The following is a 56563-nucleotide window of genomic DNA, read 5'->3' on the forward strand; positions in this document are numbered from 1 at the left end:
CTGGCAAGGCTGGGACGGAAGTCACTGTCGTTCTCAAAATCGGTGGAGCTGCATGACAAGGTCATCGGGCATTATCTGAACATAAAACACTATCAGTAAGTTGGAGTCATTACCCAGCAGACGGAATATTTTGTTATTCGCCGTCTCCGGGTGGAAGCTAATAATATCGGCCCCTGCATCAATGCACATCGGAATAATATCTTCCGGGTGGTTCACCATCAGGTGCACATCGATTGGCACATCGGTGATTTTCTTCAGGTTTTCGATAAAGAACGGTGACAGCGTAATATTTTTCACATAGCTACCGTCCATAATATCAACGTGATAAAAATCAGCGCGTCCGTTCATTGCCGTAATTTGTTCTCTGAATTGCGTTAAATCCATACACATTAACGAGGGCGAAAATTTAGCCGCCATACTTACCTCCAAAAGAATCAATTAGTTAAACAGTGATACGACATGCCCAAGAATGATGCCAACTACCCCGAAGTCCGCATCGCCAAAGGTGGTGGATGCAAAGCCAAGGTCGCCCATCAGAGGCAGTAAAATTGCCGGCAAAAATGAAATCAGCAGACCGTGAGCAAATGCACCCACCACCGCGCCGCGACGACCACCGCAGATATTGCCGTAAACGCCCGCCGTCGCCCCGCAGAAGAAGTGCGGCACCAGGCCTGGAACGATGACGCTTAAACCAAAGAGCGGGCACAGGAACATACTCACCAGACCGGCGGCAAAGCTTGACAGGAATCCGACGATCACCGCGTTTGGAGCGAATGGAAAGACGGTAGGGCAGTCGAGAGCCGGTTTGGCGTCTTTCACCAGTTTGTCGGCGATGCCTTTAAAGGCCGGAACAATTTCGGCAATAATCATGCGCACGCCCGCCAGGATGATCCACACGCCTGCCGCAAAGGTCAGCGACTGGATAATGGCGAAGATGATAAAGTTCTGACCGCCGCTGATACTGGTTTCGACAAACTCTTTGCCTGCTACAAGCACCAGAATCACGAACAGAATCATCATCGTCAGCGAGATGGCGACCGAGGAGTCACGCAGGAAGTTCAATGACTTCGGTACCTTCAGCTCTTCAATCGACGGGCTGCCTTTACCGATCGCTTTTCCCACCAGTGCCGACAGCAGATAGCCGGTTGAACCAAAGTGGCCCAGTGCCAGGTCATCAGTACCTGTTATTTTGCGTGTGAACGGCTGCAGAATGGCCGGAGAGACCACCATCATGATGCCGAGGATCATCGCTCCCACCAGCACCACCCACAAGGGTGACAGACCGCCGACTGAGAGGATAACGGCCAGCATCGCCGACATATAGAGCGTGTGGTGCCCCGTCAGGAAGATGTACTTCAGCGGCGTAATACGGGCCAGGACAATGTTAAACAACATCCCCAGGACCATGATCATTGCCGTCGCGGTACCGTAGTTTTTCTGCGCCAGCGCCGCCATAGCATCCGTATTAGGCACTACCCCCTGAATATGGAATGAGTGCTCAAACAGCTGGCTAAAGGTCGTTAATGTCGTGGCGATAATCGCCGCCCCGGATGTTAATATCACAAAACCCATAATGGTTTTGAGGGTTCCGGAAATAACATCGGAAAACGCTTTTTTCTGCAATAATAAGCCGATCAGGGAAAACAGACCGACCAGTATTGCTGGTGTGCCCAACACATCATGAATAATAAACTGCAGCATAGAATAACTCCGTAAGGCCGCAAATAATTAATCAGAGATTTTCGGAAAGAATTTCTTTGATTTTATTGTTATCCAGCAGGTTAGATAAGCCAAAGACCTGGGCAGAATGGCTGGAGAGATGTTCGGCAATATCCCTGGCGCTAAGAATAATATCGGCAGTTTCACTTTTTGCCGAAGTCAGATCGGTATGAGAAACCTCTGCTTCTTTATTCAGCTCTTTAATTATTTTTTTTACGTTCATTTCGACGATAAAACTGCTGCCTAAACCGTTACCGCAAACAATCAGAACCTTTTTCATCTTCACCTCTTTATCCGTTGATAACAGTTTGAATTGTTTCCATTGTTGATGCTTTCAGCAGTGCTGAGAGTCGTTCATCATCGCTAAAAATCTCCGCCAGGGCGGTAATCATATTGATGTGCTCGTCTCCTGAAAGCGCGCACAACATAATCACAACATAAATAGGGTCATTCTCTTCGGCGTTAAAAGAAACCCCTTGTTTAATATGTAAAAGCGACAGCCCGTTTTTAATTGCCCCTTGCTCCGGGCGAGCATGTGGCATCGCCAGGCCGGGAGCTAATACATAATAAGGACCCAGCTCCTGATGGCTGTTAAAAATGGCTTCAATATACTCTTCAGTAATCGTCTCTTTCGCTAATAAGGGCTGAGCCGATAACCTAATGGCCTGTTTCCAGTCGCTGACTGAATCCACAATCTGGATATTTTCTGCAGGTAGCCAGGTCTTAATCATAAATACCCCGATAGCGATGAAAGTGAACTTACTATAGTGGAATGACTTCGCGGCTTACCGTGATCTGTATCGCAAAGTTAGCGCTAACACGGCAATAATGTTAAAATCCTTGTTACCGCTAACTTTATTATCGATACTTGTAATTACTTTGCAGTTGGGCAATGCGAAAAACGCTAAACATCATTTACAATGGTTGCCCAGTCAGGCGAAAGGAGGAGATCAGTGCAGACGTTAGAAGCGGACGATAGCGCGAGAGAAAAACGCAGGAAAAACACCGGTAAAATTACGCTCGCTGAAGTTGCAAAACTGGTCGGCGTTAGCACGATGACCGTGTCGCGCGCGTTACGTATGCCTGAAAAAGTGAATCCTGAACTACGTAACCGCATCGAAGCGGCAGTGAGTGAGCTGGGCTATGTACCCAATCTCCAGGCCCGTAGCCTCGCCTCTGCTGACTCCAGCCTGGTGATGGGCGTGGTGTCCTCATTTTCTTCTCCGGGCTTTCTTGCCGTCTCCGAAACCCTGCAGACCGTGCTCGCGACTCAGGGCTATAGCATGATGTTTATTGAGTCCAGTCAGGGTGGACAGAGCGAAGAGCGCGCTTTTGCGCAAATGCTCGCCTATAACCCGGCGGCGATTGTCCAGTTCAACATTGATAACATCAGCAGCTGTTCGCAAATGATCAGTAACACCGGGGTGCCGGTGGTTGAGATTGGCGCTATCAATCGCGATGCAGGCTGGGTCAGTATTGGCGTTGACTACGCTGCCGCCATCAAAAAGTTGGTCACATCGCTTGTACAGGCCGGATATAAAAATATCGGCCTGCTTTGCACGGCGTCCAATAACATTATGTTTCGCCAGGTACTGAGCGGCTGGAACAGCGCCATGCTCTCCGTAAACCACTCTCCCCATCGCGTGGTGACCTCTCACTTGCCCGCAGGTATTACGACCGGTTTAAACCTGCTGGGCGATATTCGTATCACCTGGCCAGAGCTGGATGCGCTGATTTGCACTTCTGATGAAATTGCCTGCGGCTGCATTATGGCCTGCAACGGTGCGGGGCAAAAAGTGCCTGACGCACTGGCACTGGCAAGTTTGAGTGGAGGAACCCTTGCAGCAGTTTGCTCCCCGGCGCTGACTGCGGTCGAATTCCCCTGGAGTGAAACGGGAACGGTGGCAGGAAAAACGCTGCTTGATCTGCTGGCGGATAAATCGACAGATAAAGTTATTGAATTACCCTCAACGTTACAAGTTCGCGCCAGCACCAGAAGGCATTAGGGTCGGCACAAAATTGATTATGCCGCCGCATACGGCAGGGTCACTGACATTCCCGCCATGCTTACTCGCCACTCACGAACATTGCCAGGCGTACAAGCCAGCAGCATCTGACGCCAGATGCCCGCAGAGGATCAACCTGCGTGGGCCCTTACCGCCGCTACTTCCGCTACCACCGACAGTGCCAGCGTGTTGGCATCCCGCGCCTTGGGGAAGATCCCAATAGGGGCCTTAATCCGCGCGATATCTGCATCTTTCCAGCCCAGCTCATGCAGATTGTCCACCCGCCGCTGGTGGGTGCGCTGGCTGCCGAGGGCACCGATATAAAACGGCGCCGCTTCCAGCGCAGCCTGTAACACCGGCAGCTCCTTGTGCTGATCGTGCCAGAGCAAAATCACCGCCGTGTCCGCATCCATCAGCTCAACCGTGGGGGGATTGCAATACACCTCGTATCCCGCCGCCTGCGCCACATTGGCTGTTGCCTGCGCCTCCACCGACCCGCCGTAGATCAGTAGCCGCGGGCAGGGACGATAGCCCTGCTCGAAGCGATCGTTCTTCCAGCCTGTCCTGGGTGTCCAGGGCGCCGACTGCAAGGATTGGGAAGAGGAGTGGTAACGCAGTCCCACCGGTTTGCGCTGGGCGAGGCTGTTCAGCACCGCCAGCAGCGGCTGTACCGTGCGCACTTTATGGATGTTCAGCGTAATCCCGCCGCCGCAGGGCAGTACGATGTCGAACCACGGCGATCCCTCGCCATACTTCACCTGACGGTCTGTGCCGCAGGCGAGGGTCTCCAGCGCCTCGTACGCGGCAGCGGCCTCCACGCAGCCCCCGGAGACATAGCCGCAATAGAGGCCGTCCTCGCGAACGGCCATCTGCGCCCCCAGCGGCCTGGCGGCCCCGCCGCGGATATTCACCAGGGTCACCAGCGCTACCGCCATGCCTGCCGTAAACGCCTCTGCCGCGAAGCGCAGCACCGCCACGCTGTCGTCGGTAGCAAAAGCCTGCTCGGGGATTATCTGTTCACTTAGCGCAGCGCCTTGCAGCATGCTCTCTCCTTACACCACATCGGGTAGCGCATCGATCAGCTTATCCAGGGTGATGGGATACTCCCGCACCCGCACCCCCGTGGCGTTATAGATCGCATTGGCGATGGCCGCCCCGACGCCGCACAGCCCCAGTTCACCCACCCCTTTGGCCTTCATCGGCGAGGAGATGGGGTCGGTATCGTCGAGGAAAATCACCTTCTGTTCCGGGATATCGGCATGAACCGGCACTTCATACGCCGCCATATCATGATTGACGAAGTAGCCAAGACGGGTATCCACCGCCAGCTCTTCCATCAGCGCCGCGCCGAGTCCCATGGTCATCGCGCCGATTACCTGGCTGCGGGCGGTTTTTGGGTTCAGGATCCGGCCTGCGGCATAGACCGCCAGCATGCGGCGGACCCGGACTTCACCTGTCGCCATATCTACCGCCACTTCGATAAAGTGACCGGCAAAGGTCGACTGCTGATACTGCTTATCCAGATCGCCAAACTCGATACTGTCTTCGGCGGTCAGCGTGCCGTTGGCTGCGGCCTCACGAATGTCCGCGCTGCGGGTATCAAGGGTGATCTTCCCGTCGCTAAACTGCGCCTGGTTCGGATCAAAACCGAGGTTCGTGGCAATGGTCTGGCGTAACTTCACGCAGGCGGCGTAAACCCCCGAAGTGGAGGTGTTCGCCCCCCACTGGCCGCCTGAACCGGCCGATACCGGGAAGTTCGAATCACCGAGATGCACCGTCACCTTGTCCAACGGCACGCCCAGCATCTCCGCCGCCGTCTGGGCAATGATGGTATAGCTCCCGGTGCCGATGTCCGTCATGTCGGTTTCTACCGTCACGTTTCCGTCCGCGTCCAGATGCACCCGGGCGCCAGATTTTTCTAACAGGTTATTACGAAAACCGGCCGCCATGCCGTAGCCCACCAGCCAGCGTCCGTCGCGAACCTGGCCGGGTGTTGCGTTGCGCTGCTTCCAGCCGAACTCTTCGGCGCCGGTACGCAGGCACTCGATAAGCTGACGGCGGGAGAAAGGGCGGTTGGGATCGGCCGGATCGACCTGAGTATCATTGAGAATGCGAAATTCGACAGGATCGATGCCCGCTTTCTCCGCCATCTCATCAATGGCGATCTCAAGCGCCATCATGCCCGGCGCTTCGCCGGGGGCGCGCATGGCGTTGCCCTCGGGCAGATCCAGTTTTGCCAGCCGCAGGCCGGTATGACGATTGGCGCCCGCATAAAGCAGTTCGGTCTGCTGCACCGCCGTCTCCGGCGTACCGCCGGGCAGATTGCCGGACCAGCTGTCATGGGCGATGGCGGTAATTTTGCCCGCCTTGTCGGTCCCGATGCGAATATGCTGAATGGTAGCCGGGCGGTGGGTGGTGTTGTTGGGGATGGTCGGGCGCGATAGCATGACCTTTACAGGGCGCTTCAGGGTACGGGCCGCCAGCGCGGCCAGCAGCGCATCGCTCCTAAGGAACAGCTTGCCGCCAAAGCCTCCGCCGATATAGGGGGAGATGATGCGCACGTTCTCCTCGGGGATCTTCAGCGTCGCCGCCAGATCGGTACGGCACCAGGCGACCATCTGATTGGAGGTCCAGACGGTCACCTTGTCGCCGTCCCAGACCGCCATAGAGGCATGCGGCTCCATCGCCATATGGCTCTGATCGGGGGTGGTATAGGTTACATCTATCTTCACCTCGGCGGCGGCAAAGGCCGTGTCAAAATCGCCGACGTTTTTGTCAGGGGACTTCTCCGGGGGCTGGTTGACGGCAGGTTTTTCCTCCGCCAGCGACCAGGCACCCTTTTCACGCCGGTACTGGACCTGCACCAGCGACGCCGCGGCCCGGGCCTGCTCGAACGTCTCTGCCACCACCAGCGCAACGGCCTGATGGTAGTGCTCTATTTTCGGGCCGCCCAGCAGAGTGGCCGCGTTTCGCTCGCCTTTGCCGAGTTCGCCGGCACTGCTGGCCGTCACGACCGTTAGCACACCCGGCGCGTTTTTCGCGGCCTGGGTGTCGATGGCGGCAATCTCGCCTTTGGCAATCGCCGAACCGACCACATAGCCATAGGCCGCATTCGGTGCGGTGTCGTGCCATTCGTAGGCATAGTGCGCCTTGCCGGTGGTTTTTAGCGGGCCGTCGATACGGTCATGGGGCTGTCCAACCACCTGTAACCGATCGATTGGGTTTTCCCCTGCCGGTTTCTCAAATTTCATACCTGAGCCCTCGCTTCTGTCAGCACGGAGGCAAGCGTTCGCTTCGCCAGGGTAAGTTTGAACCTGTTTTCAGCCGTCGGGTGAGCGTCGGCAAACAACGCGTCATACACCGCCTGTGCCCCCTGGGGAAGTTGCGCATCGGCCTGCGCCATCCGCCAGGGTTTATGGGCGACGCCGCCCAGCGCGACGCGGCCGATGCCATCTGGCTGGACAATCGCAGCCACCGAGACCAGCGCAAAGGCGTAGGAGGCGCGATCGCGAACCTTACGGTAGATGTGTTGCCCACCCACCGGCGGCGGCAGGGTGACGGCGGTAATCAACTCGCCGGGCGTCAGGACGGTCTCGATATGGGGCGTCTTCCCCGGGGCACGATAGAAATCGGCGAGGGGGATGTTGCGCGTCTTTCCGTCCGCGGCGATGGTTTCTACCACCGCGTCCAGCAGCTGCATCGCGACGGGCATGTCGCCCGGGTGGGTGGCAATACAGGCTTCGCTCCCCCCGACGACCGCATGCTGACGACTAAAACCTTCCAGCGCCGCGCAACCGCTGCCGGGCAGACGCTTATTGCAGGGCTGGTTCGTATCGTAAAAATAGGGGCATCGTGTGCGCTGCAGAAGATTGCCCGCTGTGGTGGCCTGGTTGCGCAACTGACCAGACGCCCCGGCCAGCAGCGCTCTGGAGAGCACGGCATAATCACGGCGCACGCGCTCATCTGCGGCCAGATCGGTGTTACGCACCAGGGCGCCGATGCGCAGCCCGCCTTCGTCAGTGGCGTCAATCTTATCCAGCCCCAGGCCGTTCACGTCGATCAGATGCCCAGGGGTCTCGATTTCCAGCTTCATCAGATCCAGCAGATTGGTGCCGCCCGCGATAAATTTGGCGCCAGGTGTACGCTGGGCGCTGGCGGCGGCTTCAGCCGGGGTTTTTACCCGCTCATAGGTGAAGGCTTTCATGATTTTTGCCCTCCGGCTACATCCTCAATGGCAGCGAGAATATTGGCGTACGCGCCGCAGCGGCAGATATTGCCGCTCATGCGCTCGCGGATCTCCTGCGCACTCATTTCGGGAGGGGAGACCAGATCGAGGGTGACATGGCTGGGAATGCCCTCTTCAATCTCTTTCAGCACCGCCACCGAGGAGCAAATTTGCCCCGGCGTACAGTAGCCGCACTGATAGCTATCGTGTTTAACAAACGCGGCCTGCATGGGGTGCAGATTGTCAGGGGTGCCCAGCCCCTCAATGGTAGTGATATCGGCATTCTGGTGCATCACGGCCAGGGTGAGGCAGGAATTGATCCTGCGCCCGTCAACGATGACGGTGCAGGCGCCGCACTGGCCGTGGTCGCAGCCTTTTTTGGTGCCGGTCAGGTGCAGGTTCTCGCGCAGGGCATCCAGCAGGGTGGTGCGGGTATCCACCTCCAGCTGCTGCTCCTCGCCGTTGACGCGAAACGTTACCGGCATCTTCTCCGGTGCAGGGGTGACGGCGGGTTCGCCCTCTGCCAGGGCGGAACAGGGATAGACCGCCGCGGTCGCCGCTGCTGCGGCGCTGGCTTTTAAAAGGTCCCGTCGGGACAGGCTAAAATCGTGTTGTTCGTGCTTCCCGAACTCACCATCTTCGGGGTATTCGCCTTGGTTGCTCATGCCAGGCCTCCGGTATGCAAAGGGGGAAATAACGTTCAAAGAGGGCGCGACGTTGTCGTCTGTTTTTAAACGTTAAGCATAGACGGCGATGTCGGTGGGATTATTCTCAAAAGGTGAATGCAGTTATGAGGCGGTTTAATAAGTGATTTTGCGACCAGACGGATCGTCTTTGACCTGGCCGTATGCCCTTACAAACCGTAAAGCTACCTGGCCATCTTCAAAAATTTTTTTAACTTCAAAACTACTTTTTAATTTGATTTATGGAGCGTAATATCCATAACAATTAAGTTGATTAGGATGATTCTCAAGGATGAGCCGTTCAAATACACTCTTTATCGACGGTCATAAAGCCCGGGTGACCTACGATCCGGTGGTTGATATGTTCCGTGGCGTATTTCTGAATACCAAAAGTGAAGCCCGCTTTATGGCGAGCGATGTCAAAGAGCTGAAAGTTGCCGCCCGGGATGCGCTGGATAGCTATCTGAACGCCTGCTCCATCACTGGCGTTAAACCCTTCCAGCAGCGAACCCTGCGGCCTTTAATGGCGCTGCAACGGCTGAAAGCCATTCTGCATTGATTCTGCTTGCCTTCATGCCTGCCTGATGGTCCGTCAGGCAGGCAATACTGTTTTGTACTTCGTCGGCCCGCGCTATTTATCCTGCCGGTGATCGCTGATGGCCTGCGCCGCGCAGATCAGCGCCAGATGGCTTAACCCCTGGGGCATATTGCCGACCCATTCGCCGGTGCGGGTATCGAACATCTCATTGAAGGTTTCGACATTGCCGCGGTGGCACAGGGTGTTGAGAATTTCATCCATGTTCGCTTCCGCCTGCGCCGGTTCGCCCATGGAGGCCCAGGCCTCAGCCAGCCAGAAGGCGCAGGCGATAAAGGTGCTCTCCTCCTGTTCAACGCCGCTGTAGCGGTAGATCATTGCGCTGTTATGGCCCAGCTCGCGATAGATTGCCTGATAGGTGAGCTTCATGCGCTTCGGGTTGACCTTCACACCGTAGCGTGACACCAGGGTGAGCGAGGCATCCAGCAGCCCGCCATCGCCGCTGTAAAAGCAGTAAGCCTGATGGGTTTCAGACCAGCAGTGCTCTTCAATCCAGTCGCGGATCCTGTCCCGCTCCCGCGCCCAGCGAGCTTTCCATGTGGGTTCGATATGGCTGCCCTCCGCCAGTACCACGGCGCAGTCCAGCGCCAGCCAGCAGGACATTTTTGAGTGGGTATAGTGCCGCTCTTCCGGCAGCTCCCAGATGCCGGAATCCTTCATGCGCCAGCGGTCGGCGCACTGATTGGCAAGATGGCCTAAAAAGCGCGACGTGCCCGTATCCAGAATATGGCCCGCCTCGACGAACAGTTTTGCCACCCCCAGCATATCGCCATACATGCTCAGCTGACGCTGGGTGCGGGCATTATTACCCAGACGTACCGGCTGCGAATCCCGGTAGCCCTGGAGCTCCGCGTACTTCTCTTCCGGCACCAGCTCGCCGTCGAGGGTGTAGCAGGCCCGCATCTCCGGGCCGTGTTTGATGATGGTTTTCGACAGCCAGGAGAAGGCCGCCTTACACTCTTCAAGGGTGCCAAGATAGGTAAAGGCTTTGATGATCAGGCAGGCATCGCGCACCCAGGCAAATCGGTAATCATAGTTTTTGCTGCCACCCGGCCCCTCCGGCAGAGAGGTGGTGGCCGCCGCCGCCAGCGCGCCAGTAGGAGAGTACCAGAGGAACTTCAGCGCCAGCGCGGAGCGGATAACGTGATCTTTATACAGGCCATCATATTTCAGCCCCTTCACCCAGTCCTGCCACGCGGTGTGGCTGGTCTCAATGCGGTTATCAATCGCCTCGATATCGGGCACCGCCAGCGGCTCACTCTGCGTCACCAGCAGAGCAACCACCTCCCGGCTCCCTTTCTTCAGGACGATCTCCGCCTCGACCTCTTCATCATCGGCATGGGTAATGACCACGTTTTCGCTGGTGTGCAGCATCGCCATCAGATCGCCAATATGATAAACGCTGCCCTTGAAGGTATCTGAACGCCAGGGCGAGCGCGTTTCGATCATCGTTCCGAATCGCAGATGAAGCCTGAACGTCACGGTGCCGCGCAGGCCTTCCAGCCGGCGTGCCAGCTCACTCCAGGGCAGGCGGCCTGCCAGGGTACTGTTAATGGACTCGGTTAACAGAACTGTGCCAGCTTTTGTCTCATAGCGGGTTTCCAGAATGTTGCTGTCATCGCGATAGGCGCGCGAGACGGTGTATTCATCCGCAGGTGTCAGGCTGAAAAAACCGCCGATGTTGGGATCCAGTAGCCGATCGAAGAGGGGCGGGGAATCGAGATTGGGCGCGCCCCACCAGTCGATTGAGCCATCCGGGGCGATGAGCGCTACCGAGCGTCCTTCACCGATAGCAGCATAGTCCCCGAGGCCAACGAACCCGTTATCACGCATCGGCATATCGTATTTCGCATTTTTCAAATGAGCGATCCCTTTTCTTTGATGAACATAAAGCCTGGCATAATGCGATGAATATCGCGCTTTCACCGATGCTGTATGTCTCTCTTCGCGTACACCTCTTTTACAAAGGCACTCTGCCATGATTGATGGCCGCCAGGATCAGCACCACGAGGTTAAGGATCACGCTGACCATAAAATACGTTTTGAAAGGCTGTTTTTGGGTTTTATGGCGAAACAGTTGCTGGCCGAAGATGGCGCCCGGCCACCCACCGACTACCCCGCAGACCAGCAGGGTCGATTCCGGAACCCGGCGCCAGGCTTTGCGGGCCGCCATTTTGTCGGCGCCGTAGATCATAAACGTCAGCGCGCTGGCGAGCAGAAACCACATCGCAAAAGGGTGAGGGGACAAGGCGCTGCCCGCAGCGGCCAGGGCCAGAAGAGAGTAACAGATGAGCGTCAGGTTCATGGAAGCAGTATCAGTAATCAAACCGGACGAGGGATGATACGTGATTCTTCCAGCATCCCAAAGCTGACGATCCTTGAACGCCCCAGCTCTTTCGCCCGGTAGAGCGCCACGTCGGCGGCGCGCAGCAGGTTATCGCCCTGAGCATGCTGCGGATAGCTGGCAATGCCGATCGATACATCAACCGGGCCGATCTCCGAGAGCTCATAACGCAGCGTCAGGTTATGCACAGCGGTATGAATTTCACTGGCGCAGGTAAACGCCGTCTCTTCATCCGCGCCCGGCAGCAGGGCCAGAAACTCCTCGCCGCCATAGCGGAACGCCATGCCTTTGTCGCTTACTGCGCGCTGGACAATGGCCGCCACGCTTTTAATCACCTGGTCGCCCGCATCGTGACCCAGTCTGTCGTTGATGGCTTTAAAGTAATCGATATCGATCATCAGGCAGCTTAACGGCGTACCGCCGTGCATCGCCTGGTTCATCTGGGTGCGCAGAGCATCTTCCAGATGATGGCGGTTGCGCAGGCCAGTCAGCGGATCGAACAGCGCTTTTTCCAGCAGGGCATCGCGCAGCCGCTGGTTAGCCAGCGCCAGACCGAGCGCCTCGGCCATCAACTCCAGATAGGCGCGGGACGGCGCCATCTCCGGGGTCAGGTTCTGGAACGAGAGCAGACCGATGGCTTCACCCTGGGCAATCAATGGCACACAGAGCGCGTGAGGAGCGCTACTGTCCGGCAGATGGTAGCAGGCGATATCCGGCTCGCCGTTGACCGGCGGATGGCTCTGGCCGCGGCGCACCGCCCAGCACTGGTCCGGATGGAAGGGATCGGCGTCCCCCTGCGGATCGAGCCACTCGGCGACACAGCGCATCTGCCACGGATCGTGCTCAAGAAGCCAGATCCGCCCGGCGATACCCGGCGCAATGCTGGGGGCGAACAGCCGCGCCACGTTCAGCACATCCTCAATGGACTCGCACCCCTGCAGGCGCTGCGTCATTCGCGCCAGCAGCTCGCGGATCGCCCAGTCGGCATCACGCTCTTTTTCCAGCCGCTGCCGTGCCAGACCGTTCTCGCGGAAGATCCGAATCGCCTGGGCCATATCGCCAATCTCATCGATCTGCCGGTAATCCGGGGCTTCGACCCCATAATCCTGGGAGGCCAGCCGGTTGACCACATCGCTCAGGCGCACCACCGGGCGCAGCACCCGGCGTTTGAGGATAAAACCGAGCACAAATAAAAACATCAGCGCAGTCAGGCCGACCATCACCTCGGAGAGGGTACGCAGCCCGCGGGATTTTACCGTGGCATCGTCAATGGCCGCGTCGGTACGCCTGTCCAGCATCTGACGAAAATGGTCGAGCTGGTTCTGGACCTGCTCCAGCTCATTTTCATAACGCTCTCCATAAAGCAGCTCAATGGCCTGAGGCTGCTGCCCGCGCCCGACGCTGGCGATGGCGCTCTGTTGCTCATCCTGCAGCGCATCGGCCACCTGCAAACCTTCGTGCAGCAGCGCCAGCTCTTCCTCACTGGCACCCGCGTCTTTCAGCTTTTGCAGGCGATGCTCAATTCTGACCATCGTTTCCGCTTTCTGACGGTACTCGTCTGCCACCGCGGGATCCTGTTTAATAACGTACAACCGCGCCAGATCGGAGAGCGCCCAGGCGTCCACTTCCACCTCTTCGGTGAGCTGATCGAAGACGTAGCGCTGTTCAACGGCCTGCCGCTCAACGCTTTCGGCGCTGGAGGCCATCAACATAGCCACGCCGGAAGCGATAGTCAGACAAACCGTGGCACCGTATGCCCAGTTAGTAATAGTGGCGATGCGCACGGTTTATTCCTTCTTCATAGATCAGGCGAATTTTTCCCTTCCTCGATAATTGCATCATCAATCTCTTCGGCATTACCGGCATGATCGCGACCCGAAAGCAGATTCCAGCAGGCGATAAACAGGGCGGCGATCAACGGACCAATCACAAAGCCGTTGATACCGTAAATCTCCATCCCACCGAGAGTGGTGATGAGGATAAGATAATCGGGCATTTTGGTGTCTTTACCCACCAGCAGCGGACGCAGCAGGTTATCCACCAGCCCCACCACCAGCACAAAGAAGCCGACGATAAACAGCCCCTGCCACAGTTGATGGGTAGCGAAGAGGAAAATGGCCGCAGGTACCCAGACGATGGCCGAGCCGACCGCCGGGATCAGCGACAGGAACGCAATCAGCGCCCCCCACAAAATGCTGCCATTAATATCGACTACCCAGAAGGCGATACCGCCCAGCACACCCTGGACCAGGGCCACCACGGCCGTGCCTTTTACCGTTGCTCGGGCGACGCCAGCAAATTTGGCAAACAGATGCTGTTTGGCGAAATTCGACAGCGGCAGGCTGTCGAGGATCTGGCGCACCAGCCACGGGCCATCTTTCAACAGGAAAAAGAGCAGATAGACCATCACGCCAAAGCTGATGGCGAAGCCAAAGGTGCCTTTACCAATCAGGAAGGCGCTGCCGGCAAGGTACTGCCCGCCGCGTAACGCCGCTTCAGAGAGCTTTTGCTGGATCTGCGCGGCGGTATCCAGATCGTGTTCGATCATCGGCGCGCGCAGCCAGTCGGGCAGATGAGAGAAAAGACCAGCGAACACCCCGGAAAATTGGGTGTCGTTCTGCTGCAGGCGGGTATAAACAATATTGAGTTCAAAGGCTAACGAGGAAAAGATCACCATCAGCGGAATAAAGACGATAAGGCAAATAAGCAGCACGCTCAGCAGCGCCGCCAGCCCGTTGCGATCCCCCAGCTTGATACGCAGGGTGTTTTTGACCGGATAGAAAATCACCGCCAGGATAGCAGCCCACAGAATGGCCGAGAAGTAGGGCGACAGCACATCAAAAAACGCCCATGAAACCATCAGCAGTATCAGTATGAAGAAACCTTTGGTCAGTCCGTTAAATCGCATCAGCTCATCCTTTTTTAATGAAACACTACGACTATAGAGTGTTTTACGTAATTTAACATATTGCGATCTTCTGCCGGATGGCGGCTGCGCCTTACCCGGCCTACGTGGATAAGTAGGCCCGCGCAAGCGCAGCGCCGACGGGCAGCCGCACCACCCGTCAGTCCGTAGGCCCGCGCAAGCGTAGCGCCGCCGGGCAACAGGCCGCACCACCCGCCAGTTTAGCGGCTAATAAACAGATACCACTTTCGCCTGACCGACGCGGGGCCCGGCGCGGTACATGCTGTAAGTACCGGTTTGCAGGAGGTGTCCTATGGCATGGCGACCCTATCTCTATGTGATTTACACGGTGCGGCCCCGGCTGAGCGCCCGTCGCGCGCGTCTTCGTCTGGTGCATGGCTAGCAATTTGTTAACAATCGCGGTATAAACACACCTTCTTTTGGATGTTTAGATGTCCATACGTATAGAAGGTGATATGCAAACACAACAAAACGGGCAGCTTCAGCGCACCATGAAGACTCGCCATCTGATCATGCTGTCGCTTGGCGGCGTGATTGGCACAGGGCTCTTTTTTAATACGGGTTACATTATTTCCATCACCGGGGCGGCGGGCACGCTGCTGGCCTATCTGATTGGCGCGCTGGTGGTCTGGCTGGTGATGCAGTGCCTCGGCGAACTCTCCGTGGCGATGCCGGAGACCGGCGCCTTTCACGTCTATGCCGCGCGCTATCTCGGCCCGGCAACTGGCTACACCGTGGCGTGGCTCTACTGGCTCACCTGGACGGTAGCGCTGGGATCGAGCTTTACCGCCGCCGGATTCTGCATGCAGTACTGGTTCCCGCAGGTACCGGTCTGGGTGTGGTGCGTGGTCTTCTGCGCGGTCATTTTTGCCCTCAACGTCATCTCAACCCGCTTCTTTGCCGAAGGGGAGTTCTGGTTCTCGCTGGTGAAGGTCATCACCATCATCGCCTTTATTGTGCTGGGCGGCGCGGCCATCTTTGGCTTTATCCCGATGCAGGACGGTTCTCCCGCGCCGGGGCTGACGAATATCACCGCCGAAGGCTGGTTCCCGCATGGCGGACTGCCGATCCTGATGACCATGGTAGCGGTTAACTTCGCCTTCTCCGGCACCGAGCTGATCGGCATTGCGGCGGGTGAAACCGAAAATCCGCACAAGGTGATTCCTGTCGCCATTCGCACCACCATTGCGCGGCTGATCATCTTCTTTATCGGCACCGTTTTTGTGCTGGCGGCGCTGATCCCGATGCAGCAGGCAGGAGTAGAAAAAAGCCCGTTCGTGCTGGTGTTTGAGAAGGTGGGTATTCCGTATGCCGCGGATATCGTTAACTTTGTCATCCTGACGGCGATCCTCTCGGCGGCCAACTCCGGACTCTACGCTTCCGGACGGATGCTGTGGTCCCTGTCGAATGAAAATACCCTGCCGCGCTGCTTTGCCCGGGTGAACAAAAACGGTGTGCCGCTGACGGCGCTGTCGGTGTCGATGCTGGGCGGCGTGCTGGCGCTCTTCTCAAGCGTGGTGGCCCCGGATACGGTATTTGTCGCCCTGTCGGCGATTTCCGGTTTTGCGGTGGTGGCGGTGTGGATCAGCATCTGCGCCTCGCACTTCGTCTTCCGCCGTCGCCATCTGCAGGCGGGCAAATCCTTAAGCGAGCTCCAGTATTGCGCCCCGTGGTATCCGCTGGTGCCGGTTCTGGGCTTTATCCTCTGCCTGGTGGCCTGCGTCGGCCTGGCCTTTGACCCGAGCCAGCGCATTGCCCTTTACTGTGGTTTGCCGTTTGTGGCGCTCTGCTATGGCGCGTACTACCTTACTCAAAATCTGAAAACCCAGGAGCCAGAACATGTCGCAGAATAATCCGCTTACCGCCCTCCTTGAAACCCAGCCCTTTGTGGTGCTGGACGGGGCGATGGCAACGGAGCTGGAAGCGCGCGGCTGCAACCTGGCCGACAGCCTGTGGTCGGCGAAGGTATTAATGGAAAACCCGGAGCTGATCCGCGACGTACACCTCGACTACTTCCGCGCCGGGGCGCAGGTGGCGATTACCGCCAGCTATCAGGCCACGCCGGACGGGTTTGCCGCTCGCGGGCTGGATGAGACACAGTCCCGGGCGCTAATTAGCAAAAGCGTTGAGCTGGCGCGCAAGGCGCGGGAGGCGTATCTGGCGGAAAATCCGCAAGCCGGTACGCTGCTGGTGGCCGGTTCGGTGGGGCCCTATGGCGCGTATCTGGCGGACGGGTCGGAATACCGCGGCGACTATGTGCGCAGCGCAGAGGTCTTTACCGCCTTTAATCGTCCGCGGGTAGAGGCGTTGCTGGATGCCGGGGCGGATCTGCTGGCCTGCGAAACCCTGCCATCGTTTGCTGAAATTAAAGCCCTGGCGGATCTTCTGACAACATACCCGCGCGCCCGGGCGTGGTTCTCGTTTACGCTGCGCGACAGCGAGCACCTGAGCGACGGCACGCCGCTGCGCGAAGTGGTGTCGGTGCTGGCGACTTACCCGCAAATAATTGCGCTGGGGATTAACTGTATCGCGCTGGAGAAGACCACTCGCGCGCTGCAACATCTGCAAAGCCTGACGGCGCTGCCGCTGGTGGTCTATCCCAATTCAGGAGAGCATTACGATGCGGTGAGTAAGACCTGGCATCATCACGGGGAAGCGTGCGAGACGCTGGCGGGGTATTTGCCGCAGTGGTTAGCGGCAGGGGCGAAGCTGATTGGGGGATGTTGTCGCACCACGCCGAAAGACATTGCGGATTTGAACGCGCAGCGCTAAGTTTTTGCCGGGTGGCGGCTACGCCTTACCCGGCCTACGGTTCATGCGGTTTGTAGGCCCGGCAAGCGTAGCGCCGCCGGGCATCAATCAGGCCACCTCAGCCAGCACAAACATCCCGTACGGATGGATCTCCAGGAAATATTCTTCCCCCACGTCCGGCTGCAGCCGCGTGGCGTTCACCTGCAGTAAAATCTCCTGCCCGTGCCACTCCACAATCACCTCGTACTGCGGCCCCATATAGGCGACGTGGCGGATCACGCAGCGCTGACTCGTCTCGCCGTGCTGGCTCAGGGTGATCGCCTCCGGGCGTACCCCAACGGTGCCAGCCCCCTGGGCGGCAAAGTGGAGCGGGCGCGGCAGGCGATAGCCGTGGATCGCCACGTAATCCTGGGTGAAGGTAGCCGGGAACAGGTTGGCATCGCCCATAAAGCTCGCCATAAAGCGCGACGCGGGCTGGCGATAGAGGTCCTGCGGGGAGCCAATCTGCATGATGTTGCCCTTGTTCATCACCAGCACGGTGTCCGAGACCGCAAACGCCTCACTCTGGTCGTGGGTCACATACAGCGAGGTGATGTTGAACTGCTTTTGCAGCTCGCGGATCTTATCCCGCATGCTGCGACGCAGGTTGGCGTCGAGGTTACTTAAAGGCTCATCAAACAGCAGCACTTTCGGTTTGAGGATCAGGGCGCGGGCGAGCGCCACGCGCTGCTGCTGGCCGCCGGAGATCTGATCTACATAGCGGTCCTCGAAGCCCTCCAGATCCACCATCGCCAGCGCCTCTTTAACGCGGGATTTGATCTCCGCGCGCGACACGCCGAGCATCTTCAGGCCGTAGCCGACGTTCTCCCCCAGCGACATGTGCGGGAAGAGGGCGTAGGACTGGAATACCATGCAGATATCACGCTGCTGAATGGAGCGGTGGGTCACGTCTTCGCCGTCGATCAGGATCTGCCCATCGGTGGGCTTTTCCAGCCCGGCCACCAGACGCAGCACCGTGGTTTTGCCGCAGCCGGAGGGGCCGAGCAGGGTCACCATCTGCCCCTGGGGGATCGCCAGGTTGATGTTTTCAATCACCGTGTTGGCGCCAAAGCGCTTGGTCACGTTACGCAGTTCAACGAAATGTTTCTGAGTCATAGTGTTACGCCTGGTTTTTGGCTTTTGAACGGGAGATACGCGCCTCACCGATGAGCCAGTCAAAGAGGAAAATGATCGCCAGCATGACCACAATCAGGATCGAGCCGTAGGCAATCGCCACGCCGTATTCGCCGTCTTCCACGCGGTTCAGAATGTAGGCCGTTGCCACCCGGGTATCCGGCGTGACGAGGAACACAATGGCGCTGACGGTGGTAATGGCGCGCACAAAGCTGTAGATCAGCGCCGACAGAATGGCCGGGCGCAGCAGCGGCAGCAGAATGTGCGTAATGGTGCGCAGGCTCCCGGCGCGCAGGCTCAGCGAGGCTTCGTCCAGCGATTTGTCGATCTGGCCCAGCCCGGCGATCCCGGCGCGAATGCCCACCGGCACGTTACGCATCACCATGGAGATAATGACGATGGCGGCGGTGCCGGTGAGGTACACCGGGGCGCTGTTAAAGGCCAGGATGTACGACACGCCCGCCACGGTGCCCGGTACCGCAAAGCAGAGCATGGTGGTGAACTCGATGGTCTTTTTGCCCCTGAACTGCTGGCGCACCACCACCCAGGCGATCAGCAGCCCGAAGGCGGCGGTGATCGGCGCGGCGATCCCGGCGTAGAGCAGGGTATCGAGCAGCGAAGGCCATGCCCCGTCGCTCATCCCCTGGCCGAAGAGCTTGATAAAGTTATCCAGCGTCAGGGTGTAATCCACCCCCCAGTTGACGGTAAAGCTGCCGTAGAAAATGCTGCCGTAGAGCAGGGCGTTAAAGGCGATCCACACCGCCAGCAGGGCAACCACGCTCCACACCAGGGTGACCGGCAGGGGCTGGACGTCGCCGCGGTAGGATTTGCCGGAGACGGTGACGTAGGAGCGCTTGCCGATCCACATATACTGAATGCAGAACACCAGCAGGGAGAAGAGCAGCAGGAAGGCGCCGAGGGTGCTGGCGGCCTGGTAGTCGAGCTGAGAGCCGGTGATGTAGAAGTAGATCTGCGTCGCCAGCACGTCGAAGTTGCCCCCCAGCACCAGCGGGTTACTGAAGTCGGCCAGCGACTGGACGATGACGATCAGGAAGGCGTTAGCCAGCGCGGGCTTGAGCAGCGGGACAAAGACGCCGTTAAAGGTCTGCCAGCGGCTGGCGCGCAGGGTGTACGACGCCTCTTCCAGCGACGGATGAATGGTCTTGATCGCCCCGTCGAGGATCATAAAGGCCATCGGCGTAAAGGCCAGCACTTGCGCCAGCCAGATACCGGTGAAGCCGTACAGCCAGTTGGTATTAGTCAGCCCAAACCAGTCCACCATCAGCTCGGTGATGTAGCCGGAGCGGCCCATCATCAGCGTCACGCCGAGACCCACCACGAACGGTGGGGTGACGATGGGCAGGATGGAGAAGATACGGCCAATAATGGCGCTGCGTCTGGCGATGCGGGTGGTGTAGATCGCCAGCACCAGGCCGAAGAAGGTGCAGCCGATGCCGACGGCGATCGAGAGCAGGATCGAGTTAATGATCACCTGGATGATATGCGCCTGGGAGAGCACATTCATAAACGCCAGCGGCGCGAACTCCCCGGCGTCGTTGGTGAACATCGGAATAAAGATGGCGATGCTCGGCCAGACGATAAAGATGCCGATCAGGGCGACAATGGTAATCAGCGAGCCGATGACAAAGCGGTCGCCGCCCAGCCACTCGAGGCGGGTCAGGGCCAGGGTCATGATCGCCCCCAGCGCCACAAACAGCACAATGGTGGCGTAGCCTAAACCGCGCCCTTCAATCGTGGCGCTGATGACCACAAAGGCCATGCACAGCAGCGCCCAACCGGCGTCGAGGTAGTGGCGGCTACGCTGCTCGCGCTTCGCCTCGGTGAACGGGCGCACCAGCAGCAGGGTAGGGAGCAGATACCACAGCCAGCTAATGTTGAAGTGTGACCAACTGTAGGCGTCGAGGATCTCGTCGCCGGTGGACTCCAGCAGGCCGTAATCCAGGCTCCAGCTCGGCAGCAGGGCAAACGCCAGCCAGCTAACAAAAACCCAAAGGAAGACCGCATCCCGTTTTTTTACGGGATGGAGAGCGAGTGTCTGTGACATAGGTATTCCGGTGTTGTAGGCCGGGTAAGCGTAGCGCCACCCGGCAAAGGAGCAATAGCGGGCTTATTTACCCATCTTCACGTCGCTGACCCACTTGTTGATCAACGCCTTGCGCACATCCGTGGAGCCGTACTTATCCATGTCGTAGCTGATGAGCTTCAGGTCATCCAGCTTCAGCGAGTTCGGAGAGGTCTCTGCGGTGGTGTTGGTCAGGATCTGATAGGACTTGCCCTGCTTCCACGCCAGCTCCTGGGCCTCTTTCGACAGCACCCAGTCCACGAACAGCTTCGCGTTCTCTTCGTTGCGCGCGCCCTTCAGGATGCTGACGCCGCCGATTTCATACCCGGTGCCTTCGCACGGCGAGATCAGCTCCAGCGGCGCGCCTTGCTCTTTTTCCAGCGAGTAGTCGTGCAGGAAGCCGATGCCGATGGCCGTTTCACCGCGGGCGGCGTTACGCGCCGGGGCGATGCCCGATTTGGTGTACTGGGAGACGTTGCCGTTCAGCTGTTTGAGATAGTCGAAGGCCTGATCTTCTCCCCACAGCTGGACGAAGGTCGCCAGCGCGGTGTAGGCGGTGCCGGAGCTTTGCGGATCGGCAATCTGGATCTCGCCCTTGTACTCCGGTTTGGTCAGATCTTTCCAGCACTGCGGCACCGGCAGGTTCTTCTCTTTCAGGCGCTGGGTATTAACGCCAAAGCCCAGAATGCCCACATACACCGCAGAGGATAGGTTGCCTTTCACCTTGGCTGGATCGCGGAATTTCTCCATGATCTGCTCCAGATTTTTTGATTTATACGGCTGCAGCAGCCCCATTTCACCGGCCTGAGACTGCGGGTCCAGGGTGCCGCCGTACCAGACGTCGGCCTGCGGGTTTTTCTTCTCGGCATCCACCTTCGCCAGCGTACTGCCGGAGCCGTTGCGGATAAACGAGGTTTTGACGTCGTACTTGTCGCCAAACGCTTTGGTTTCGGCTTCGCACATTTCGTTGGTGGCGCTGCAGTAGACCACCAGGCGGCCTTTGGCCTGTGCGGCACCGGTTAAGGTTGCCAGCGCGATCCCGGAAGCAATGAGGGTAGAGAGAAGCGTTGTTTTCATTATTCAGCCCTTTTTATGACGTTATGTGACTGCGAGAAGCGGTGATGCCCGCCATCAGCAGCGGCATCAGGAGTAAACCCATCAGTACGGCAGCAATCGAGAGCAAACTGAACATTCCCGACCAGCCGTAGCGTTCGATAACCTGCGACAGCGGCCACCCGGCCAGCGCCGCCCCCAGATAGGCAAACACGCCAAGAAAACCGGTAATCGAGCCTGCTGCCTGCTTGTGTCCGCACTCTACGGCGGCAAGGCCGATGAGCATTTGCGGACCAAAGATAAAAAATCCCACCGTAAAAAAGCACATCGCCAGCAGGGCGTAGTGGTGAACCGGAGCCAGCCACAGGGCGGCGACCGACACCATCAGCCCCAGCGTGAACAGCAAAATCATCGGTGCCCGCTGGCCACTGAACAGCAGATCCGACCCCCATCCGGCGAACAGGGCGCCGAGCAGGCCGCCCACCTCGAACAACATCACCGTGGCGTTGGCGCTCAGCAGGTTTACCCCGTGGCTCTCCGCCAGCCAGATGTTGCCCCAGTCGTTCAGGGCGATGCGGATCAGATAGACCAGCACATAGGAGGCCCCGAGCAGCCAGATCATCGGGTTTTGCAGCATGGTGGTGCGTAACATCTGCCACAGCCCCATCGGCGGGCTCTGCTGCTCCTGGCGCAACTCCAGCGGATCGTTGCGCCACTCCCCGACCGACGGCAGACACTCTTCCTGCGGTGTGCCCCGCAGTTGTGTGGTCAGCCACAGGCCGAGCACGATACTGATGATCCCCGGTGTCAGCATCGCCGCCTGCGAGCCCCAGCGATGGGCGGCGAAGGCGCAGATCAGCGGAATAATCGCCCCGCCGATGTTGATGGAGGTATTCCAGCATCCCCACCAGAAGCCGCGCTCGTTGCGCGAATACCAGTGGGTGAGCAATCTGGCGCAGGGCGGCCATCCCCATCCCTGAAAGAAGCCGTTCAGCGTCCAGATAAACAGCAGCAGGGGCAGGGAGTCGCCGAAGGCGAACAGCACGTTCAGCACCCCGGTCGCCATCAGGCCGATGCCCATAAACGCCCGCTGGCCCTTGCTGTCGTGCCACAGTCCGGCGGCAAATTTCGACAGGCCGTAGCTGAGGTAGAACAGCGATCCGATCAGGCCGATATCGCTCTTGCTTAACCCCAGATCCAACTGCAATGCGGGCAGCACGTAGTTGAGGCTTTTACGCGTCAGGTAAAACGCGGCGTAGCCAGTGACCATGCAGAGCAGCAGTCGCGGGCGCAGCCGACGATAGCGTTGAGTAACCTGTTCAGCTGACAGTGCGGGCATGGCGTTCTCCATTTGCAATGACTGTATGAAAGCGCGAGGAAAAAGGGATGAGAGAAAGTCTGGCGTGACTAAGACTTTTTCCTGGTTAGCGGTGTGTTTGTTGCAAAACTGTGGGCAGGTTAACAATTACGCGCGTGCCGCCCTGGGACTCCAGGGTGAATTCGCCGCCCAGGGCATGCACCCGCTCGCGCATCCCCTGGATGCCGAAGCCGGGGATCTGCTGCATGCTGATACCGCTGCCGTTATCCCGAACCTCCAGGCGCAGCTGGTTATCCTGCTCACAGAGCAGGACGCTGACCTTGCTGGCGTTGGCATGTTTGCAGACGTTATTCAACAGCTCCTGGAGTAATCGATAAAGGGTGAAGACCAGGGTTTCACTCTGCGGCGGAGCGGTGAGCCGGTAGTCAAACCGACACTGAATGCCGCGCTCGGCAAAGGCGAACTCGTTCACCAGGTGGTGCAGGGCCTCGTTCAGGGAGAGCTCGTCCAGCACCGGGGGGCGAAGCTGGCGCAGCAGCTGGCGGGTGGAGTGGTGAATGCGGCGGGCCAGCTCGTTAATCTGCCCGGCGGCCTCTAACGCCTGCGGATTATCTCCCGCCCGTTTCACCAGCTGGGACTGGATCTGAATGGCGGTGATGTTCTGCCCAATCTCGTCGTGCAGCTCCCGGGCCAGGTGTTTGCGGGTATCTTCTTCGGTATGGATCAGCTTTTCGGTCAGCTCGCGTCGGGCCTGGAGCTCGGCCTCCAGCCGCCGCCGGTAGTGATCGAGGTTCATCGCCAGATGTTGCTGGCGGCTGATGGCGATCCCCAGCCCAATCCCCAGCAGCGACTGGGTGGCGAGAAAAATCTCCAGCTCCAGCAGATCGCTGAACCCTACGCCGACCTGACGGGCAATGGTGATCATCATGCTGTCCAGCAGCCCGGAGAGCACGCCCCCCTGCCAGCCGAACTTCCAGGCCATCACCACGTTGGGCAGAAACACCACAATCAGCAGCAGCCGCTCCAGGGACGGGGAGAGCACCATCTGGGTGCCGATGCCGATGATAAAAAACAGGCTGCACCAGATGATAAGCGAGGTGCGCAGCGGTGGGTTGCTGGTATCGAGCCCCAGCAGATGGTAGCGATGCTGCTGGCGCAAAAACTCAAACACAAGGTAGACGAACGGCGTCAGCAGCACTCCGCCGGTAAAGGAGGCCAGCACCAGCAGCGTGGCCGGGCTTTCAAGAAACGGCGCCAGGATCAGGGTCTGGAGCAGGGCATTGAGGGTCACTGCCGCGATCAGCAGCGACAGGCGCTGCCAGTAGAGGGGATAGCGGTGCCAGTAGTGCTGCGCCAGCCACGCACTGACGGTGCCCACCAGCGGCACCACCAGCATCAGGTGATGGGTCAGCAGCTGTTCCTCGTGCAGCCAGAACATCGCCGCCAGCGGAGGGAGGATCAGCGCTGGCCAGAAGCGGCGCGAGAGCACGATCAGCAGCGCCAGATAGACGCCCTGAGGCAAAAACAGCGCCGCCTGCTGCCCGTTGCGGGTGAGGTAAAAGCTCAGCGTCCACAGCATCAGCCAGCCGGTGCCCCAGGCCAGCATAATAAACAGCGAGAGGATGAGGTGCCGCAGGGAGCGCCGCATCAGTGGCCAGTCAGCAGTTGGTGATCGAGGGCAAAGTGCACCAGCTCGATGGTGCTGTTGCACTGCAGTTTGCCCAACACGTTGGCGCGATGGACATGGACGGTTTTGTGGCTGAGCTCAAGCTGGAAGGCAATCTCCTTCACGCTTTTGCCCTGGACCAGCAGCTCGAACACCTCTTTCTCGCGCGGGGTCAGCACCGCCAGCGCCTGTGATACCGGCTCGCCGCCACGCAGGGCTTTGACCGCATCGGCGCACAGATAGTGGCCGCCCATGCCCACGGAGCGTACCGCCTGGACCAGCTCTTCCGGGCCGCAGCGCTTGGTGAGATAGCCGCTGGCCCCGGCGTCCAGCGCGCTCTGCACAAAGGCGGGGGTGTCGTAGATGCTGAGGATAATGGCGCGAAAGCCCGGGCGCTGCTGGCGCAGGCGCTTGAGCAGGCTCAGGCCGTTCTCATCGGGCATGGCGACGTCGAGCACCGCCACGTCAATGGCCTCACGGCTGAGGGTGGGCCAGGCCTCTGCGGCGCTGCTGTACTGGCCTTCCACCACCAGATCGTCTTCCAGATTTAACAGCTGGGCGAACCCGGAACGTACCACCACGTGATCGTCCACCAGCACCACTTTGATCATCTCAGATACCTTTGCGAAGTTATCCGCCTATGATGCCTGTCAATGGTTGGCTGGCAATTGTGCGGCTGCGGTTATGTAACGGATGTAACAAAATTGCAATATTGCCGGGTAGCGTTGCCCCTTACCCGGCCTACAAAACCAACAGAAAACCGTCCCACTGCGCCGCCCGGCATAAACCGTGATTATTAATTTGGGCAAAGATTATTTTAAATATATATTAATATTCTCTTGTTTATTATTTGGGTGAATATTAAATTGCCTTTCAATCGTTAAATCCTATTCCAGTAATAGCATTCGCCAATAATCTATCTTGACTGCTGTCAACAAACCCGCTCGCCACCCTTTTATGATGATCCCGCTAAAAATATAAAACGAAGTCTTCTTATGGATGCTTTTTTCCCGAGGATGGAAAATGAAGAAATTAACCCGTATTGCCTCTCTATGCATTGCAGGCGCGGCGGCCTGTTATCTGGGGTTATCAGGCTACGTCTGGTATCACGATAAAGCCCGTATTCAGGAAAGCGATGTTCAGCTCTCTGCGATAAAAGAAAATAATCAGATTCTGAGTCTGTTCCGTGAGAAAGGATGTGATTATTGCCATACTCCCTCCGCAGCATTACCTTTTTACGCCTCATTTCCGGTAGCGAAACAGCTGATGGAATATGACACCCGCCTTGGTTATAACTCTTTTAATCTGGAAGCGGTGCGCAGCGCATTAATTAATGACCGTGCCGTGTCGCAAAGCGATCTGAATAAAATTGAATGGGTGATGCAGCATCAGACCATGCCGCCGACGCGCTATGTCGCGCTGCACTGGGCCGGACAAATGAATGACGATGAGCGCCTGCTGATCCTGGACTGGATTAAAAAGCAGCGTGAAAGCCATTATGCCCGCCTGGACGTGGCGGCTGCCCATCGTAATGAACCGGTGCAGCCGGTGCCGCGGGCGTTACCGGTTGACGCAGCCAAAGTCGCGCTCGGCTTCCGCCTGTATCACGACACCCGTCTCTCCGGGGACAGCACGCTCTCCTGTGCCAGTTGCCATTCCCTGAACGCGGGCGGTGTGGACGGGCGCCAGACCTCCATTGGCGTTAATGGCGCGGTGGGACCGATCAACGCGCCAACGGTCTTTAACGCCACCTTTAACGTAGAGCAGTTCTGGGATGGTCGCGCCGCCGATCTGCAAAAACAGGCCGGTGGTCCGCCGCTGAACCCCATTGAAATGGCCTCGAAATCCTGGGATGACATTATCGCCAAACTGGATGCCGATCTGGCGCTTAAAACAGCCTTTGAAGCGGTCTACCCGCAGGGCTTTAGCGGCGACACCATCACCGATGCCATCGCCGAATATGAAAAAACGCTCATCACCCCGGACGCGCCGTTTGATAAGTGGCTGCGCGGGGATGAAAACGCCCTGACGGCACAGCAAAAGCATGGCTACCAGCTTTTCAAGGAGAACAAATGCGCCACCTGCCACGGCGGGGTGATTCTTGGCGGACGCTCGTTTGAACCGCTGGGGCTGAAAAAAGAGTATGACTTTGGCGAGGTGACGGCAGCGGATATTGGACGCATGAACGTCACTAATGAGGTGCGTGACCGCCTGCGCCAGAAAGTGCCGGGTCTGCGCAACGTGGCCTTAACCGCGCCGTACTTCCACCGCGGGGATGTGCCCTCCCTCGACGAGGCGGTGAAGCTGATGCTGCGCCATCAGGTGGGCACCAGCCTGCCGCAAAACGAGGTGGATGATATTGTCGCCTTCCTCGACAGCCTGACCGGCGTTTATACCCCCTGGCAGCCTCAGGGCCATTAAAGGATGCCATATGCTTGAGGCCCGGAATCTCCGCTGTGAACGCAACGACAGAGCGCTATTTAGTGGCCTGTCGTTTGCCGTGCAACCCGGCGACCTGATGCAGGTGACGGGGGAAAACGGTGCGGGGAAAACCACGCTGCTGCGTCTGCTGGCCGGGCTCTCATCGCCGGACAGCGGCGAGGTGCGCTGGCAGGGGAAGCCGCTTGCCGCCGTGCGTGAAATCTTTCATTCACAGCTGCTGTGGCTGGGGCATCAGCCGGGGATAAAGGCCCGGCTGACGGCGCGGGAGAATTTACGCTTTTACCATCCGGCGTGCCCCGATGCGGCGCTGCGCCTGGTGGGGCTTAACGGCTATGAAGAGCGTCCCGTCGGCCAGCTCTCTGCCGGACAACAGCGGCGCGTGGCGCTGGCGCGTTTATGGCTAAGCCCCGCCCGGCTGTGGATCCTTGACGAGCCCTTTACGGCGATCGATGCCGCTGGCGTCGCGCTACTGACTCAGCGTCTGGAGCAGCATGCCCGGGCGGGCGGGGCGGCGATCTTTACCAGCCACCAGCCTCCTTGCGGGTTAACCCTGCCGCTGCGGCGGCTTTCGCTCAAGGATGACGCGCCATGTTCCTGAAAATCTGCCGGATGGAGCTGTGTGTGGCGTTCCGTCACCGAGGGGAGCTGCTCAACCCGCTGTGGTTTTTTCTGATCGTCATTACCCTGTTTCCGCTCGGGATGGGCCCGGAGCCGCAGATGCTGGCGCGCATCGCCCCCGGTGTAGTGTGGGTGGCGGCGCTGCTGGCCTCGTTGCTGGCCCTGGAGCGTCTGTTCCGGGATGACCTGCAGGATGGCAGTCTCGAACAGCTGATGCTGCTGCCGGTGGCGCTGCCCCTGGCGGTGCTGGCGAAAATCCTCGCCCACTGGCTGGTTGCCGGGCTTCCGCTGCTCCTGCTCTCGCCGCTGGCGGCGCTGCTGTTGGGCATTGATTACAGCGGCTGGCAGGTGATGGCCGCCACCCTGCTGCCCGGCACCCTGACGCTGAGTTTTATCGGTGCCCCCGCCGTGGCCCTCACGGTTGGGCTCCGGCGGGGCGGGGTGCTGCTGAGCCTGCTGATGCTGCCCCTGACCATTCCGCTGCTTATTTTTGCGACCGCGGCGATGGACGCCGCCGCGCTGCATCTGCCCGTTTCCGGCTATCTGGCCCTTCTCGGGGCGCTGCTGGCAGCCAGCGCCACCCTGAGCCCGTTTATCACCGCCGCTGCGCTGAGGATCAGCCTGCACTAATCCATTGAGGGATCGCACTATGTGGAAAATGTTTCATCAACTGGCCATGCCGCCCACGCTCTACCGGCTGTGCGGTTATGGTCTCCCCTGGCTTGCCGTCACCAGCGTTGTGGTGCTGGCGGCGGGTCTGAGCTGGGGACTGGCCTTTGCCCCGGCGGATTATCAGCAGGGCGACGGGTATCGCATTATTTATCTCCATGTTCCGTCGGCGATGGGGTCGATGGGGATCTATGCCGCAATGGCGGGAGCGGCCTTTATCGGTCTGGTCTGGCAGCTGAAAATGGCGAACCTGGCGGTGGCCGCCATGGCGCCGGTGGGCGCGGTATGTACCTTTATCGCGCTGGTGACCGGGGCCGCATGGGGAAAACCAATGTGGGGCGCGTGGTGGGTGTGGGATGCCCGGCTCACCTCCGAACTGGTGCTGCTGTTTCTCTACATGGGGGCGATTGCTCTCTGGTCGGCGATTGACGATCGCCGACAGGCCGGGCGGGCGATGGGCATTCTGGTGCTAATCGGCGTGGTTAACCTGCCGATCATCCACTTCTCGGTTGAGTGGTGGAACACCCTGCATCAGGGCTCAACCCGTATGCAGCAAAGCGTTGCCCCGGCAATGCGCTCCCCGCTGCGCTGGTCGATAGTGGGTTTTCTGCTGCTGTGCGCCACCCTGACGCTGATGCGTTTGCGGACCCTGATTTTGCAGCAGGAGCGCCGCCGCCCCTGGGTCAGGGAGATGATCGCCAGGGGAGGTGCCCAATGAACAGCGCTTTTGCCTCATGGGCAGACTTTTTCGCCATGGGCGGCTACGCCCTCTACGTCTGGCTGTCGGTGGTCTTCACTTTGGGGCCGCTGGCGCTTCTGGCGCTGGAGAGCTGGCGACAACACCGGCGGCTGATGCGCGCTATCGCCCGGGAGCAGCGGAGGGAAGCTCATGAATCCACGTCGTAAAAACCGACTGCTGGTGGCCGGGGCGGTGCTATGCGGCATGAGCCTGGCCGCCGGGCTGGTGCTCTATGCCCTGAGCGCCAGCATCGATCTGTTCTACACCCCGGAGGAGATCCACTTTGGGAAACGGGAGACCGGCCAACGCCCGGTTGTGGGGCAGCGGCTGCGGGTCGGGGGGATGGTGAAAGCGGGCAGCGTGAAGCGCTCAACCGAGACGCTGGCGATCGCCTTTAACCTCTACGACGCCCGGAGCGAAATTACGGTGCACTACACCGGGATCCTGCCCGATCTGTTCCGTGAGGAGCAGGGGGTTGTTGTGCAGGGCGAGTTATTGCCAGGCAACGTGGTGCTGGCGAAAGAGGTGCTGGCGAAGCATGACGAAAACTATACCCCGCCGGAGGTGAAGAAGGCGATGCAGGACAACCATTACCGTGCCGGAAGGGAGGCGTTATGATCCCGGAGGTGGGCAATATCCTGCTCTGTCTGGCGCTGGCGGCGGCGTTGCTGCTGTCGGCCTCTCCGCTGAGCAAAGACAGGCGAATGGCGACGCTGGCGAAAGGGCTGGCGTGGCTGTTTTTTCTCTGCCTGGTGGGCGCCCAGGGGGCGCTGATGTACGCCCTGGCCGTCAATGATTTCAGCATGATCTACGTGGCGGCGAACTCAGGCAGCCAGCTGCCGGTCTGGTACCGGCTGGCCGCGGCATGGGGGGCGCACGAGGGCTCCCTGCTGCTGTGGGTCACGCTGATGAGCGGCTGGACGCTGGCCGTCGCGCTCGGTAGCCACCGGGTGCCGGGGCGTACCGTGACGCGGGTGCTGGCGGTGATGGGGATGATCGGCGCGGGCTTTCTGCTGTTTATCCTCTTTACCTCCAATCCCTTCGCCCGATCCCTGGACTTTGCTCTGGAAGGGCGCGATCTCAACCCGATGTTGCAGGATCCGGGGCTGATCCTGCACCCGCCTCTGCTGTATATGGGCTACGTTGGCTTCTCGGTCTCTTTTGCGTTCGCTATCGCGGCGCTGATCGACGGGCGCTTTGAGCGCGACAGTGCCCGTTTTGCCCGGCCCTGGACGCTGGCGGCGTGGATCTTTCTTACCCTTGGCATTGTGCTGGGGTCGGCGTGGGCCTATTACGAACTGGGCTGGGGCGGCTGGTGGTTCTGGGATCCGGTGGAAAACGCCTCGCTGATGCCCTGGCTGGTGGGCACCGCGCTGCTGCATTCCCTGCTGGTCACCGACAGACGCGCCGGTTTTAAAGCCTGGTCGCTGCTGCTGTCGATCTGCGCCTTTTCCCTCTGTCTCCTGGGAACCTTTCTGGTGCGCTCCGGGGTGCTGGTGTCGGTGCATGCCTTTGCCTCCGATCCGGCGCGGGGGCTCTTTATCCTCGCCTTTATCGCCCTGGTGACGGGTGGCGCGCTGCTGCTGTTCGCCCTGCGCGGACACCGGCTGCGCTCGCGGGTCAACAATGCGCTCTGGTCGCGGGAGTCCCTGCTTTCAGGCAACAACGTGCTGCTGATGGCCGCCATGCTGGTGGTGCTGCTTGGCACGCTCTTCCCGCTGGTGCATAAACAGCTCGGGCTGGGCTCGATCTCCGTCGGTGAGCCCTTTTTTAATACCCTGTTTGTGACGTTAATGGTCCCCTTTGCTCTGCTGATGGGGCTGGGCCCGCTGGTGCGCTGGGGCCGGGATCGCCCCGGTAATCTGGCGCGCCTGCTGGCAGGTATCGCGGTGGCAACGTTATGCGTCAGCCTGCTGTTACCCTGGCTGTTGCAGGGGCGGGTGGTGTGGCTGGCAGCGCTGGGCGTGGCTATCGCCTTTCTGATTACCAGCCTGACCCTGGCGGCAGTGCAGCGCTGGCGGGCGGCGGGCCGCCCTCTGTCACCCCGCCAGTGGGGCATGGTGCTGGCGCACCTCGGCGTGGCGGTCACGGTGGTCGGGATCGCCTTCAGCCAGAATTACAGTATCCAGCGCGATGTCAGAATGCAGGCCGGGGAGAGCGTTCACATCGGCGATTACCGCTTTACCTTCAACGGGGTGAAAGCCACCGTCGGGCCGAACTGGCGCGGTACGGCAGGGGGGATTGCCGTCTCCCGTGACGAAGAACCGGTCACCGTCCTGCTGGCAGAAAAACGCTATTACGGCGAGCGGATGGTGATGACCGAGGCGGCGATCGATGGCGGTTTTACGCGGGATCTCTATGCCGCGCTGGGCGAAGAGCTTGACGACGGGGCGTGGGCGCTGCGCCTGTATATCAAACCCTTTGTGCGCTGGATTTGGGCCGGTGGCCTGCTGATGGCCCTTGGCGGCGGGCTATGCCTGGTGCGTGGCCGTTCACGGGAGGGCGCATGATGCGCAAACTCTATATTCTGCCGCTGGCGCTGTTCCTGTTATTAGCGCTCGCCCTGTTCTGGCAGCTGGCGCGCAATGCCCGGGGAGACGATCCCACCGCGCTGGAGTCGGTGCGGATAGGGAAGCCGCTGCCTGCGTTCAGCCTGCCGGCGTTGAGGGCACCCGAGGAACGGGTTTCATCGACAACCCTGGCGCAGCGCGGCCCGCTGCTGCTTAACGTCTGGGCCACCTGGTGCCCGACCTGTCGCGCCGAACATCAGTTTCTTAACCGGCTGGCCGGGCAGGGGGTGCGGATTGTCGGCCTGAACTATAAGGACGATCGACAGCAGGCGATCGACTGGCTGCGCGATCTGGCCGATCCCTACGCCCTGAGTCTGTTTGACGGCGACGGTATGGCCGGGCTGGAGCTTGGCGTGTATGGCGCGCCGGAAACTTTTCTGATTGATGGGCAGGGGATCGTGCGCTATCGCCACATTGGGGCGCTGGATGCGCATGTATGGCAGGAGAAGCTGCAACCCCTGTGGTTACAGGCTGTTCGGGAGACGACACCATGAAAATCGTTCTGTTTATGCTGCTGCTGGCGGCCTCTGCGCTTGCCAGCGCCAGCGGTGAAGTGATGACCTTTCGCGATGCGGAGCAGGAGCAAGCGTATCGCCAGCTGACGGCGCAGCTGCGCTGCCCGAAATGCCAGAACAACAGCATTGCCGACTCCAGCGCGATGATTGCCGTCGACATGCGCCAGAAAGTGTATGACCTGCTGCAGGCGGGGAACAGTCCGCAGCAGGTGGTCGATTATATGGTGGCGCGGTATGGCAACTTTGTAACTTACGATCCGCCGCTCACCCCCTTCACCGCGCTGCTGTGGCTGCTGTGGCTGCTGCCTGCGGCAGTGGTGGTGGCCGGGTGCGGGGTGATTTACGCCCGCTCGCGCAAGCGCGTGTCGACCGCACCGCAGCCACCGCAGCCGGAGATGCCCGCCGCGCCGCGCAATCTCTGGTGGCTGACGCCCTGCGTGGCGCTGGCGCTGGGGATCGGCGTGTACAGCTATCTGCATACCGGCGGCTACCGGCAGGTGATGCAGATGCAGGCGGCGGCAGCCGCTACGCCCGCCCTGCTGGCACGGCTGGAAAACCCGCGCGCCGCGCCGCTGGATCTGGCCGAGCTGCGCCAGCTGGAGCTGGGATTGCGCACCCGGTTGCTGCAGGGAGAAGGGGACCGTCAGCAGTCGATTGTGCTGTCGCACATTACCGCCCTGCTGGCAACAGAGGAGTCTCACTAAGCCAGATTTGATATTTGCAATGCCGAATTTTTTCTAAAAACAATTCGGCATTAACGATGCTTTTTAATTCCTTTATCAAAATTCTCGCCGCGGAAATACTGCCTCCATAACAACAGAGGGGAGCAGACACCATGGCAATTTCATCGCGTTTTTCATTACTCGGCGCCCTGGCGCTGTGGGTATTCCAGGCGCAGGCGGTAGATGTCACCGTCGCGTATCAAACCTCCGCTGAGCCCGCAAAAGTGGCCCAGGCGGATAAAACCTTTGAGAAAACGAGCGGCGCTAACGTGGACTGGCGTAAGTTCGACAGCGGCGCGGCCATCGTGCGGGCGCTGGCCTCCGGCGACGTGCAGATTGGCAATCTCGGCTCCAGCCCGCTGGCGGTTGCCGCCAGTCAGCAGGTGCCGATTGAAGTCTTTCTGCTGGCCTCGCAGCTCGGTAATTCCGAAGCGCTGGTGGTGAAGAAAAACATCACGAAGCCAGACGATTTGATCGGCAAACGCATCGCGGTGCCCTTTATCTCCACTACCCATTACAGCCTGCTCGCGGCCCTGAAACACTGGGGGATCAAGCCGGGGCAGGTGGAGATTATCAACCTGCAACCTCCGGCGATCATCGCCGCCTGGCAGCGTGGCGATATTGACGGAGCTTATGTCTGGTCCCCGGCGGTAAACGAACTGCAAAAGGATGGCAGCGTGCTGACCGACTCCGCCCAGGTGGGCCAGTGGGGATCGCCAACCCTCGACGTGTGGGTGGTGCGTAAAGACTTCGCCGAGAAACACCCGGAGGTGGTGAAAGCCTTCGCCAGAAGCGCCATCGACGCTCAGCAGCCCTACATTGCCAACCCGGATGAATGGCTGAAACAGCCCGCCAATATCGAAAAACTGGCCCGCCTGAGCGGGGTGCCGGAAGCCGACGTGCCGGGTCTGGTAAAAGGCAATACCTACCTGACGCCTGCCCAGCAGTTGCAGCAGCTGTCAGGCCCGGTGAATAAAGCGATTATTGATACCGCAGGCTTCCTGAAAGAGCAGGGCAAAGTGCCCGCGGTGGCGGCGGACTATAGCCAGTACGTGACCGATCGCTTTGTGAAGTAAGGGGGACCGGATGCTGAATATTACAAATCTCCACGCCGATTACGCTGGCAAGCCTGCGCTGGAGGATATCAACCTGACGCTGGACAGCGGCGAGCTGCTGGTGGTGCTCGGTCCGTCCGGTTGCGGGAAGACCACGCTGCTGAATCTGATCGCCGGGTTTGTACCTTATCAGCATGGCGCTATCCAGCTGGCAGGGAAAAAGGTGGTGGGGCCGGGTGCCGAGCGCGGTGTGGTCTTTCAGAACGAAGGGTTGCTGCCCTGGCGTAACGTGCAGGAGAACGTCGCCTTCGGCCTGCAGCTGGCGGGCGAATCACGGGAAGCACGGCTGGCGATTGCCCGCGACATGCTGAAAAAGGTGGGGCTGGAGGGGGCGGAAAAACGCTTTATCTGGCAGCTCTCCGGCGGCCAGCGTCAGCGCGTCGGCATCGCCCGGGCGCTGGCGGCCAATCCTCAGCTGTTGCTGCTGGATGAACCCTTCGGCGCGCTGGACGCCTTTACCCGCGAGCAGATGCAAACCCTGCTGCTGCGCCTGTGGCATGAGACCGGCAAGCAGGTGCTACTCATCACCCACGACATCGAAGAAGCGGTGTTTATGGCTACCGAACTGGTGCTGCTCTCGCCGGGGCCGGGACGGGTGCTGGAGCGTCTGCCGCTCAACTTTGCCCGCCGGTTCGTGGCGGGCGAGCCGGTGCGCAGCATCAAGTCCGACCCCGATTTTATTGCCCGGCGCGAATATGTGCTGAGCCGCGTGTTTGAACAGCGGGAGGCCTTCTCATGAGCATTGTGGTGAATGACAAAACCGCGCGCAAACGGCTGACCCTGCGCTGGCCCTTTTCCCGCTCGTTGACGCTCAGCGTCACCACCTTGCTGGTGTTGCTTGCGGTGTGGTGGGCAGTGGCGGCGGCACAGTGGATAAGCCCGCTGTTCCTGCCGCCGCCGGGCCAGGTGCTGGTGAAACTCTTTACCATCGCCGGTCCGCAGGGGTTTATGGATGCCACCCTGTGGCAGCATCTGGCGGCCAGCCTGGGACGCATTCTGGTGGCCCTGCTGGCGGCGACGATCGTCGGGATCCCGGTGGGCATTGCGATGGGTTTAAGCCCGACGGTGCGGGGCATTCTCGATCCGCTGATCGAACTTTATCGTCCGGTGCCGCCGCTGGCGTATTTACCGCTGATGGTGATCTGGTTTGGCATCGGCGAGACCTCAAAGATCCTGCTGATCTACCTGGCGATTTTCGCCCCGGTGGCGATGTCGGCAATGGCGGGGGTTAAAAGCGCCCAGCAGGTGCGGATCCGCGCGGCGCAGTCGCTGGGGGCCAGCCGTGCCCAGTTGCTGTGGTTTGTGATTTTGCCCGGTGCGCTGCCGGAGATCCTGACCGGGCTGCGCATCGGGCTTGGGGTTGGCTGGTCAACGCTGGTGGCGGCTGAGCTGATCGCCGCCACGCGCGGATTAGGCTTTATGGTCCAGTCGGCGGGGGAGTTCCTGGCGACGGACGTGGTACTGGCAGGGATCGCGGTGATCGCCGTGATCGCCTTCGGATTAGAACTGGGGCTGCGCGCGCTACAGCGCCGCCTGACGCCCTGGCATGGAGAGATACAATGAGTGAACGTCTGACCATTACCCCGCTGGGGCCGTACATTGGCGCGCAGATTTCCGGCCTGGATGTGACCCGCCCATTAAGCGATAACCAGTTTGAGCAGCTCTATCACGCGGTGCTGCGCCATCAGGTGGTGTTCCTGCGCGAGCAGGCGGTGACGCCCCAGCAGCAGCGGGCGCTGGCGCTGCGTTTTGGCGATCTGCATATTCACCCGGTCTATCCCCATGCCGAGGGGGTAGAGGAGATCATCGTGCTGGATACCCATAACGATAATCCACCGGATAACGACAACTGGCACACCGATGTCACCTTTATCGAGACCCCGCCTGCCGGGGCGATCCTTGCGGCGAAACGGCTGCCGCAGAGCGGAGGGGATACGCTGTGGGCCAGCGGCATTGCGGCGTTTGAGGCGTTATCCGCCCCGTTACAACAGCTGCTGAGCGGCCTGCGGGCGGAGCACGATTTCAAAAAATCGTTCCCGGAGTATAAGTACCGTAAAACGGAAGAGGAGCATCAGCGCTGGCGGGAGGCCGTTGCAAAACACCCGCCGCTGCTGCACCCGGTGGTGCGCACCCATCCCGTCAGCGGCAAGCAGGCGCTGTTCGTTAACGAAGGATTCACCACGCGGATTGTTGACCTGAGCGAGAAAGAGAGCGAGGCGCTGCTGGGGTTCCTGTTTGCGCATATCACTAAGCCGGAGTTCCAGGTGCGCTGGCGCTGGCAGGAGAACGATCTGGCGATCTGGGATAACCGGGTGACGCAGCATTACGCCAATGCCGATTACCTGCCGCAGCGGCGGATAATGCAGCGAGCAACGATTTTAGGGGATAAACCATTTTATCGCGCCCCATGACAGAGGCACCCGTAGGCCCGGTAAGGCGAAGCCGCCACCGGGCGCTACAAATGGGCTTCGATATACCGCTGATAACGGCTGGCTTTCAGATAACACAAATCCACCAGCACCAGCCCGTCCACGCAGTTGTTGAACGCCGGGTCGCTGCCAAAATCGATAAACTGCACGCCGCCGGGCTCGCACAGCTCGGAATATTGCTTGTACAGCGGCGGGATGCCGCACCCCAGATTACCAAGCAGTGATTTCAGCCGGGTCAGATCCTCCACGTAATCTTCGCCCCCAAACTGCGCCAGCACGTCGGGCAATGAGGCGGGATACGGGCGGCGCGAGGTCGCCAGCGGATGAGTGGCTGGGAACCAGAGCCGGTAAAATGCCACCAGCAGATCCCGCGCCGCGGGCGGTAATCCCCCGGAAATAGAAACCGGCCCGAACAGGTAGCGGTAGTGCGGGTAACGCGCCAGATACGCGCCAATGCCGGACCACAGGTAGTCGAGCCCGCGCCGTCCCCAGTAGCGCGGCTGAATAAAGCTGCGTCCCAGTTCAATCCCGTGCTCCAGGATCTCATCCATGTCGTCGCCGTAGTGAAACAGGCTGTGGCTGTAGAGCGCATCCCGTCCCTGTAGGGCGGTCGGCATAAAGCGGTAGGCGCCGACAATCTCCAGATCGTCGTCATCCCATAAAATCAGGTGCAGATAGTCATCGTCATAGCGATCGGTATCGCGTCGTTTACCGCTGCCTTCGGCCACGGCACGAAAAGCAATTTCCCGTAGGCGGCCCAGCTCGCGCAGGATCGGCGCCTCTTCCTGGCCGTTGCGCTGCCACAGATAGATGCTTTTGCCATCGGCGGTGGTGCCCAGAGACTCCGCCTGCGCCAGCTCGCGCTTCAGGATCGCCCGATCTTCCGGGCGGGCAATGGCGGACTCGGTTTTGAACACGCCCGGCAGCCCTTTGCCGAGGCGCAGTACGTGCTGGCGACACTGCTCGGCCATCTCCCGGGCGGAGAGCGTAGGGCTGTTCCAGTGGTGCCAGCCGATCTGCTGACCGATTTTCACCGGCAGGCGGCTGTGGCGACGGCGAAACATCTGCTGCATCAGCAGCAGCATCGACAGGTCTGGAGAGAGCAGGGTGCTCGCATAAAACAGCAGGCTGTTGCGGGCGTGGATATGGACCGGCAGCAGCGGGGCGCGGAATTTGCCCGCCAGCTTGATAAAGCCGGGTTGCCACTTTTTATCGCGGATCCCGGTGCGCGTGGGGCGGGAGACTTCCCCTGCCGGGAAGAAAATCAGCACCCCACCATTTTGCAGGTGCTGCTCCATCAGGGTGAACGAGGATTTTGCCGTCCGCCCGCCCATATTATCCACAGGGATAAACAGCGAGCTTAACGGCGCCAGATGCGTCAGCATCCGGTTGGTTACCACTTTCACATCCCGGCGCACCCGGGAAACGGCGTACAGCAGCGCCAGCCCGTCCAGCGTACCGGTGGGGTGGTTCGCGATAACAATCAGCGGGCCGTGGGCGGGTATCTGTTCGAGGTCGTGAGCCGGAATGGTACAGAGGATATCAAGATGCTCCAGAACCTGTTCCACCATATCGAGCCCTTTCAGGTGACGGTGGTCGGCGGCAAACTGCTGAAACTCCTCTTCGTGTAAGAGCTTCTTTAACAGGTTTTTTTGCCAGGGTGCAGGTTTTGCCTGCGGCCAAAGGTCATCGAGAACGCTGTCGAGACTAAACATGGTGGCTCCTCCTCCTGTTCTGCTGAGACAGTAGAAGCGCCAGATGTCGATTGTATTGCAGAGGAGTGAAGCTTGTGTTGTGGGCCCGTAGGCCGGGTAAGGCGAAGCCGCCACCCGGCAATACGGATTAACGCAGAATTTTCTTCTCGGCCAGATCCAGCGCGAAGTAGCTGAAGATCAGATCCGCGCCGGCGCGCTTGATCGCCCCCAGGCTTTCGAGGATCACTTTCTCTTCGTCGATCGCCCCCGCCTGGGCGGCGAATTTGATCATCGCGTACTCGCCGCTCACCTGATAGGCGCCCAGCGGCAGCTCGGTGCGCTCGCGAATATCGCGCAGGATATCCAGATATGCGCCAGCCGGTTTCACCATCAGGCAGTCAGCACCCTGCGCTTCGTCGAGCAGCGATTCACGGATCGCTTCGCGGCGGTTCAGCGGGTTCATCTGGTAGGTTTTGCGATCGCCCTTCAGCGCGGTGCCCGCCGCTTCACGGAACGGACCGTAGAAGGAGGAGGCAAACTTGGTGGAGTAGGACATGATTGCGGTATCGGTGAAGCCCGCGGCGTCCAGCGCCTGGCGAATGGCCTGCACCTGGCCGTCCATTGCGGCAGACGGCGCGATAAAGTCCGCGCCTGCGGCGGCAGCCACTACGGCCTGTTTGCCCAGGTTCTCCAGGGTGGCATCGTTATCCACGCCGTGATCGCACAGCACGCCGCAGTGACCGTGGGAGGTATATTCGCAGAAGCAGGTGTCGGACATGACGATCATCTCTGGCACCGCCTGTTTGGCAATGCGCGACATACGCGCCACCAGACCGTCCTCTTTCCAGGCATCGCTGCCGGTGGCATCAGTATGGTGGGAGATGCCGAAGGTCATGATTGAGCGGATGCCTGCGTTGGCAATGCGTTCGATTTCGCGCGCCAGATGCTTCTCAGGAATGCGCATCACGCCCGGCATGGCGTCGATGGCTTTGTAGTCGTCGATCTCTTCTTCAACAAAAATCGGCAACACCAGATCGTTCAGGGACAGGGTTGTCTCTTCAAATAATGCGCGCAACGCCGGGGTTTTGCGCAGGCGACGGGGACGAGCAATTAAATCGGTCATGATATGCCTGAGGTAGTGAATCGAAGAGGAACAGTGTACCTGAAATGCAGCCGGACTGTTTTACTAAAGTTGTCGTTTAGGTAGAGAATGCAGGGCGGTGGGAGCAGTATTATTTATGGCTTTATATTTTACACCCTGAAATAAGTTTACATTATAAAGTCTCGCGATAATTACTAGAACCTGGATATAGGTATCCCTGGTAATATCCTAATCCTTCTCATTGTTTTTTATAAATGCTCTTATTATTTATATATTATATTTCTTGTTCGCTTTTATTTAATAATTCCCGATGATCTTTCGCCTTGTGTTTCTTTTCTTTCGATTGAATTTAAGTTGCTGTTATTTATGGTTTTTATTATTATTTTTTATATTTTAAAAAGTGCCTGGCTTATATTGTCTGTTTTCGGACATAATTGCTGCATTCATTGAACTATTTTCTTCAGGGACTGCATAATTCTCCTCGCAATATATTTGCACTGTATTTACGGACAAACTTGCTTACGTCCCTGAGGAGGGATGACCCAATGCAAACATGGAAAAAGAAATTTGTTGTATCTCAACTTGCATTAGCCTGCACGCTGGCTATCGCTTCTCAGGCCAATGCAAAAGATATTTCTGGTAGCACTTATAACACCTTTGGATATGATAATACGTCTACCTCCGCCTGGTATAACGGCTACACCGACTGGAATTACTCCAGTGCGACACATGACAACGATATCTATCCTGTCATTAACAAGTCGACAGTAAACGGCGTTATCTCAACGTATTACCTTGATGATGGTGCGGGCGGGCATGCCAATTCGCTGTCAATTTCCAACAGCACAGTCAACGGTATGATCACCTCCGGTTGCATGACCACCGAATGTGCTGGCGGTTTGAATGCAGATGGTACAACGCATAACCAGTACGATCGTTTTAGTCTGAATGTCGACAATTCAACCATCAATGATACCTACGAGCACTACGCGTATGACGTCGTTGAGGGTACCAACACAACCACCCGTTACTGGGATACTTACGCGCTGGGCAATGCCATTACCCTCGACGTAGAATCTGACATCGTTATTCAAAACAACTCCCGCGTGGCCGGTATCACCCTGACTCAGGGCTATCACCAGCTGGATAACACGCCGTATGATTCTGTGACCGGCATTGAAGACAACGGCCATGTCTTTACCAACACCCTGCAGGTTAAAGATTCGGTTGTCACCTCCGGCGCATACAGCGATCTGGGCACCAACGGTTTTTACGGTCAGTCGGCGAAACCAAGCGATTACGGCGAGAGCAACGCTACGGCTGCGGATGATGCAGCGCTGATCGTTAGTGCCAGCAGCGCAGATAACGCCATGCAGACTACGGCTAACTTCGATCACTCCACGCTGACCGGCGATGTGTTGTTCACCAGCACCTTCGACAACAACTTCTATCCAGATGGCGATCCGGCTACCGACACCACTGCTGACAACGTCTACAACCCGACCACTAACGGCTGGGATGGTACTGACAAACTGGATCTGACCCTTACTAACGGCAGCAAGTGGGTCGGCGCAGCCGTCTCCAGCGTCGAGGCGATTGGACCTTCTCAGATGTATGGTCTGGGCTACAGCAGCGTCGACTGGCGTAGCCTGGAGCCAAACAGCATCTGGCCTGGCTCCACCTTCAACAGCAATGGCCATCTGGTGGGCAATCAGGTTTATCAGAGCGGTCTGTTCAACGTCGCGCTGGATAACGGTTCCGAATGGGATACCCGTAAGCAATCCAACATTGACAAGCTGACCGTCAACAACCGTTCACAGGTCAATGTAGAAAACTCCGGCTTACTGGCTGACAGCATCACTCTGACCAACGCGTCGACCATGAACATCGGCGATTCCGGTGCTGTGGCAACCGACAGCCTGTATCTCGACAGCGCAAGCCGGACCACCCTGACTCAGGAAACCGCGGAGCTGTATGCCAACACCATTACCGTGGATAACCATGCTGAACTGGCGCTGGGTCTGGGCCAGGTCGACACCCATAAAATGGTGCTGACCGATGGCGGTGTGCTGAATGTTGCCAGCCGTGATTATGTGTTCAATTCCGATCTGAACAATGCTCGCTATATCACCAATGATATCCACCAGGCCGATTACGATTACGGGGTAATCGCCCTGAACTCTGACGGTCATCTGGCGGTGAACGGTGAAGTGTCCGGTAACTATAAAGTGCGTCTGGATGACGCAACCGGCGCAGGTTCTGTCGCTGACTACAAGAATAAGGAAATTATTCGCGTTTACGACAATAACGCCGATACGCAGGCCAGCTTCACCGCAGCCAATAAAGCGGATCTCGGTGCTTACACCTATCAGGCACAGCAGCAGGGCGATACCGTGGTGCTGCGTCAGGAGCGTCTGACTGATTACGCCAACATGGCGCTGAGCATTCCATCTGCCAACACCAACATCTGGCATCTGCAGCAGGATGCGCTCGCTAACCGTCTGACCAACAGCCGTCATGGCCTGGCAGACAACGGTGGCGCATGGGTGAACGTCTTCGGCGGTAATTTTGACGGCGATAACGGCACTATCCATTACGATCAGGACGTTAGCGGCATCATGGTGGGCCTCGATACCCATATTGATGGCAATAACGCTGACTGGATCTTCGGTGCGGCAGCAGGCTTTGCGAAAGGCGATATGAGCGACCGCAGCGGTCAGGTGGATCAGGACAGCCAGACTGCAATGCTCTATTCCGCCGCGCGCTTTGCTAACGATGTCTTCATCGATAGCTCTCTGAGCTACTCGCGCTTCAATAACGATCTCTCAGCGAACATGAGCAATGGTGAATATGTCGATGGCAATACCACGAATGACGCCTGGGGCTTTGGGCTGAAACTGGGTTACGACTGGAAACCGAACACTGCCGGTTACCTGACCCCATATGCAGCCATCTCCGGTCTGTTCCAGTCTGGGGATGACTACCGCCTGAGCAACGACCTGCATGTGGGAAGCCAGTCTTACGACAGCATGCGTTATGAAGCCGGTATCGATGCAGGTTATACCTTCGGTTATGGCGGCGATCAGGCGCTGACGCCGTTCTTCAAACTGGCCTACGTTTATGACGATGCCGGTGAAGATGCCAAAGTTAACGGCGACAACATCGATAATGGTGTGAAAGGCTCTGCGGTACGCGTAGGCCTGGGAACCCAGTTCAGCTTCACCAAAAACTTCAGTGCATACACTGATGCTACCTATCTGGGTGGTGGTGATGTCGATCAAAACTGGGGCGCAAATCTGGGTGTGAAATACACCTGGTAATATGTCTGATACGGGGAGGCTTGCCTCCCCGTTGTTATAGCGTCAGTTAAGGATGACTTGAGATCTCATGAACCGTTATGCAAAACCCATTTCTGAGTTCTCCCGACTTGAACAGTGCCTGGTGGCGCACAGCACGCCATTTACGCTTCCTGCAATGCATCCTGTCTTCGAGGATTGCGATAAAGAAAATGAAAACGCAGTAGTGCTGCAGTCGGGCACGCTCAGTATCCACCGTCAGCAGGACGATCTGCTGATAGAGATTGTTACCGCACCTTATATCTTCGGGCTTAATGCCGGCATGATGGGCTGCAGCACCGAATACCTGCTGGTGGCACAATCCCCCTGTACTGGTTTCTGGCTACCCGCATCCGGGGCCCGTCATCTGATCCAGCAGGCCGGTTTATGGTCAGATGCCTTCTGCTGGCTCTCCTGGCACCACCGGGTAATGGAGATCCGCGACAAACAGCTGGTGGGCAACAATTCGTACAGTCAAATCCGTTCCACGTTGCTGGATATGGCCCAGTGGGATGAGACGCTGCGTATGCGGGTGGGGGTAATGAATTATATCCAGCGCCGCACACGTATTTCGCGTTCCGTGGTGGCAGAAGTGCTTGCAGCGTTACGCCAGGGGAACTACATCACCATGGACAGGGGCAAACTGGTCAGAATCAACCACTTGCCCGCTGAATATTAGCGTCAGGATGCCGGGATAACCCGCGGTTTATTCTCGCTCAGCTCCACCACCAGTTGGTTAACGCCGTCGCTCATGTTGACGAAACGCGTGAGCGGCGAGCGCGTCACCACCACAAATACCCCCACGTTAGATTGCGGGATCATCGCCATATAGGTGATAAATCCGCCGCCACCGCCGGTTTTCTGAATGATGCCAGGACGCCCATTTTTAGGCGCCATATAGACCCAGCCAAGACCCAGCGCGTCCGCGCGGCCTGGTACATCCATCCCGATCACCCGGCTTAACTGGCTGCGTTGATAGATCAGGGTCTGCATTCTGTCGGCCTGGTTGCTGCGCGCATAGAAATCAGAGGAGAGGAACTGCTGCATCCAGCGCATCATGTCGCCAGGGGTGGAGTAAACCCCGCCGCTACCGACCGCCGCCAGCGTGTTATTACACGGGCTGGCCCCTTTTTCCGCCACCATCAGGCGTTTGCATTGATCGGGAGAAGGGGTAAAGGTGGTATCTTTCATCCCCAGCGGGCGGGTAATTTGCTCTTCGAACAGCTGCGCATAGGGCTTGCCCGCGGCGTTGCCCAGCGCATCGGCCAGCAGATCAAACGCCAGGTTCGAGTAGGCGGCCTGCGAGCCCGGGGACGATTTCAGGGTGGCCGTCGACAGCCAGTTCCAGCGCTGCTCGCGGGTTGGCCAGACGAAGACCGGACGATGGGCCGCGCCGCCAGGCTGTTCGCGTGGCAGGGCGCTGGTGTGGGTAGCCAGGTTGACGAGCGTAATCGGCGCGCCCTGATATGTTGGCACCCGGGCGCCCGGTGGCGCATATTTACTTAACGGATCGTTGAGCTTGACCACGCCCTGATCGAGCAGTTTCACCAGCATCTCACTGGTCATTAACTTGGTCAGGGAGGCGATGCGCACCACAGAGTCGAGCTGTGGATGGATATTATTGCCCGGGCGCGTTTCGCCAAAGCTGCGGAATACGCGCTGATTGCCGTCAATCGCCACCAGAGCCATCCCCGTTGCGCCACTTCCGTAAAAAATATGATTCGCGTAGCGATCAACCACATCGGAGGCAAAAGCCGGGTCGGCGATCGGCTCGACAGCCTGCGCGCTGGTGAGGCTGGCCGTAAACAGCGCGGCGGAGAGGAACAGACAACGTTTCAACGAAAGTATCCATGAAGTGAATGAAAAAGTATGCGTATTTATACTACTAAACACCATAATGCAAAGGCCATAACAGCATAACGATAGCGTGAAAAACGTAACCGCGGGTAAATACAAACAATTTCGTTATTACCCATCTCCTGTTTTGTGTAATTGCGCTTATGATACCTGCCAGGTTCATTGGCTTTTCCGCTCGGGTGGCGGTTGACGGCGAACTAATACAGGGCCCACAGGTCTGATAATCCGTCGTCCACAGCAGTAGCGATAACTACAAGAAGGAAGCGTTATGTTTAAGTCGTTTTTCCCAAAACCGGGACCCTTTTTTCTCTCGGCCTTTATTTGGGCTCTGATCGCGGTCATTTTCTGGCAGGCGGGTGGCGGGGCCTGGTTTGAGCGTCTGGTTGGCGCTACGGGTGATGTGCCGATCAGCGCGGCACGTTTCTGGTCACGCAGCTATCTGATTTTCTATGCCTATTATGCGTTCTGCGTCGGGGCGTTTGCCCTGTTCTGGTTTGTCTACTCGCCGCACCGCTGGCAGTACTGGTCGATTCTCGGCACTGCGCTGATTATCTTCGTCACCTGGTTTCTGGTGGAGGTGGGCGTGGCGGTCAACGCCTGGTATGCCCCGTTCTATGACCTGATCCAGACCGCGCTCAGCGCGCCGCACAAAGTCTCTATCAATCAATTTTACCATGAAGTTGGCGTGTTCCTCGGTATCGCGCTTATCGCCGTTGTTATCGGTGTGATGAATAACTTCTTTGTCAGCCACTACGTCTTCCGCTGGCGCACCGCGATGAACGAACACTATATGGCCCACTGGCAGCAACTGCGCCATATTGAAGGGGCCGCCCAGCGTGTGCAGGAAGACACCATGCGCTTTGCCTCCACGCTTGAGGATATGGGGGTCAGCTTTATCAACGCCATTATGACCCTGATCGCCTTCCTGCCGGTGCTGGTCACGCTGTCGGCGCATGTGCCGGACCTGCCGATTGTGGGTCATCTGCCCTATGGCCTGGTGATCGCCGCGATTGTCTGGTCGCTGATGGGCACCGGTCTGCTGGCGGTGGTGGGGATCAAACTGCCGGGGCTGGAGTTCAAAAACCAGCGCGTCGAGGCCGCCTACCGTAAAGAGCTGGTTTACGGCGAAGACGATGCCAGCCGCGCCTCGCCGCCAACGGTACGTGAGCTGTTTGGCGCGGTACGCCGGAACTACTTCCGCCTCTATTTCCACTACATGTATTTCAACATTGCCCGCATTCTGTATCTGCAGGTAGATAACGTTTTCGGTTTGTTCCTGCTGTTCCCGTCGATTGTAGCCGGTACGATTACGCTGGGTCTGATGACGCAAATTACTAACGTGTTTGGTCAGGTACGCGGGTCGTTCCAGTATCTGATCAGTTCATGGACCACGCTGGTGGAGCTGATGTCCATCTATAAACGTTTACGCAGTTTTGAACGTGAGCTGGATGGTCAGGATCTTCAGGAAGTTACCCATACGTTGAGCTGATACAGGGAGTTGTTATGTCTTTTACCGTACCGCGCGCATTACCTTTTTCCCTGCTTGCCGCCCTGGTGCTGGCCGGGTGTGCTGAGCAAGGGGCTGCGCCGCTGAAAAAGGGCGAAAAGCCCGTCGATGTGGCAAGCGTGGTGCGGCAAAAAATGCCCGCCACGGTAAAAGACCGGGACCAGTGGGCCTCGGCGCTGGCGAAAACCTTTGAGAGCCAGAAGATTGCCCCTACCGAGGAGAACATCTGCTCGGTGCTGGCGGTGGCACAGCAGGAGTCGCTGTATCAGTCCGATCCGGCGGTGCCGGGGCTGAATAAAATCGCCTGGAAGGAGATTGACCGTCGCGCCGAAAAGCTGCACATCCCGGTGTTTCTGGTCCATACGGCACTGAAGATCAAATCGCCAAACGGCAAGAGCTACAGCGAGCGGCTGGATACGGTGAAAACCGAGAAGCAGCTCAGCGCCATCTTCGATGACTTTATCAATATGGTGCCGATGGGACAGACGCTGTTTGGCTCTCTCAATCCGGTGCATACCGGTGGCCCGATGCAGGTCAGCATCGCCTTTGCCGAAAAGCATACCGATGGCTATCCGTGGAAAATCGAAAACACGGTTCGCCAGGAGGTCTTCTCCCTGCGCGGCGGACTCTGGTTTGGCACCTACCATCTGCTGAACTACCCCGCCAGCTATACGGTGCCGCTCTACCGCTTTGCTGACTTTAACGCGGGCTGGTATGCAAGCCGCAATGCGGCGTTCCAGAATGCCGTCAGCCGCGCCAGCGGGGTGAAGCTGGCCCTGGATGGCGATCTGATCGCCTATGGCAGCAGTAACGCAGGGAAGACGGAGCTGGCGGTGCGCAAGCTTTCAGGCAAGCTGGACATGAGCGACAGTGAGATCCGTCGGCAGCTGGAGAAGGGTGACAGCTTTGCGTTTGAGAAAACCGAGCTCTATCAACAGGTGTTTAAACTGGCGGAGCAGAAGAGCGGTAAGGCGCTACCGAGAGCGATGCTGCCGGGGATCCAGCTTGAGAGCCCGAAAATCACCCGCAATCTGACGACAGCCTGGTTTGCCCAGCGCGTTGACGATCGCCGGGCAAAATGCATGGCGCTCAACTAGCGATAACGGCGCCAGCGCACGTAGAGGGCAACGGCGCCCAACACCATGAGCCCGACAAGGAAGGGGATCAACCCGAAGACGGTGCTGACGCCGAGCCCAATCTCAACGCGCGGGCGACCGCTCTCTTCGACCTGCATCAGGTGCTCATAGACGCCGGGAGCATGCACAAGAATATTCAGCAGCTGTGAGCCAGCCCAGAAGCAGAACAGCACAAACAACGCGTATGCAATATTTCCTGCCGTGGAGGTTTTTGGTTGCCTGGTGTTGAAGATGGGCTTTGACATCGTAAAATCTGCCATACATACCTCCGAGTGTTCTGACTGGCTATGTGCCTGTTGTACACGTCAAGTTTGACAGCTCATGACCATTGTCAATATCGGAATGATGGTAATTTAGCCCGGAGAATTCTCCTGGTTTGCCGAATTCTGCCGCGCATCACAGATTTTTTACTTAAGTGAAATCCTGCTCACTTTTCAGATTTTCCGCATAGGCCGCAGACCTGGGGACAAATCTGTGCGAGGATAGATTTTTTCTTCTGGAGCGACCATGAAACTGCCTGCCAAAATTCGCCGTGACTGGCATTTCTACGCCTTTGCTATTGGGCTTATCTTTATTCTGAATGGGGTGGTGGGGCTGCTGGGCTTCGAAGCGAAGGGCTGGCAGACTTATGCGGTGGGGCTGGTGACCTGGGTTGTCAGCTTCTGGCTGGCGGGGTTTATTATTCGCCGTCGCCCGGAAGAGACGACGGCGAACGACGCGGATTAACCGTTTACTGAAATCTGCAGGGCGCTGTCAGCGGCATGTCGCTCCAGCGCCAGCTCAATCAGGCGGGTGATCAGATCCGGGTAGCTGAGGCCACTGGCCTGCCACAGTTTCGGATACATGCTGATGTTGGTGAAGCCGGGCAGGGTGTTGATCTCATTGATCACCACGCGGTTGTCCGCCGTTAAGAAGACGTCGACGCGCGCCATACCGCGACAGCCCAGCGCCTGATAGGCTTCGATGGCAATTGCGCGGATCGCGTCGTTAACGTCAGCCTCCAGCGCCGCGGGTACCACCACCTGCGCGCCCTTGTCATCGATGTACTTGGTGTCGTAGGAATAGAAGTCGCTGTTCAGCACTACTTCGCCACAGGTACTGGCCTGCGGAAAATCATTGCCCAGCACCGCGCACTCAATCTCACGCCCTTTAATTCCCTGCTCAACCACCACTTTATGATCGAAGGTGAACGCCAGACGTACCGCTTCGCTGAACTGCGCTTCGCTGTTCACCTTGCTCACGCCAACGGAGGAGCCCTGGTTCGCCGGTTTGACAAACAGCGGCAGGCCAAAGCGGGCGCTCAGATCGGCAAAGGTGTGTTGCTCGCGGTTGGCGCGGGTCAGGGTAACAAAGGGCGCCACGTTCAGGCCGGCGTCACGCAGCAGGCGTTTAGTGACATCTTTATCCATGCAGGCGGCGGAACCGAGGACATCGGAGCCGACGAACGGCAGGTTCGCCATGCGCAGCATCCCCTGCAGGGAGCCATCTTCACCCAGCGTGCCGTGGACAATCGGGAAAATGACATCGAGCTGTGAAAGCGACTGTCCGGTACCGGCATCGATAAGCTGGCCCTGCGTCACGCCCGGCACGGTGGCAACGCTGACCTCAGACGGATTCAGCGCAATATGCGCCGGATCGTCGGCGTTAAGCAGATAGCCCTGCTCGTCGTTAATGTGCCATTGACCCTGTTTATCAATGCCCAGCAGCACGACCTCAAAGCGGCTCTTATCAATCGCGTTAACGATATTTTTGGCCGATTGCAGCGACACTTCGTGCTCTGCTGATTTTCCCCCAAAGACAATACCTACCCGCAACTTCGCCATCACGTACACTCATCCACTCTGACTCAAAACCCCTACCATATCACGATGCCCGGCGGGATTCGCTGCCTTCTGCCATAATGTTTTGACACATTGCGAAGGGGGGTGAGTGAAAGGAAAAAACCTGATTATCTGTCTAATCCTCATTGCTGCGGCTATTGCGGGCTACCGCTGGCTGCCGTCTTATTACAACCCGTTTGCACCGCTCACGCTTGACGATCCCCCCGGCACCCTGACCCAGTTTAAGCTCCGTCGCCTGACGCCTGAGCATTGTGATGTGCTGCTGGCGCAGGCTAATGCGCGTCAGCTGATCCGCACCCAGGCGGTGGCCGACAGCACGGGTGAGTGTCCGCTGAGTGATGTGGTGCGCGTGCGTAGTTTTGGCCCCGTCAGTCTTAGCAGCAGCTTTCTTGCCAGCTGCCCGCTGGCACTCAGCTCGGCGCTCTTCGTCAACCAGCAGGCCCGGCCCATCACCGAAACCATGATGGGCAGCAGTCTGTTGCGCATCGAGCATTTCGGCAGCTTTGCCTGCCGCAATATCTATCACCGCGCCAACGCCCGGCGCAGCGAACATGCTACCGCCGAGGCGCTGGATATCAGCGGCTTTACCTTGGAAAACGGCCAACGAATTTCGGTCTTGCGCGGCTGGAAGAGTGCCTCCACCGAACCCTGGCTGCGTGCGCTACTGAGTGCCAGCTGCGGCTATTTTGGTAACGCCCTCGGCCCGGACTATAACGCCGCCCATGCTAACCACTTTCACCTTGGGATGCGGGGATTTGGCTACTGCCCGCAAAGCATAAATCACCAGCAAAAAGGCGAAAATATGTGACATATTTCACAAATATGATGACTGGGAAGATAAAACCCCAAAGAGACGCAGGGCGCATCTCTGACAACGTCCGGTGAAAGGTAACTTGCTAATCTGATAACGAATTTACGTAATATGAAGACAGTACCCGCCTATGGAATCTTGGAAGGTTAACCTTATTTCGGTCTGGTTTGGTTGTTTTTTCACCGGCCTTGCCATCAGTCAGATTTTGCCGTTTTTGCCGCTGTATGTCTCCCAGCTTGGCGTCTCGTCGCACGAAGCGTTGTCGATGTGGTCAGGGCTAACCTTCAGCGTTACCTTTCTGGTTTCGGCCATCGTCTCGCCCATGTGGGGCAGCCTTGCGGACCGCAAAGGGCGCAAGCTGATGCTGCTGCGCGCCTCGCTCGGCATGGCGATTGCGATCCTGCTCCAGGCCTTTGCCACCAACGTCTGGCAGCTGTTCCTGCTGCGCGCGCTGATGGGGCTGACCTCCGGCTATATTCCTAACGCGATGGCGCTGGTGGCATCGCAGGTGCCCCGGGATCGCAGCGGCTGGGCCATCAGTACCCTGTCGACGGCACAAATCAGCGGCGTGATCGGCGGCCCGCTGATGGGCGGTTTTCTGGCAGACCATGTAGGCTTGCGCGCGGTGTTCCTGATCACGGCGGTCCTGCTGATGGTAAGTTTTCTGGTAACGCTGTTTCTGATTAAAGAGGGGGCTCGCCCCACCGTCAGCAAGGCGGAGCGGCTGAGCGGCAAGGCGGTATTTGCCTCGCTCCCTTATCCGGGGCTGATGATCAGCCTGTTCATCACCACCATGGTTATCCAGCTTTGCAACGGCTCGGTGGGGCCGATCCTCGCGCTCTTTATTCAGTCGATGGCACCCGAGAGCAATAACATCGCCTTCCTCAGCGGGATGATTGCTGCGGTGCCGGGCATTTCCGCATTGATGTCCGCTCCACGTCTGGGCAAGCTTGGGGACCGCATCGGCACCGGGCGTATTTTGATGGCGACGCTTATCGTGGCGGTGGTGCTCTTTTTCGCCATGTCCTTTGTCACCACTCCGTTGCAGTTGGGCGTGCTGCGCTTTTTACTTGGCTTTGCGGATGGCGCCATGCTGCCCGCCGTGCAGACCCTGCTGATTAAGTACTCCAGCGATCGGGTCACCGGACGGATCTTCGGTTATAACCAGTCGTTTATGTATCTGGGGAATGTTGCCGGTCCGTTGATGGGTGCCGCGGTCTCGGCGATGGCCGGTTTCCGCTGGGTGTTTGCCGCCACCGCCGTGGTGGTGCTGGTAAACATCCTGCAGCTGGCGTGGGCAATGCGCCAGCGCCGCCTGCAGGAAGTCCGCCGCTCTTAATGTAGCTATATAATATATTGTGATCTGGCCGCCATTATCATTTATGTGAAATGGCGGTTCTTGTTTTTAATTCAGGCTACACAGGAAAAGCAAAATTTAATTTAAGTCTCATTTTTCCCGGTCGTATGGAAACTAATTTATGAGCGGTGTGGGGTTTGCTTAAAAATAGTACTTTTACCCACTTTGCAAGTCTCAATCATAATGATAACGTCGGAAAAAACTTGATAAGGAAATAGCACTGTGAAAAATCTTATTGCAGAGTTGTTAGTTAAGCTGGCAGAAAAGGAAGAAGAGTCAAAAGAGCTGGTGGTTCAGGTTGAGGCGCTGGAAATAGTGGTTACCGCCCTGCTAAGGCAGATGGCGCAAAGCGATCAACAGGCGCTGATTGCAAGCGTTGAAGGCGCGCTGGATGAGGCGAGGCCAGATGCTCAGGTTCCGGCCGAGGACAGCGAGATGCTGCAGCAATACGTAAAAAAGCTGCTACGGCACCCGCGCAGTTGACCGGTTATTTGACCTGAGTTGTTGTCAAAGAACCGTCACCTCGGTTGCCTGTCATCGCTCTGTTTTATTTTTATCTATTCCGGACTGGAAAAAATAAGTGAAACAGAGCGTACTTTATATTGCATGACTTCCCGCCTGCTGTTTATCCCCACAATCTATGCTGAAAATGGCGCATCGACCGCGCTACAGGGATATCACCCAGCCACTGGTCCAACATATTATTCTGCTTATTAGCGACGGAATGGGCGACGCCGAAATAAACGCCGTGCGAAATTATCCCAAAGGTGCGGGTGGTTTTTTTAGCAGTACGAACCAGACTTAAGGAGATCATTCACAGAAGGAAAGTGCTATGAAAATCACACTACTGGCGACCCTGCTCCTTGGCCTGTTCTCACTTGCTCCGGCGGGGGCGCAAGATCAGCCGCTCACACCGCAACAGCAACGTATGACCACCTGCAATCAGCAGGCGACCGCCCAGGACCTGAAGGGTGACTCCCGTAAGACCTACATGAGCGATTGCCTGAAAAACGCCTCCTCTAAACCCAACGAAAAAAGCCTGACGCCGCAACAACAAAGGATGCGTGAATGCAACTCCCAGGCGACCCAACAATCCCTCAAAGGGGACGATCGGAGTAAGTTCATGAGCGCCTGCCTGAAGAAAACCGGCTAGTTCAAAAGGGTGAGCGTTCCGTTTGGCTCACCCGAAATATCATACTTAGCGCCAGATAAGCCTTTCTATAATTTGGGAAAATGCTTTTGAGTGTTCCCAATGACCATGAATGATGAAAACATTTACAACAAAGTCTATGCCCGGGAAGGAATAAATCTGGCGCTTTCGGCGGATGAGCATCATCGCTCAGGAATTCGTCTGGCCCGTCGTTTACGGCTCCCGCGTGCGGCGGGTCTGGCTTTTCTGTTTTTCCCTGTTGCCAGCGTGCTGACCACGCAATCGGTCAACGGCGTCTGGTGGCTTTTGCTGGTTGGCTGGGTCTTTGTCTGGCCCCATCTGGCCTGGCAACTGGCGATGCGTTCTACCGATCCCTACCACAATGAGATGTTTAACCTCAAAGTCGATGCCATTATGGCCGGGGTGTGGATTGGGCTGATGGGCGTTAATGCCATGCCCACCGCGGCGCTGGTTATGATGATGAGCATGAACCTGATGGGCGTGGGGGGGCTGAGGCTCTATGGCACCGGGGCATTGATGACCGCGCTGGCGGCGCTGGTCACCCTGCAACTGATGCACATTCCGGCAGGCTTCCTCAGCACCCCGCTTGAGATTTGGCTCGCTTTGCCAGGGATCATTGGCTATCCGATGCTGTTTGCCTGGGTCAGTTTCCGTACAACCAGCCGTCTGGTGGAACATAAGCGCCGTCTTGAGTTGATGAGTACTCTGGACGGGATGACAGGGGTATATAACCGCCGTCACTGGGAAGTGTTGCTGCGTACGGAATTTGAAAACTGTCGTCGCTATCACCGGAGCGCCACGATCCTGTTGATCGATATAGATCACTTCAAAGGCATTAATGACACCTGGGGCCATGATGTAGGCGATCAGGCGATTATCGCCGTGACCCGCCAGCTACAGTTGACGTTACGCGCCAGCGATATGATTGGCCGCTTTGGCGGCGATGAGTTCGCGGTGATCATGAGTGGGACGCCTGCGGAAAACGCCATTGCGGCGATGTCGCGGGTCCATGAACGGCTGGCGGAACTGCACCTGCCGGGTGCTCCGCAGGTAAAGCTCCGCATCAGCGTCGGTGTTGCGCCGCTCACGACGTCAATGGTGCATTATCAGGAATGGCTGAAAGCGGCGGATATTGCGCTCTATAAGGCAAAAAATGCCGGACGTAACCGTACCGAAGTGGCCGCCTGACGTCCGGCTGTCGATCAGGATTTGCTCAGCAGCTCTGACTTTTCCATGCACTTGTTCATGGCTTCAATGACCGCTGCCCGGAAACCACGCTCCTCCAGCACCCGCACCGCTTCAATGGTTGTGCCGCCTGGAGAGCAGACCATATCTTTCAGCTCGCCCGGATGTTTGCCGGTTTCCAGCACCATTTTGGCAGAGCCCATTACCGCCTGCGCTGCAAATTTATAGGCCTGCGCGCGCGGCATCCCGCCCAACACAGCGGCATCTGCCATCGCTTCGATAAACATAAACACGTAGGCGGGTGCTGAACCGCTGACGCCTACCACCGGATGGATCATCGCCTCGGCAATCACTTCCGCTTCGCCGAAACAGCGGAAAATATTGACGACATCGGCAACCTCTTCGGCGGTCACCAGCGCGTTAGGGGTGATGGAGGTCATGCCCGCTTTTACCAGCGACGGCGTGTTAGGCATGGCGCGGACGATTTTACGATCATGGCCCAGTGCGCGCGCCAGCTGATCGAGGGTGATGCCTGCCGCGATAGAGACCACCAGCGTCTCTTTATTGAGGCTGGAGGTGATGTCGCTCAGGACTTTCACCATCATGTTCGGCTTCACTGCGCCGAAGACGATATCGGCTACCTGGGCCACTTCCTGGGCGCTTTGCGCGGCGTTTATCCCGTACTGGTCGTGCAGGGCGGCTACCTTATCCGGTGATGGGGTATAGACCCAAATCTGGCCAGGCTGCACCTGACCGCTGGCAATCAGACCGCCGAGAATGGCTTTGCCCATATTACCGCAGCCGATAAAACCGATTTTCTTCTCCATCACGTCCCTCTCTTAGGCTTTGTTATGATTGTGGAACTTTAGCCTATCGCGGTTTTTTACGCAGCATTAAAGCGTCGGCACCATCTGTGACTTTGCCTGGGGCGAAAAGCAGGCGACAATAGCCGCCTGTTCTATGCCGGAGAGAGAAGATGGCGATTTGGGTGGATGCCGATGCGTGTCCGAATGTGATTAAAGAGATCCTGTTTCGTGCTGCCGAGCGCGTACAGATGCCGCTGACGCTGGTGGCGAATCAGAACCTGCGCGTGCCGCCGTCCCGTTTTATCCGTTCCTTGCGCGTACCGGCCGGCTTTGATGTGGCCGATAATGAGATCGTACGCCTGTGCAGCGCGGACGATCTGGTGATCACCGCCGATATTCCGCTGGCGGCGGAGGTGCTGGAGAAAGGGGCCGCAGCGCTCAATCCGCGCGGCGAGCGTTATTCGCCAGCCACTATCCGTGAAAAGCTGACGATGCGTGATTTTATGGACACGATGCGCGCCAGCGGCGTGCAGACCGGCGGACCGGACAGCCTCTCCCAGCGCGACAGGCAGCAGTTCGCCGCTGAGCTGGACAAATGGCTGTTGGAAGTGAAGCGCCGCCAGGGGTAATCATCACTGCGTTAGTGGTTTTGGCCATTATTACCGCATTCCGGGGTTGTCAACGGCAGGTGGGTTCAGGTAAGGTGAGCGCACCGTTTAGTGCAATGATTTCTTTACAGAGTTTCCCCTTTTATCTCTGGGGTTGCCGGAAATGTCAGTTAAAAGTCACGCCTTGTGTAATAATTTTTTTACAGTAACGCGTGTACTAGCTTAATGGTATCATTGCACTCTTTTCGACTTCACGCACCGCATGCGCGCGGCATCAAAGGGAACACCTGGTCATGACCCAGCCTATTTTTTTAATTGGCCCCCGCGGCTGTGGCAAAACCACAGTCGGTCTTGAACTGGCTCGTCTGTGTCAGAGTGAATTTGTCGATACCGATCACTGGCTACAGACCCATGCCGGGCAAAGCATCGCCGAGATTGTTGAGCAGGAAGGGTGGGAGAGTTTTCGCGCCCGTGAAACAGCGACCCTCGAGGCGGTGACAGCAGGCTCCGGCATTATCGCCACCGGCGGCGGCATTATTTTGTCCGCTTACAACCGTCAGTTTATGCGTGAAAAGGGCCGGGTGATCTATCTTTGTGCCCCGGTTCCGGTGCTGGTCGGGCGTCTCGAAGCCTCTCCGGAAGAGGGACAGCGCCCAACCCTTACCGGCAAACCAATCAGCGAAGAGGTGAGCGCAGTGCTGGCGGAGCGTGACGCGCTCTATCGCGAAGCCGCTCACCACGTGGTGGATGCCTCCCTTCCTCCCGCGCAAGTGGTGCAAAATATCGTCGCTGCGCTTCATCTGGCATGCGCCAGCTAACTGATGTCTATACTGATAGTTCAGCCAACCTAATAAAATAAAGGATGAACTATGCCAACCAGACCTCCCTAATCCGCGTGAAGCCCGTATTGTTGCCGTTGAGAAAGGCGCAACGGGCAAGACTGTCACCTGGTATCAGCTGCGTGCTGACCACCCTAAACCGGATTCACTGATCAGTGAGCATGAAACGGAGCAGGAAGCGAAGGACGCGAAAGTGCGTTACGAAGATCCCGACAAAGCCTGAATTAAATCCGAATACGCTCAAAACCGTACCGTAATCACACTATTTAAAAAGCGTAAACATTAAACGGAGGGTAATGTTCAGGATTAACAGACACATTCTGTCAGGCACGTGAATCTTTACATTCCAGCCGTTGAATCTGCTGCTACGCTTTTCAGCACTTTTTTCTGAACAGCGAAGTGTGCCTGTATCTGTGTCACGGTAGTGAGTGTATAGAAAGGCGAGAACGATGAAGGCGACATTGGCGATCCTCACGATTGGGGTAGTCCCGGTAAGCGAAGTACTACCGCTCTTAACGGAGCATATTTCTGCGCAACAAATTACGCATCACAGTTTGCTCGGTACGCTGAGCCGGGAAGAGGTCATGGAAGACTACGCCCCTGAACCGGGCGAGGCGCAGTTGCCTACCCTGCTCAGCGACGGCGAGCTGGGAAACGTCTCGCTGCCGAAGATCGCGTGCGCCCTGCAAGGCGTGATCGAAGTGCTCGATAACCAGGGCTATGAGGTGATCCTGCTGATGAGCACCGCGCCCATCACTGGCCTCGTCGCCCGTAATGCGATTTTGCTTGAGCCGACGCGGATCATCCCGCCGCTGGTCGGATCGATTGTCGATGGCCATCAGGTGGGGGTGATCGTGCCGATCCCTGAGCTGATGGAGAACCAGTCCCGCAAATGGCAGTGCCTGGTTAAGGCACCGCTGCTCGCTGTCGCCAATCCTTTCTGGGACAGCGAA

The 56563-nt window shown here is 58.1% G+C and carries 54 protein-coding genes and 3 pseudogenes (1 of these 57 only partly in view); 33 read left to right on the top strand and 24 right to left on the bottom strand.

Going from position 1 to position 56563, the window contains the following annotated elements:
* Positions 1–99, top strand: a 99-nt coding sequence (locus FHC51_RS09840) for an IS1 family transposase (protein ID WP_000641146.1), incomplete at its 5' end; no start/stop codon positions are given.
* Between the two features lie 33 nt (positions 100–132).
* On the opposite strand, the pseudogene FHC51_RS09845 reads toward FHC51_RS09840, so the two are convergent.
* From FHC51_RS09845 to FHC51_RS09860, 4 genes and pseudogenes are all read right to left on the bottom strand, one after another.
* Positions 133–417: pseudogene (locus FHC51_RS09845) on the bottom strand (allulose-6-phosphate 3-epimerase); the annotation flags it as partial.
* Between the two features lie 21 nt (positions 418–438).
* Entirely contained in the window at positions 439–1701 is a 1263-nt protein-coding gene (locus FHC51_RS09850; protein WP_220435410.1) for a PTS ascorbate transporter subunit IIC, read from the bottom strand.
* Between the two features lie 31 nt (positions 1702–1732).
* The gene (locus FHC51_RS09855; RefSeq protein WP_087859397.1) at positions 1733–1999 is read right to left on the bottom strand and encodes a PTS sugar transporter subunit IIB; all 267 of its coding nucleotides are present in this window, start codon (positions 1997–1999) and stop codon (positions 1733–1735) included.
* 10 nt (positions 2000–2009) lie between these two features.
* Complete coding sequence (locus FHC51_RS09860) at positions 2010–2450, bottom strand: PTS sugar transporter subunit IIA (RefSeq protein ID WP_220435411.1); 441 nt, start codon at positions 2448–2450, stop codon at positions 2010–2012.
* Positions 2451–2672: 222 nt separating this feature from the next.
* Here FHC51_RS09860 and FHC51_RS09865 point away from each other — a divergent pair, with 222 nt between their 5' ends.
* Complete coding sequence (locus FHC51_RS09865) at positions 2673–3725, top strand: LacI family DNA-binding transcriptional regulator (RefSeq protein ID WP_220435412.1); 1053 nt, start codon at positions 2673–2675, stop codon at positions 3723–3725.
* Between the two features lie 131 nt (positions 3726–3856).
* Here FHC51_RS09865 and FHC51_RS09870 read toward each other — a convergent pair whose 3' ends face one another.
* From FHC51_RS09870 to paoA, 4 genes are read right to left on the bottom strand one after another with little or no spacing between them, the layout of a single operon-like run.
* Complete coding sequence (locus FHC51_RS09870) at positions 3857–4768, bottom strand: XdhC family protein (RefSeq protein WP_220435413.1); 912 nt, start codon at positions 4766–4768, stop codon at positions 3857–3859.
* Between the two features lie 9 nt (positions 4769–4777).
* The gene (paoC, locus tag FHC51_RS09875; protein WP_220435414.1) at positions 4778–6976 is read right to left on the bottom strand and encodes an aldehyde oxidoreductase molybdenum-binding subunit PaoC; all 2199 of its coding nucleotides are present in this window, start codon (positions 6974–6976) and stop codon (positions 4778–4780) included.
* Positions 6973–7929 (bottom strand): xanthine dehydrogenase family protein subunit M, encoded by a 957-nt coding sequence (locus FHC51_RS09880; protein ID WP_220435415.1) that lies wholly within the window; start codon positions 7927–7929, stop codon positions 6973–6975. Before FHC51_RS09880 ends, paoC begins: the two co-directional genes overlap by 4 nt.
* Positions 7926–8615 (bottom strand): aldehyde dehydrogenase iron-sulfur subunit PaoA, encoded by a 690-nt coding sequence (gene paoA / locus FHC51_RS09885; RefSeq protein ID WP_220435416.1) that lies wholly within the window; start codon positions 8613–8615, stop codon positions 7926–7928. Before paoA ends, FHC51_RS09880 begins: the two co-directional genes overlap by 4 nt.
* A gap of 310 nt (positions 8616–8925) precedes the next feature.
* Here paoA and FHC51_RS09890 point away from each other — a divergent pair, with 310 nt between their 5' ends.
* Positions 8926–9192, top strand: a complete 267-nt coding sequence (locus FHC51_RS09890) for a type II toxin-antitoxin system HicB family antitoxin (RefSeq protein WP_220435417.1) — start codon at positions 8926–8928, stop codon at positions 9190–9192.
* Between the two features lie 72 nt (positions 9193–9264).
* On the opposite strand, the gene FHC51_RS09895 is transcribed toward FHC51_RS09890, so the two are convergent.
* The 4 genes from FHC51_RS09895 to FHC51_RS09910 form a co-directional block, all read right to left on the bottom strand.
* Entirely contained in the window at positions 9265–11088 is a 1824-nt protein-coding gene (locus tag FHC51_RS09895; RefSeq protein WP_114315805.1) for a glycoside hydrolase family 15 protein, read from the bottom strand.
* Between the two features lie 100 nt (positions 11089–11188).
* Positions 11189–11533 (bottom strand): DUF1294 domain-containing protein, encoded by a 345-nt coding sequence (locus tag FHC51_RS09900; RefSeq protein WP_156237885.1) that lies wholly within the window; start codon positions 11531–11533, stop codon positions 11189–11191.
* Between the two features lie 17 nt (positions 11534–11550).
* Positions 11551–13356: a diguanylate cyclase gene (locus FHC51_RS09905; protein ID WP_220435418.1), complete on the bottom strand. Its 1806-nt coding sequence runs from the start codon at positions 13354–13356 to the stop codon at positions 11551–11553.
* A gap of 14 nt (positions 13357–13370) precedes the next feature.
* A complete protein-coding gene (locus tag FHC51_RS09910; protein WP_220435419.1) occupies positions 13371–14480 on the bottom strand; it encodes an AI-2E family transporter in 1110 nt (369 codons plus the stop codon).
* A 473-nt stretch (positions 14481–14953) separates the two neighbouring features.
* On the opposite strand from FHC51_RS09910, the gene mmuP reads away from it, so the two are divergent.
* The gene (gene mmuP, locus FHC51_RS09915; protein ID WP_220435420.1) at positions 14954–16351 is read left to right on the top strand and encodes an S-methylmethionine permease; all 1398 of its coding nucleotides are present in this window, start codon (positions 14954–14956) and stop codon (positions 16349–16351) included.
* Positions 16338–17270, top strand: a complete 933-nt coding sequence (gene mmuM, locus FHC51_RS09920; protein WP_220435421.1) for a homocysteine S-methyltransferase — start codon at positions 16338–16340, stop codon at positions 17268–17270. Before mmuP ends, mmuM begins: the two co-directional genes overlap by 14 nt.
* An 87-nt stretch (positions 17271–17357) precedes the next feature.
* On the opposite strand, the gene fbpC is transcribed toward mmuM, so the two are convergent.
* The 6 genes from fbpC to FHC51_RS09950 all read right to left on the bottom strand — a co-directional run bounded on the left by fbpC (position 17358) and on the right by FHC51_RS09950 (position 25153).
* Positions 17358–18404 (bottom strand): ferric ABC transporter ATP-binding protein, encoded by a 1047-nt coding sequence (fbpC, locus tag FHC51_RS09925; RefSeq protein WP_114315800.1) that lies wholly within the window; start codon positions 18402–18404, stop codon positions 17358–17360.
* A gap of 4 nt (positions 18405–18408) precedes the next feature.
* A complete protein-coding gene (locus FHC51_RS09930; RefSeq protein ID WP_220435422.1) occupies positions 18409–20487 on the bottom strand; it encodes an iron ABC transporter permease in 2079 nt (692 codons plus the stop codon).
* 63 nt (positions 20488–20550) lie between these two features.
* Entirely contained in the window at positions 20551–21582 is a 1032-nt protein-coding gene (locus FHC51_RS09935; RefSeq protein ID WP_032616757.1) for an ABC transporter substrate-binding protein, read from the bottom strand.
* A 13-nt stretch (positions 21583–21595) separates the two neighbouring features.
* Positions 21596–22897 carry an MFS transporter family glucose-6-phosphate receptor UhpC gene (gene uhpC / locus FHC51_RS09940; RefSeq protein WP_220435423.1) on the bottom strand — a complete coding sequence of 434 codons (1302 nt, stop codon included), beginning with the start codon at positions 22895–22897 and terminating at the stop codon, positions 21596–21598.
* An 85-nt stretch (positions 22898–22982) separates the two neighbouring features.
* Entirely contained in the window at positions 22983–24524 is a 1542-nt protein-coding gene (locus FHC51_RS09945; RefSeq protein ID WP_220435424.1) for an MASE1 domain-containing protein, read from the bottom strand.
* A complete protein-coding gene (locus FHC51_RS09950; protein ID WP_103823983.1) occupies positions 24524–25153 on the bottom strand; it encodes a response regulator transcription factor in 630 nt (209 codons plus the stop codon). The genes FHC51_RS09945 and FHC51_RS09950 overlap by 1 nt, the downstream gene beginning before the upstream one ends.
* Before the next feature lie 412 nt (positions 25154–25565).
* Here FHC51_RS09950 and FHC51_RS09955 point away from each other — a divergent pair, with 412 nt between their 5' ends.
* The 13 genes from FHC51_RS09955 to tauD all read left to right on the top strand — a co-directional run bounded on the left by FHC51_RS09955 (position 25566) and on the right by tauD (position 36343).
* Entirely contained in the window at positions 25566–26963 is a 1398-nt protein-coding gene (locus FHC51_RS09955; protein WP_220435425.1) for a cytochrome c peroxidase, read from the top strand.
* A 10-nt stretch (positions 26964–26973) separates the two neighbouring features.
* A complete protein-coding gene (ccmA, locus tag FHC51_RS09960; protein WP_220435426.1) occupies positions 26974–27582 on the top strand; it encodes a cytochrome c biogenesis heme-transporting ATPase CcmA in 609 nt (202 codons plus the stop codon).
* Entirely contained in the window at positions 27573–28232 is a 660-nt protein-coding gene (gene ccmB, locus FHC51_RS09965) for a heme exporter protein CcmB (RefSeq protein ID WP_220435427.1), read from the top strand. The genes ccmA and ccmB overlap by 10 nt, the downstream gene beginning before the upstream one ends.
* 19 nt (positions 28233–28251) lie before the next feature.
* Positions 28252–28989 (top strand): heme ABC transporter permease, encoded by a 738-nt coding sequence (locus FHC51_RS09970; protein ID WP_156237895.1) that lies wholly within the window; start codon positions 28252–28254, stop codon positions 28987–28989.
* The gene (ccmD, locus tag FHC51_RS09975; RefSeq protein ID WP_220435428.1) at positions 28986–29177 is read left to right on the top strand and encodes a heme exporter protein CcmD; all 192 of its coding nucleotides are present in this window, start codon (positions 28986–28988) and stop codon (positions 29175–29177) included. Before FHC51_RS09970 ends, ccmD begins: the two co-directional genes overlap by 4 nt.
* On the top strand, positions 29161–29628 hold the full coding sequence (gene ccmE / locus FHC51_RS09980) for a cytochrome c maturation protein CcmE (protein WP_220435429.1): 468 nt from the start codon (positions 29161–29163) through the stop codon (positions 29626–29628). Before ccmD ends, ccmE begins: the two co-directional genes overlap by 17 nt.
* A complete protein-coding gene (locus tag FHC51_RS09985; protein WP_220435430.1) occupies positions 29625–31520 on the top strand; it encodes a heme lyase CcmF/NrfE family subunit in 1896 nt (631 codons plus the stop codon). Before ccmE ends, FHC51_RS09985 begins: the two co-directional genes overlap by 4 nt.
* The gene (locus FHC51_RS09990) at positions 31517–32074 is read left to right on the top strand and encodes a DsbE family thiol:disulfide interchange protein (protein WP_220435431.1); all 558 of its coding nucleotides are present in this window, start codon (positions 31517–31519) and stop codon (positions 32072–32074) included. The genes FHC51_RS09985 and FHC51_RS09990 overlap by 4 nt, the downstream gene beginning before the upstream one ends.
* The gene (locus FHC51_RS09995) at positions 32071–32799 is read left to right on the top strand and encodes a cytochrome c-type biogenesis protein (protein WP_220435432.1); all 729 of its coding nucleotides are present in this window, start codon (positions 32071–32073) and stop codon (positions 32797–32799) included. The genes FHC51_RS09990 and FHC51_RS09995 overlap by 4 nt, the downstream gene beginning before the upstream one ends.
* Before the next feature lie 131 nt (positions 32800–32930).
* Positions 32931–33893, top strand: a complete 963-nt coding sequence (gene tauA, locus FHC51_RS10000) for a taurine ABC transporter substrate-binding protein (RefSeq protein ID WP_220435433.1) — start codon at positions 32931–32933, stop codon at positions 33891–33893.
* A 10-nt stretch (positions 33894–33903) separates the two neighbouring features.
* On the top strand, positions 33904–34671 hold the full coding sequence (gene tauB / locus FHC51_RS10005; RefSeq protein WP_103823993.1) for a taurine ABC transporter ATP-binding subunit: 768 nt from the start codon (positions 33904–33906) through the stop codon (positions 34669–34671).
* Complete coding sequence (gene tauC, locus FHC51_RS10010) at positions 34668–35495, top strand: taurine ABC transporter permease TauC (RefSeq protein WP_220435434.1); 828 nt, start codon at positions 34668–34670, stop codon at positions 35493–35495. Before tauB ends, tauC begins: the two co-directional genes overlap by 4 nt.
* Positions 35492–36343: a taurine dioxygenase gene (gene tauD, locus FHC51_RS10015; protein WP_220435435.1), complete on the top strand. Its 852-nt coding sequence runs from the start codon at positions 35492–35494 to the stop codon at positions 36341–36343. Before tauC ends, tauD begins: the two co-directional genes overlap by 4 nt.
* 44 nt (positions 36344–36387) lie before the next feature.
* On the opposite strand, the gene FHC51_RS10020 is transcribed toward tauD, so the two are convergent.
* Positions 36388–38076, bottom strand: coding sequence for a lysophospholipid acyltransferase family protein (locus FHC51_RS10020; protein ID WP_220435436.1), 1689 nt, complete (start codon positions 38074–38076; stop codon positions 36388–36390).
* 127 nt (positions 38077–38203) lie between these two features.
* Positions 38204–39178, bottom strand: coding sequence for a porphobilinogen synthase (gene hemB, locus FHC51_RS10025; RefSeq protein ID WP_103823997.1), 975 nt, complete (start codon positions 39176–39178; stop codon positions 38204–38206).
* 524 nt (positions 39179–39702) lie between these two features.
* Here hemB and FHC51_RS10030 point away from each other — a divergent pair.
* A complete protein-coding gene (locus FHC51_RS10030) occupies positions 39703–42477 on the top strand; it encodes an autotransporter outer membrane beta-barrel domain-containing protein (protein WP_220435437.1) in 2775 nt (924 codons plus the stop codon).
* 67 nt (positions 42478–42544) lie between these two features.
* The gene (locus FHC51_RS10035; RefSeq protein ID WP_103823999.1) at positions 42545–43171 is read left to right on the top strand and encodes a helix-turn-helix domain-containing protein; all 627 of its coding nucleotides are present in this window, start codon (positions 42545–42547) and stop codon (positions 43169–43171) included.
* 2 nt (positions 43172–43173) lie between these two features.
* Here FHC51_RS10035 and ampH read toward each other — a convergent pair whose 3' ends face one another.
* The gene (gene ampH / locus FHC51_RS10040; RefSeq protein WP_103824000.1) at positions 43174–44331 is read right to left on the bottom strand and encodes a D-alanyl-D-alanine-carboxypeptidase/endopeptidase AmpH; all 1158 of its coding nucleotides are present in this window, start codon (positions 44329–44331) and stop codon (positions 43174–43176) included.
* A 286-nt stretch (positions 44332–44617) separates the two neighbouring features.
* On the opposite strand from ampH, the gene sbmA reads away from it, so the two are divergent.
* The gene (gene sbmA, locus FHC51_RS10045; protein ID WP_220435438.1) at positions 44618–45838 is read left to right on the top strand and encodes a peptide antibiotic transporter SbmA; all 1221 of its coding nucleotides are present in this window, start codon (positions 44618–44620) and stop codon (positions 45836–45838) included.
* Positions 45839–45852: 14 nt separating this feature from the next.
* Positions 45853–46953, top strand: a complete 1101-nt coding sequence (locus FHC51_RS10050; RefSeq protein WP_220435439.1) for a DUF1615 domain-containing protein — start codon at positions 45853–45855, stop codon at positions 46951–46953.
* On the opposite strand, the gene FHC51_RS10055 is transcribed toward FHC51_RS10050, so the two are convergent.
* Positions 46950–47252, bottom strand: coding sequence for a DUF2755 family protein (locus tag FHC51_RS10055; RefSeq protein ID WP_103824002.1), 303 nt, complete (start codon positions 47250–47252; stop codon positions 46950–46952). The two genes, FHC51_RS10050 and FHC51_RS10055, sit on opposite strands and share 4 nt — an antisense overlap.
* 247 nt (positions 47253–47499) lie before the next feature.
* Between FHC51_RS10055 and FHC51_RS10060 the strand changes: the two genes are divergently transcribed.
* On the top strand, positions 47500–47718 hold the full coding sequence (locus FHC51_RS10060) for a DUF2754 domain-containing protein (RefSeq protein WP_039031465.1): 219 nt from the start codon (positions 47500–47502) through the stop codon (positions 47716–47718).
* Here the strand turns inward: FHC51_RS10060 and ddlA are convergent.
* Positions 47715–48815, bottom strand: a complete 1101-nt coding sequence (ddlA, locus tag FHC51_RS10065) for a D-alanine--D-alanine ligase (RefSeq protein ID WP_220436674.1) — start codon at positions 48813–48815, stop codon at positions 47715–47717. The two genes, FHC51_RS10060 and ddlA, sit on opposite strands and share 4 nt — an antisense overlap.
* 106 nt (positions 48816–48921) lie before the next feature.
* Between ddlA and FHC51_RS10070 the strand changes: the two genes are divergently transcribed.
* The 6 genes and pseudogenes from FHC51_RS10070 (at position 48922) to adrA (ending at position 53360) form a co-directional block, all read left to right on the top strand.
* Positions 48922–49641 (top strand): extensin family protein, encoded by a 720-nt coding sequence (locus FHC51_RS10070; RefSeq protein WP_220435440.1) that lies wholly within the window; start codon positions 48922–48924, stop codon positions 49639–49641.
* 133 nt (positions 49642–49774) lie between these two features.
* On the top strand, positions 49775–50983 hold the full coding sequence (locus tag FHC51_RS10075) for a multidrug efflux MFS transporter (RefSeq protein ID WP_103824004.1): 1209 nt from the start codon (positions 49775–49777) through the stop codon (positions 50981–50983).
* A 240-nt stretch (positions 50984–51223) separates the two neighbouring features.
* A complete protein-coding gene (gene iraP / locus FHC51_RS10080; RefSeq protein ID WP_103824005.1) occupies positions 51224–51484 on the top strand; it encodes an anti-adapter protein IraP in 261 nt (86 codons plus the stop codon).
* Positions 51485–51695: 211 nt separating this feature from the next.
* Positions 51696–51785: pseudogene (locus FHC51_RS22905) on the top strand (hypothetical protein); the annotation flags it as partial.
* Between the two features lie 48 nt (positions 51786–51833).
* Positions 51834–52154, top strand: a complete 321-nt coding sequence (gene psiF / locus FHC51_RS10085; protein WP_103824006.1) for a phosphate starvation-inducible protein PsiF — start codon at positions 51834–51836, stop codon at positions 52152–52154.
* A gap of 90 nt (positions 52155–52244) precedes the next feature.
* A complete protein-coding gene (adrA, locus tag FHC51_RS10090; protein WP_309236314.1) occupies positions 52245–53360 on the top strand; it encodes a diguanylate cyclase AdrA in 1116 nt (371 codons plus the stop codon).
* A gap of 14 nt (positions 53361–53374) precedes the next feature.
* Here the strand turns inward: adrA and proC are convergent, their stop codons facing one another.
* The gene (proC, locus tag FHC51_RS10095; RefSeq protein WP_114387805.1) at positions 53375–54184 is read right to left on the bottom strand and encodes a pyrroline-5-carboxylate reductase; all 810 of its coding nucleotides are present in this window, start codon (positions 54182–54184) and stop codon (positions 53375–53377) included.
* 149 nt (positions 54185–54333) lie between these two features.
* Here proC and FHC51_RS10100 point away from each other — a divergent pair, with 149 nt between their 5' ends.
* The 4 genes and pseudogenes from FHC51_RS10100 to FHC51_RS10115 form a co-directional block, all read left to right on the top strand.
* The gene (locus FHC51_RS10100) at positions 54334–54792 is read left to right on the top strand and encodes a YaiI/YqxD family protein (RefSeq protein ID WP_103178438.1); all 459 of its coding nucleotides are present in this window, start codon (positions 54334–54336) and stop codon (positions 54790–54792) included.
* 272 nt (positions 54793–55064) lie between these two features.
* Positions 55065–55589 (top strand): shikimate kinase AroL, encoded by a 525-nt coding sequence (gene aroL / locus FHC51_RS10105; protein WP_103178439.1) that lies wholly within the window; start codon positions 55065–55067, stop codon positions 55587–55589.
* 51 nt (positions 55590–55640) lie between these two features.
* A pseudogene (gene yaiA / locus FHC51_RS10110) lies at positions 55641–55833 on the top strand (protein YaiA).
* 226 nt (positions 55834–56059) lie between these two features.
* Positions 56060–56563 carry the 5' portion of an AroM family protein gene (locus tag FHC51_RS10115; RefSeq protein ID WP_220435441.1) on the top strand. 174 nt of this gene lie beyond the right edge of the window, so 504 of the gene's 678 nt are visible here — the first part of the coding sequence; its start codon is at positions 56060–56062; the stop codon falls past the right edge of the window.

The sequence above is a fragment of the Leclercia sp. EC_58 genome (assembly GCF_019584355.1).
GTDB lineage: Bacteria > Pseudomonadota > Gammaproteobacteria > Enterobacterales > Enterobacteriaceae > Enterobacter.

Bases quoted from the DNA above. Each gene is read 5' to 3' on its own strand.
- FHC51_RS09850 (WP_220435410.1), bottom strand. From the start codon at position 1,701: ATGCTGCAGTTTATTATTCATGATGTGTTGGGCACACCAGCAATACTG.
- FHC51_RS09855 (WP_087859397.1), bottom strand. From the start codon at position 1,999: ATGAAAAAGGTTCTGATTGTTTGCGGTAACGGTTTAGGCAGCAGTTTT.
- FHC51_RS09860 (WP_220435411.1), bottom strand. From the start codon at position 2,450: ATGATTAAGACCTGGCTACCTGCAGAAAATATCCAGATTGTGGATTCA.
- FHC51_RS09870 (WP_220435413.1), bottom strand. From the start codon at position 4,768: ATGCTGCAAGGCGCTGCGCTAAGTGAACAGATAATCCCCGAGCAGGCT.
- paoC (WP_220435414.1), bottom strand. From the start codon at position 6,976: ATGAAATTTGAGAAACCGGCAGGGGAAAACCCAATCGATCGGTTACAG.
- FHC51_RS09880 (WP_220435415.1), bottom strand. From the start codon at position 7,929: ATGAAAGCCTTCACCTATGAGCGGGTAAAAACCCCGGCTGAAGCCGCC.
- paoA (WP_220435416.1), bottom strand. From the start codon at position 8,615: ATGAGCAACCAAGGCGAATACCCCGAAGATGGTGAGTTCGGGAAGCAC.
- FHC51_RS09890 (WP_220435417.1), top strand. From the start codon at position 8,926: ATGAGCCGTTCAAATACACTCTTTATCGACGGTCATAAAGCCCGGGTG.
- FHC51_RS09900 (WP_156237885.1), bottom strand. From the start codon at position 11,533: ATGAACCTGACGCTCATCTGTTACTCTCTTCTGGCCCTGGCCGCTGCG.
- FHC51_RS09910 (WP_220435419.1), bottom strand. From the start codon at position 14,480: ATGCGATTTAACGGACTGACCAAAGGTTTCTTCATACTGATACTGCTG.
- mmuP (WP_220435420.1), top strand. From the start codon at position 14,954: ATGCAAACACAACAAAACGGGCAGCTTCAGCGCACCATGAAGACTCGC.
- mmuM (WP_220435421.1), top strand. From the start codon at position 16,338: ATGTCGCAGAATAATCCGCTTACCGCCCTCCTTGAAACCCAGCCCTTT.
- fbpC (WP_114315800.1), bottom strand. From the start codon at position 18,404: ATGACTCAGAAACATTTCGTTGAACTGCGTAACGTGACCAAGCGCTTT.
- FHC51_RS09930 (WP_220435422.1), bottom strand. From the start codon at position 20,487: ATGTCACAGACACTCGCTCTCCATCCCGTAAAAAAACGGGATGCGGTC.
- FHC51_RS09935 (WP_032616757.1), bottom strand. From the start codon at position 21,582: ATGAAAACAACGCTTCTCTCTACCCTCATTGCTTCCGGGATCGCGCTG.
- uhpC (WP_220435423.1), bottom strand. From the start codon at position 22,897: ATGCCCGCACTGTCAGCTGAACAGGTTACTCAACGCTATCGTCGGCTG.
- FHC51_RS09945 (WP_220435424.1), bottom strand. From the start codon at position 24,524: ATGCGGCGCTCCCTGCGGCACCTCATCCTCTCGCTGTTTATTATGCTG.
- FHC51_RS09950 (WP_103823983.1), bottom strand. From the start codon at position 25,153: ATGATCAAAGTGGTGCTGGTGGACGATCACGTGGTGGTACGTTCCGGG.
- FHC51_RS09955 (WP_220435425.1), top strand. From the start codon at position 25,566: ATGAAGAAATTAACCCGTATTGCCTCTCTATGCATTGCAGGCGCGGCG.
- ccmA (WP_220435426.1), top strand. From the start codon at position 26,974: ATGCTTGAGGCCCGGAATCTCCGCTGTGAACGCAACGACAGAGCGCTA.
- ccmB (WP_220435427.1), top strand. From the start codon at position 27,573: ATGTTCCTGAAAATCTGCCGGATGGAGCTGTGTGTGGCGTTCCGTCAC.
- FHC51_RS09970 (WP_156237895.1), top strand. From the start codon at position 28,252: ATGTGGAAAATGTTTCATCAACTGGCCATGCCGCCCACGCTCTACCGG.
- ccmD (WP_220435428.1), top strand. From the start codon at position 28,986: ATGAACAGCGCTTTTGCCTCATGGGCAGACTTTTTCGCCATGGGCGGC.
- ccmE (WP_220435429.1), top strand. From the start codon at position 29,161: ATGAATCCACGTCGTAAAAACCGACTGCTGGTGGCCGGGGCGGTGCTA.
- FHC51_RS09985 (WP_220435430.1), top strand. From the start codon at position 29,625: ATGATCCCGGAGGTGGGCAATATCCTGCTCTGTCTGGCGCTGGCGGCG.
- FHC51_RS09990 (WP_220435431.1), top strand. From the start codon at position 31,517: ATGATGCGCAAACTCTATATTCTGCCGCTGGCGCTGTTCCTGTTATTA.
- FHC51_RS09995 (WP_220435432.1), top strand. From the start codon at position 32,071: ATGAAAATCGTTCTGTTTATGCTGCTGCTGGCGGCCTCTGCGCTTGCC.
- tauA (WP_220435433.1), top strand. From the start codon at position 32,931: ATGGCAATTTCATCGCGTTTTTCATTACTCGGCGCCCTGGCGCTGTGG.
- tauB (WP_103823993.1), top strand. From the start codon at position 33,904: ATGCTGAATATTACAAATCTCCACGCCGATTACGCTGGCAAGCCTGCG.
- tauC (WP_220435434.1), top strand. From the start codon at position 34,668: ATGAGCATTGTGGTGAATGACAAAACCGCGCGCAAACGGCTGACCCTG.
- tauD (WP_220435435.1), top strand. From the start codon at position 35,492: ATGAGTGAACGTCTGACCATTACCCCGCTGGGGCCGTACATTGGCGCG.
- FHC51_RS10020 (WP_220435436.1), bottom strand. From the start codon at position 38,076: ATGTTTAGTCTCGACAGCGTTCTCGATGACCTTTGGCCGCAGGCAAAA.
- hemB (WP_103823997.1), bottom strand. From the start codon at position 39,178: ATGACCGATTTAATTGCTCGTCCCCGTCGCCTGCGCAAAACCCCGGCG.
- FHC51_RS10030 (WP_220435437.1), top strand. From the start codon at position 39,703: ATGCAAACATGGAAAAAGAAATTTGTTGTATCTCAACTTGCATTAGCC.
- FHC51_RS10035 (WP_103823999.1), top strand. From the start codon at position 42,545: ATGAACCGTTATGCAAAACCCATTTCTGAGTTCTCCCGACTTGAACAG.
- sbmA (WP_220435438.1), top strand. From the start codon at position 44,618: ATGTTTAAGTCGTTTTTCCCAAAACCGGGACCCTTTTTTCTCTCGGCC.
- FHC51_RS10050 (WP_220435439.1), top strand. From the start codon at position 45,853: ATGTCTTTTACCGTACCGCGCGCATTACCTTTTTCCCTGCTTGCCGCC.
- FHC51_RS10055 (WP_103824002.1), bottom strand. From the start codon at position 47,252: ATGGCAGATTTTACGATGTCAAAGCCCATCTTCAACACCAGGCAACCA.
- FHC51_RS10060 (WP_039031465.1), top strand. From the start codon at position 47,500: ATGAAACTGCCTGCCAAAATTCGCCGTGACTGGCATTTCTACGCCTTT.
- ddlA (WP_220436674.1), bottom strand. From the start codon at position 48,815: ATGGCGAAGTTGCGGGTAGGTATTGTCTTTGGGGGAAAATCAGCAGAG.
- FHC51_RS10075 (WP_103824004.1), top strand. From the start codon at position 49,775: ATGGAATCTTGGAAGGTTAACCTTATTTCGGTCTGGTTTGGTTGTTTT.
- psiF (WP_103824006.1), top strand. From the start codon at position 51,834: ATGAAAATCACACTACTGGCGACCCTGCTCCTTGGCCTGTTCTCACTT.
- proC (WP_114387805.1), bottom strand. From the start codon at position 54,184: ATGGAGAAGAAAATCGGTTTTATCGGCTGCGGTAATATGGGCAAAGCC.
- FHC51_RS10100 (WP_103178438.1), top strand. From the start codon at position 54,334: ATGGCGATTTGGGTGGATGCCGATGCGTGTCCGAATGTGATTAAAGAG.
- aroL (WP_103178439.1), top strand. From the start codon at position 55,065: ATGACCCAGCCTATTTTTTTAATTGGCCCCCGCGGCTGTGGCAAAACC.